Origin of the sequence: Pseudomonas sp. CFBP2511 (assembly GCF_030209255.1) — a bacterium.
Lineage (GTDB): Bacteria > Pseudomonadota > Gammaproteobacteria > Pseudomonadales > Pseudomonadaceae > Aquipseudomonas > Aquipseudomonas avellanae.
Genome location: NZ_JARVSI010000022.1, coordinates 1 through 57,443, shown reverse-complemented (window position 1 = coordinate 57,443; position 57,443 = coordinate 1). Strand labels below are relative to the sequence as shown.

Here is a 57,443-nt window from a genome sequence, read left to right as displayed (position 1 = left end):
TCTGCGGTTACCTTCCGTGAAGGGCAGGGCTGTGAACCGGGTGATACGGTGGCGGTGCTGGGTTACCCACTGGCGTCCATTTCCGGCGGCGGGTTGCAGGTGACGCAGGGCGGTATTTCCGGACTGTTCGGCCTGCACAACGACGCCAGCCTGTTCCAGTTCACCGCGCCCATTCAGCCCGGTTCCAGCGGCAGCCCGTTGTTCGACAACGGCGGCGCAGTCATCGGCATGGTGACGTCCACGGTACCGGACGGGCAAAACATGAATTTTGCAGTGAAATCCGCACTGCTGATGTCCTTTCTACAGGCGTGCCGCATCGATGCGCCGCATGCCCGAGCGGAAAGGTCGTACACCACCACAGAAATCTCACGCACCTTCCAGTCATCGTTATGGCTCGTCGAAGCCTCTCGCCAATGAAGTCGGTGTTGCCTGCCCATGTTGCAGGCGCCAGGGGCCGCGGCCCCGCTAATCAGGAATATATCGATGGACAGCAGCGCAGCTTTTTCCAACCCTACAAAGCTTCGTGCTGATCTGCTTCGTGGTCGCCTCGACGTCAGCGTCGATTCGTCCACCATTGCCCCGGATTCACTGTTCGGCTTCGCCGAGCGGCGCAATCCCAAACGCGCGTTTCTGTTCGTTTCGCGGGTGCTCGGGCGTCATATCCCGGCGCGCCCGAGCGTGATGCTCAAGAGTTTTCAGGACCTGGCGCACAAGATTCCGGTAGACCTGCCAGGCCCGGTGCTGGTCATCGGTATGGCCGAAACGGCCGTGGGCCTGGGTGCCGGTGTGCACCGTGCCTACAGCGAAACGCGTTCCGATGCGCTGTACTTGGTCAGCACGCGCCATCCAACCGGCACCGAGCTGTTCGCCCGTTTTGAAGAAGAGCACAGCCACGCCAGCGCGCATTTGATTCACTTGCCTGCCGATCCTGCGCTGCGCGACATGATGCTCGGTGCACGTTCGCTGGTGCTGGTCGATGACGAAGCGTCGACGGGCAAGACGTTCATCAATCTGCATCAGGCGCTGGTCGAGGCCGGGCTGAGCAAGATCGAGCGGGTGGTGACCTGCGTGCTCACTGATTGGTCGGCAGGTGCGGTCAGCACGTCGATGGGCGCGGTGGCTGAGCAGGTGTCGCTGTTGCAGGGCTCGTATTCCTTTGACGAGGACGTCAGCGCGCCGCTGCCGGACATGCCGGAAGTCGGCACCGTTGCGATGGGCGACTGGCCGTTGCTGACCGCCAACGACTGGGGGCGCATGGGCGTGCTGGCGGTTGCCGATACGCTGGCGCCTGGCCTTACGGTAAACAAAGGCGAGCGTGTTCTGGTGGTTGGCACTAGCGAGTTTGTCTGGCGTCCGTTTCTGTTGGCCGAGCGCTTGGAAAAAGCCGGGGCTGATGTGCATTTCAGCTCCACCAGCCGTTCGCCGATTGCGCTGGGGCATGCCATCGATCACGCGCTGTCGTTCTCGGACAACTACGGGCTGGGCATCCCCAACTTTCTTTACAACGTGCGACCGGGTCAGTTTGACCGAGTGCTGATCTGTACCGAAACCCCCAGGCAGGCCGTACCCGCCGAGCTGATTGAAGCGCTGAACGCCGAGGTGATTTGCGATGAGTAACGACCGCCCGCTGATCTTCGTCGATCTGGACGACACCCTGTTCCAGACCGCGCGCAAAACACCGGCTGACATTGAAAAGCACGTCGCAACGCTGGATATCAGCGGCAATGCCAACGGCTACATGACCAACGTGCAGAAGTCCTTCGCGCACTGGCTACTGGCGCACGCCGATGTGGTGCCGGTGACCGCGCGCAGTGTAGAGGCTTACAGCCGGGTGAAGTTGCCGTTCACTGCCGGCGCGATCTGTTCGCATGGCGGCGTGATGCTCGATGTCATGGGGCGACTGGACCCTGACTGGAACGAGCAGATGAAGCAGACTCTGGCCAGCTATCAGTCGCGGCTGCATGAATTGTCTGCCGCCACGCTGGCAATCGGTCAGGAGATGGGCTTTTCACTGCGTGGCTGGGTGGTTGAAGAGGCACAGTTGTTTCATTACGTGGTGACCAAGCACAACGAAAGCGATGACAGCATCCTCACCAAGGTGCTCGCCGAAATGCAGGCCCGAGGCTTGCTCGACGGCATGCACATCCACGGTAACGGCAACAATCTGGCCTTCCTGCCCGAGGGGCTGGCCAAGCGTTACGCCGTGCAGGAATGGCTGCGTCGTGACCTGGCGATCAATGGCGAACGTCCGGTGCTCGGTTTTGGCGACAGCATCACCGACCTGGGTTTCATGGATGAGTGTCACTGGTGGGCGACGCCTGCGCGCAGCCAGTTGGCGAAAATGTTTGTCGGAGCAGCACATGAGTGATCCCGTTCACGGGCTCGACACGGTCGGCAGCGGCAGCTACCTGAGCGACGACGTGCATTTTCTGTTGCGTAGCGTCGACATGCAGACCACCAGCGTCGAGGAAAAGGAACGCCTGATCCAGACGCGGCAAAAGCACTATTCGGAAATGATCAGCGAGGAATCCGCGCCCAGCGCTGCCCACCAGGCGCTGTACGAGCTGGCACTCAGCCAGAACGGCGCGCGCATGGCTGCTGATGTGCAGGCGCTGGTGCAGGCGCTCGATCATGAATGCGACGGCTCGCCGATTATTCTGGTGTCATTCGTGCGCGCCGGTTTGCCGCTCGGTGTGCTGTTGCGTCGGGCCTTGATTGACCTTGATCGCGAAACGCATCACTACGGCATCAGCATTGTCCGCGATCGCGGCATCGATACCGTAGCGCTGGAGGCCATCATTGAGGCCCACGGCGCGCAGAACATCGTGTTTGTTGACGGCTGGACCGGCAAAGGCGCGATATCCGGTGAGATTCGCCGCAGCCTGGCGGGCGATACACGTTTTCCCCAGGACCCGCGCCTGGTGGTGCTCGCCGATCCATGCGGCAGCGCCTGGCTGGCGGCGTCTGCAGAAGACTGGGTAATTCCGTCCGGCATTCTGGGTGCAACGGTGTCCGGGCTGGTGTCGCGCTCTATCTGGCCGACCGACGGCGGGCTGCATGGTTGCGTGGTCTATGAGCATTTGCAGGCGCATGACGTTACACGCGGTTTTATTGAACAGATCGACATCCAGCGTCGTCAGAAAGAATGTGCGCTGACGCTGGCACCCTGGACGCCTCAGCAGCGAAGCGAACTCAAGGCTGCGGCATCCCGGGTGATCGACACGCTGGCCGAGCGCTTCGACGTCAATAACCTGAATCGCGTCAAGCCGGGCATTGCCGAAGCCACACGGGCAGTCATGCGCCGCGTGCCGGATCACGTGCTGGTGCGCAATCTGGCTGACAGCGACGTGCAATTGCTGCTGCACCTGACTCAAAAAGCGGGCATCCCCGTTGAAGAAGTCGGCGATGTCCTGGGCCCCTACCGGGCGGTGACCATCATACGGAGTCTCGGCTAATGGCCTTATTCTCGCCTTACGCGCTGGGGGCAACGTTGTACATGCCCGCTACCCGGGACGACATCGTCGATGTGGTGTTCGGCGAAAAGATTCCCGAGCTGCGTTCGCTGGTTGTCTGCCTGGAAGATGCGGTCGCGCTGATCGATGTCGACACCGCATTGCTCAACCTGCGCCAGGTGCTGACCCGCATCCACGATCGGGGCGGTCGTCCGGCCAATGGCCCGCTGCTGTTCGTTCGCCCGCGTGATGCGGCGATGGCGCGTATTCTCAACGACTGGCCGTTGATGGCCCACGTTGACGGGTTCGTTGTCCCCAAGCTGTCGCTGAAAAGTCTGACGAGCTGGGAGGAGGCGGTTACCAACCCTGCGCTGGCATTGATGCCTACACTGGAAACCCCGGAAGTGTTCAACCCGACGGCCATGGTCGAGCTGGGGCAGGCGCTCAAAGCCAGCCTGCACGAGCGGATCATCGCTCTGCGCATCGGTGGCAATGACCTGATGGGCTGCCTGGGCTTGCGCCGCAATCCGGCCATGACCCTGTATTCAACCCCGATGGGTTATGTGATCCCGATGCTGGCGGGGGTGATGGGCGCGCAGGGCTTTGCGCTCACCGCGCCGGTGTTCGAACAGCTCGCCACACCAGACATTCTGGAACAGGAACTGGCGCTCGATATTACCAATGGGTTGGTCGGCAAGACGGCAATTCACCCCTCGCAGGTCAATATCATTCAGAATGCACTACGCGTCAGTCTGGAGGACATGAACTCCGCCCGGATGATTTTGAACTCTGTGGCGCCCGCCGTGTTCAAGTACAACGATGCGATGTGTGAACCGGCCACCCACTATAAGTGGGCAACCCACATCATGGAGCGCGCCAAATGGCACGGAGTGTTACCCACACCCGCTTCGATCATGGATGCCAGCATTCGACTCGCTGAGGCAGTTAGCTAGATGATAGAACCTGACCTTGAAACCGTAGAACCTGATCTTGCACCGGTAGGACCTGATCTTGAAATCGAAGTGGAACAACGCTTGCTGGCGGTGTTCGATTTCGATGGGACGATTACCCGGCACGACAGCTTTGTTCCGTTTCTCAAGTTCGCCTTCGGGCAACGTGTTTTCTCCGTACGCATGGCGCGGCTGGTGCTGCCCAGCCTTGGCTACCTGACCAAGCGCCTGAGCCGTGACGAACTCAAAGGCCGGCTGATCAAGGCTTTTCTGAGCGGCGTTGAAGCGCAGTGGCTGCAACAGAAGGCCGAAGCCTTCTGCCATTCGCACTGGAAACGCCTGATGCGCCCTGCTGCGCTTGAGTCCATCGCGGCTGAAATCGAAAAGGGTGCCATTGTCACGCTTTGTTCAGCATCGCCTGCTATGGTCCTGCAACCCTTTGCTGATCGCTTGAAAGTGGAGCTGATCGGCACCAATCTGGAAGTCATCGACGGCAAGTTGACCGGCTTGATCGAGGGCAGTAATTGCCGTTGCGACTCCAAGGTGGCGCGTCTTGAAAGCGTTTACGGGCCGCTGACGCAGTTCCGGGTTCGCGCCTGGGGCGACACGCGAGGTGATCACGAATTGCTTGCCGCTGCTCAGGATGCGCACTGGCGATTGTTCCATCCGACGTGGCGTCGAGGCCGTTATAAAGGCCCCGTTAACGCCAAGTTACACAATCCTGATGGCAAAGACGGGCCAACACGGTAAGGCTGTAACACTTTTATCCGTATTCCGACGACCACATGGAGCGAAAAATGGCACTCACGTTGGCAAAGAACCAGACGATCTCTCTCGAGAAAACCGCTGGCACCGGCCTCAAAAAAGTCAGCATGGGCCTTGGATGGGACCCTGAGAAAGCCAGTGGTTTCTTCGGCAAACTGCTCGGTGGTGGTGGGGGCGATATCGACCTGGATGCCTCGTGCATCATGCTCGATGCCGATAAAAAGCCGCTCGATCTGGTCTGGTTCCGTCAGTTGCAATCGCGCGACGGTGCCATTCTTCACTCCGGCGACAACCGTACTGGCGAAGGCGCTGGCGATGATGAAACCATCAGCGTTGACCTGGAAAAACTGCCAGCGACGGTCAAGTATCTGGTGTTCACCGTCAACTCGTTCACCGGTCAGAACTTCGAAAAAGTCGCCAATGCCTACTGCCGCATCGTGGATCTGGGCACTCGCAACGAACTGGGCCGCTTTGATCTGTCCGAGAAAGGCCAGCACACGGGCGTGGTGATGTCTTATCTGTCGCGTACGCCGTCCGGCTGGGATTTCACCGCCGTAGGCCAGGCCACCAACGGCCGTACCGCCGATGATCTGGTCGAACTGGCTATTGGAGCTGTACGCGCATGACCCAACTTGTCCCGGGCGCCAACGCCCCAGTCGCTGCCGGTCCGCTAACGGTGGAGATCATTTATTCTCCGCTCGCGGATGCGGATATCGATGTATCTGCGTTCCTGCTGACCAGTTCCGGCAAGGTGCGTGGCGATCAGGACATGTGTTTCTATGGCCAGAAAAGCGTGAACGGCGGCGCGGTCCAGCAGACGGAAGCGTTGGCCGGTCGTGCGGTATTCAGCCTCGATACCAGCCGCCTTGACCCGGTCATAGAGAAGGTTGCCCTGACCGCGACCATCTACGAGAACAAAGCCAGTTTTGGCAGCGTGTCGCGTCTGGCCCTCAACATTACCGGCGGTATCGAAGCGGATATCCCTACCAACGGCATGAAAGAAACCGCGCTGATTCTGGGCGAGTTCTATTTGCGTCAGGGCGCGTGGAAATTCCGTTGCGTCGCCCAGGGTTTTGCCGGCGGCCTTGAGCCACTGGCAAAAAACTTTGGGGTTGAAGTCTCCGCGCCGCAGGATCAGCCTGCACCTGCACCTGCACCTGCACCTGCACCTGCACCTGCACCTGCACCTGCACCTGTTCCAGCGCCAGCGCCAGCGGCCAAGCCGACCGTCAACCTGAGCAAGATTACGCTGGACAAGACCCGTGCTTCGATCAGTCTGGAAAAATCCAGTGCCGGCTTCGGCGAGATGCGCGTCAACCTGAACTGGAACCGTCGCAACGACACCAAAGGCGGCGGCTTCTTCTCGATGAAGAAGAGCACGGCCATCGACCTTGATGTAGGCTGCCTCTTTGAATTGCAGGACGGTTTCAAAGGTGCTGTTCAGGCACTGGGCAACTCGTTTGGTTCGCTCAATGCCGAGCCTTTCATCAAATTGATGGGTGATGACCGTACCGGCTCTATCAGCGACGGCGAGTGGCTGCACATCAACGGTGCTCACTGGAACAAGATCCGTCGAATTCTGGTCTATGCCTTCATCTACGACGGTGCGCCAAACTGGAAAGAAACCGACGGAGTTGTCACCATCCACGCGCCAGGTCAGCCGCCCATTGAGGTTCGCCTCAATGAAGAAGGTGGTCGTCAGGGCATGTGTGCAATTGCTTTGCTGGAAAACGACAACGGCTCGGTCAAGGTGACGCGCTGTGTCGATTTCCATAACGGCCACAGCAACATGGACAAGGCCTATGGCTGGGGCATGCGCTGGGCCGCCGGTTCCAAGTAAACAACACCGTGGTATTTCTGGGCTGGCTGTGCCGCCTCATGGGAGATAGACATGCTGGACTGGTTGAAAACAAACGCAACAGCTGCTCGCGACAAGTTGGCTTCGGAAGTCTCGAAGTTCAAGAATCGCGAATTCATGGACGCTGTGGTTTCCGGCTGTGCCCTGGTATCGGCCGCTGACGGTGATATCAGCTCCAGTGAAAAGCAGAAAATGGCCGGTTTCATTCAAAACTCTCAGGAATTGAAAGTTTTCGACATGAAGGAAGTCATTCAGGGTTTTCAGGAAGCCTGCTCCAAGTTTGAGTTCGATTTTGAAATTGGCCGTGCCGAAGCGTTGAAAACCATCGGTAAGATCAAAAAGAAAGAAGACGCCTCCCGTTTGCTGGTGCGCGTCTGCTGTGCTATCGGTGGTGCCGATGGCAGCTTCGATGAGAAAGAGCGGGAAGTCTGCCGCACGATCTGCCGAGAGCTTGGCCTCAACCCGTCCGATTTCGACCTGTAATTTTTTACCCTAAGGAACGCAGTTAAATGGAAAGCACCTCTCTAGGCTTCCCTCCACTCACGATGGCGGTTTTCGTCGGTCTGGCCATTACGGCCATGGCTATCGATATGTTTTCCCATCGCGGAAACAAGCCGATCACCCTCGCGCAAGCTTCGGCGTGGTCGATTTTCTGGGTCGCCATTTCGCTGGCTTTCGCCGGTTTTCTGTATGTGCAGCACGGCTCCGAAGTTGCCACGCTGTTCGTGACCGGTTATGCGCTGGAAAAAGTACTGAGCGTCGACAACCTGTTCGTGTTCATGGCCTTGTTCTCCTGGTTCAAGATTCCGGATGGCCTGCGCCACCGCGTTCTGTACTGGGGAATCATCGGTGCCATCGTTTTCCGCGGCATCTTCGTCGCCATCGGTACAGGCCTGCTGGCGCTGGGCCCGTGGGTCGAAGTGGTGTTTGCGGTCATCGTTGCCTGGACAGCCATCATGATGCTCAGAGCGGGTGATGACGACGACGAAGAAGTCGACTACTCGCAACACATGGCTTATCGCTTCGCCAAGAAACTGTTCCCGGTGTGGCCAAAACTGCACGGCAGCAACTTCTTCGTGCGTCGCTCGGTGCTGGAAGAAGAAGTCAAGAAACCGGAAAACGCCGGTATCACACTGGCCGCCAAAGGCGCTCTGTTCGCGACCCCGCTGTTCTTGTGTCTGGTCGTGGCAGAGATCTCCGACGTACTGTTCGCCTTCGACTCCGTGCCTGCAATCATCGCCGTGAGCCGTGAGCCTCTGATCGTGTTCTCGGCCATGCTGTTCGCGATTCTGGGGCTGCGTACCTTGTATTTCGTACTTGAAGCCCTCAAACGTTACCTGGTGCATCTGGAAAAGGCAGTTATCGCCTTGCTGTTCTTCATCGCCATCAAGCTGGGCCTGAACGCGACCAACCATCTGTTCCATCACGGTTACGAAATCAGCGCCAACGCCAGCTTGCTGGTCGTGGTTGTCGTGCTGATCATCGGTATCGTTGCAAGCCTGCTCTTCCCGGGTAAAGAAGAACCTGCCGAAGAAAAAGCGTAAACACTGGATAAAGGAGATAAACGAATCATGGCTTTGACTCTGCAAAAAGGTGGCAACCTTTCGCTGTCGAAAACCGACCCGACCCTCACCAGCGTATTGTTTGGTCTGGGCTGGGATCCGCGTGCCACTGACGGCCAGGAGTTTGACCTGGACGCCAGCGCATTCCTGCTGAGCGCCAATGGCAAGGTCCGCAGTGAAGCTGACTTCATTTTCTACAACCAGCTAAAAAGTGCTGATGGCTCCGTCGAGCATACCGGCGACAACCTTACCGGTGCTGGCGATGGCGACGACGAAGTGCTCAAGGTCGATCTGACCCGCGTACCTGCCGATGTCGACAAGGTCGTTTTTGTCGTGACCATTCACGATGCCGACAGCCGCAAGCAGAATTTCGGTCAGGTGGGTGGCTCGTTCATCCGCGTCCTGAATGAAAAGTCTGGCTCTGAAGTTGTTCGTTATGACCTGGCAGAAGACGCTTCGACCGAAACTGCAATGGTGTTTGCCGAGCTGTATCGCAACGCTGGCGAGTGGAAGTTTCGTGCGGTTGGCCAGGGTTATGCCGGTGGCCTGAAAGCGGTTGCCAACTCTTTCGGCATGAATTTCTAATTCACGCCTAACCATTTTTCTGAAAAGGATTACGAACATGGCAGTAAGTCTGAGTAAAGGCGGTAACGTTTCCCTGTCGAAAGAGGCCCCGGGCCTGACAGAAATCACCGTGGGCCTGGGCTGGGATCCACGCGTTACCGACGGCACCGAGTTCGATCTGGATGCGTCGATCTTCATCGTTGGCGAAAATGGCAAGGTGTTGGACGACAACAGCTTCATTTTCTACAACAACAAGAAATCGACCGATGGTTCGGTTGAACACTTGGGCGACAACCGCTCCGGTGCTGGCGACGGTGATGACGAGTCGGTAACGGTCAAGCTCACTGGCCTGGCAGCGGCAGTCAAGAAGCTGGTTTTCGCGGTCACCATCCACTCCGCCGAAGAGCGCAAGCAAAGCTTTGGTCAGGTTGGAAACGCTTACATCCGCGTTGTGAACAAGGCTGACGGCAAGGAAATCGCTCGCTACGACCTGTCGGAAGATGCATCGACCGAAACCGCGATGATCTTCGGCGAGCTGTATCGCAATGGCGACGAGTTCAAGTTCAAGGCGATCGACCAAGGCTTCGCAGGCGGCCTGAAGCCGTTGGCAGAAGCACACGGCGTGGCAATCGGCTAAACCCGAGCAACGCCTGATAAAAACCCCCGCCAGCGATGACGGGGGTTTTTTATTGGGGCTTTTGAAAGTATTGGCTGGTTACAAGGCTAGCTGTTCACATGCTCCAGTGTGGCACGATAGTTAAGATTATCGTTCCGCACGCTCCAGCGTGGGAACGCATTTCGCGACGCTCTGCGTCGCAAAGAGGACGCGGAGCGTCCTGAACGGCATGGCGACGCGGAGCGTCGCACGATAGTCAGTAGTTGAGATCATTGTTGCGCATGCTTACCCCTACAGAATCCCCGCACCCTTGGCCGCTTTCAGCCAGTCTGGAAACTCTTCCATCAGCAGGTCATAAAGTTTCTCTTCCGGCACTTCATCCAGACGGTCCAGGGCAAAGAAGTTGCAGTTGTCGACGACCCTGCCGCCCATGTCATCGAGTTTTTCCAGAATGCCGTAGCCGCGACCACCCAGGCCTACGAACTGCCAGAAGATCGGCAGCTTGGCGGCTTCGATCATCAGTTTGGTGATTTCCCGGTCCTGATGCACGCCGCCGTCGCTGATGAACAGGATGTAGACCGGCGTCTTGTCGCCTGACTTCTTGTAATAGTCGATGACCATGCGCATCGCCTTCGGCTCATCGTTAATGCGTGAGCCCAGCTCCCAGTCTTTCCAGCCGCCGTGATCGGTCTTGATGAAGTTCTGGAAGTTTTCCAGCGTGACCGCATTCAACTGCTGCGGTTTTGCCCCGAACGCCCAGCAATCCAGCGCGCCGTCGTCATCGAAATGCACGGCAAGGGGGATCAGCCGATCAACCACTTCCTGAACGTGACCACGGGTGTATTGCGGGTTCATCGAGCCAGACGCATCCAGCACCAGACCGACCCGTGCCTTGGTGTCGGTCAGCTTGGCTTTTTCCAGGCTGACCTGAGCCTTCTTCGCCAGGCTGATCAACTGCGGCGCGGCGTCGGCGATTTTCTTTTCCAGTGAAATGCGTGCAGGGGCGGCAGGCGCGGGCGGCGGCGCATCCGCGACTTCGCCGCCAAAATGCACCACCAGCGCATCCAGCCCGGCGTTGTAGCCCTGCAGGTTGGATGCGATGCGCCATTCACCGTTCTTGCGATAGATGTCAGCAACCATGATGGCTTTCTCGGCGGCGAAGGTTGCGCCGGAGAATTCGCCACGAGCCACTTCGCGGCCCTGATGCTGAATGCTGAAATGACTCGCCTGGATATCGCTCATGACGCCCGCGCCATCGATGGACGCGGTGAACACCAACCGATCGATGGAGGCTGGCAAGCTGTCCAGCGCGAGCTGGAAATCCCCGCCGTTGGCCTGTTTTACGCTGTTGCAGGGGCTGGCCGGTTGGTTGAAGAAGATCATGTAGCGGTCGTCCGACAGCTTGCCGTTGGCATCGACGCCAAAGCAGACGTAGTCGATCACATGCGCGGATTTGATCACGATCGACAGCGTGAGATCGTTGCCCTGAATCAGCGTGGAAAGGGGGATGCGTTGACCTTGAGTAATCTGCATGTCGCTTCCTTGGCAAAGAGGGCGTCGGATAGCCCTCGGTCAAATGACGAAGTGGTTACATTAACGTTCGCTTCTGCCCACGCCGGCCGGCCCGGCCGCCAGCATGCGCCCGGCCAGGCGCGAGAAGGGCAGGCTTTGCAGCCATACCGTGCCAGGCCCGGTCAACCTGGCGAAAAACACGCCTTCACCGCCGAACAGCATGGATTTGATGCCACCGCCGACCATGCGGATATCGTAGTCGACCGTCTGGGTCATGGCTGCCAGGCAGCCGGTATCCACATCCAGCGCTTCGCCCGCGGCCAGTTCGATCTTGCGCACCGTGCCGCCCATGTGCACGAATACCCAGCCATCACCTTCGAGCTTTTGCAGGATAAAGCCTTCGCCGCCGAACAGTCCGGTGAGAATTTTCTTCTGAAACTGGATGCCGATGGAGACGCCCTTGGCGCCGGCCAGAAAGCTGTCTTTCTGGCAGATCAGCTTGCCGCCGAAATCGCGCAGGTTCAGGGGCAGAATGGTGCCGGGGTAGGGCGCAGCGAAAGCGACTCGGCCTTTGCCGGAGCCTTGTTGCGAGAACACCGTGGTGAACAGGCTTTCGCCGGTGAGCATGCGCTTGCCGGCACCGAACAACGAACCCAGCAGCCCGGACGACTGATTGCTGCCGTCGCCGAAAATAGTCTCCATCTGCACGTCGCAGGTCTTGTACATCATCGCCCCGGCTTCGGCGACGGCACTTTCGCCGGGATCAAGCTCCAGTTCGACAAACTGGGTTTCTGCGCCGTACAGCTTGAAGTCCACGCCATCGGTCGCTTGCCCCTGACCGTAGCCGCCCGAGGCGTTCGGGTCCGGGGTAAACGAAGGACGTTTGGCGGGTACAGGCGCAGATGCAGGGCCGGCCTGTGCGGGCAGGCCTGAGGGCTTGGGCTGAATCATGTCCGGCGTCGGATCCGGGAACGGCGTCACGCCGTCCTTTTTCATGGCGCGCACCTGAGCCACCCGATAGATCGGCAGCCAGTCCGGCATGCCCTGTTTCCAGCACCAAGCCCCAGGCGCTTCGCGCGCGATCAGCCGCGCCGCAGCATCATCCATCGGACCGAGCTGCTTGCCCGCATTCATGACAAACCAGTGTTCCAAAGCGTCTACTCCCCAGCGATTGGTGACAGTCGTCTGCCCGGCGCGTCAGAGGCTCAGGCGCATGGACAGGTCCACGGCTTTCACGTCCTTGGTCATCGCACCGATGGAAATGTAATCCACCCCGGTATCGGCAATGACCCGCAGGGTGTCGTCGTTGATGCCGCCACTGGCTTCCAGAAGGGCGCGGCCTGCGGTCAGGCGCACGGCTTCGCGCATGTCATCCAGGCTAAGCTCGTCGAGCATGATGATATCGGCCCCGGCGTCCAGTGCCTGTTTCAATTCGCCCAGGCTTTCGACCTCGACCTCGACAGGCTTGCCCGGTGCGATCCGGTGCGCCGCTGTCACGGCCTGGGCGATGCCGCCACAGGCTGCAATATGGTTTTCCTTGATCAGAAACGCGTCGTACAAACCGATGCGATGGTTATGACAGCCGCCGCAGGTGACTGCGTATTTCTGCGCCATACGCAGGCCTGGCAGCGTCTTGCGGGTGTCCAGCAGTTTGACCTGAGTGCCCGCCACGATATCGGCGAAATATTTCGCGCGTGTAGCGACCCCGGAAAGCATCTGCAAAAAATTGAGTGCACTGCGTTCGCCGGTGAGCAGCGAACGGGCAGGGCCTTCAAGGTGGAACAACGCCTGATCGGGGCTGACACGTTCACCATCGACCACCTGCCAGTGCACCGCCACGCGCGGGTCCAGCTGGCGAAAGACCGTATCGACCCAGGCCGTGCCGGCGATCACCGCTGCATCGCGCGAGATGATGGTGGCCTTGGCCAGCCGTTCTGCCGGAATCAACTGGGCGGTGATATCGCCGCTGCCAACATCCTCAAGCAATGCGCGACGCACATTGGCTTCGATCTCGGCGCTCAGGTCGGCAATTCGTAAATTCGGCATAGCGGGCTCCACTGACAAAGTCGTCCGAGTATAAGGCACTGCATCGCGCTAACCCACCTGCGCCAGCGCTCATGCCCGGTTTGCCCAACGTGCAGTTGGTCGGTTAGGCAAATTGGTTTGCGATGGAACGCAAAAAACGTGGTCTATCGCTGCATATGAGTGCCTTGTCACATTTCTCACGAGAGTGAAGGAAAAGTCTCACTGGTGTTGATGACAAGTTTTGAAAGATAATCCGACTTGAAATTGACGTCATGAGTTTGACGTTTTGCAAGGCCAAGGGGGTCGCTTCACAGTGCGAGGGTAGCAAGCCACGTGTGTGATGGGGTTCAGGTTGTTTCCTGTCAGGGGGTGTAATGCCGAACGACGAAAAAGTAGTGCCGTTGAGCAAATTGCTCCCTGCGCAAGGGGCGAGTTCGCCTCTGGCCCGATTACCCGTTGTGCTGTTGCAGGTCCGCGATAAAGCGGCGCAACAGCTTAAGGATGCCCTGCAGGCGCTGTTTGATAACGCGGACGATACGTTGTTCGAAATGGCTGACCGTGCCTCCAACAACACCGACCAGAACATCTTCTTTGAAGCCATGCGTGACTTGCGCCTCAAGCGCAAAAGCATAGAGCGTTGCTTTCTCGACAAGTTCTACGAGTCTTTTCTGGCGCTAGGCCAGTATCAAATTCAGGAGCCCGCCCTGCCAGCCGCCGTTTCATTCGACAAGCTGGCGCTGGTGCATAACGACGAGCTCGAGAAAACCGTGGCTGTCGATGCGATGGTCAGCAAGGTCATGAGTCGCGACAGTCTTGCGCTGGGCCAGCTGACTGCGCGCTTGAACGTGCTGATCGCGCAAGCCATCACCGAGGAAAGCAACCCCTTGGGGCCGGCGATGCTCTGCAGGTTCTTTCTGGAGGCCGGGCGCAGCCTTGGTGTCGAGATCAAGGTCAAGCTGATCATTCTCAAGTTGTTCGAGAAATACGTTCTGACCAACACCGACCACCTGTATTGCGAAGCGAACCGGTTGCTGATCGCCACGGGTGTGCTGCCGGACATGAAAGCCCTGCCTGCCCGTCGTTCGTCCGACCGCGCGGCGCCCAGGAGTCGTGTTTCGGAAATGTCCGATCCGGCGCTGAACGAGGCTGCCGACAAACTCGACAAGGGCGTGCAGGAAGTCTTCTCGGCCTTGCAGGAATTACTGCTGAGCGTGCGTGGCAACCTTGTTCCGCGCCACGAGCCCAATGCTGAAGTACGCCCGATTTCCAGCAAAGACTTGCTGCGTCTGCTGTCTCACCTGCAGCAATACGTGCCTTCTCAGGATGCAGCTGACGATTTCGACCTGCGCAATCAACTGGAACAGTTGCTGACGCGCGTCAACGTCAAGACCGGCAAATCCAGGATTGTCGGCGGCGGCGATGAAGATGTGATCAATCTGATCGCCATGCTGTTCGAGTTCATCCTCGATGATCGCAACCTGACGCCTTCGCTGCGTGCGCTGATCGGGCGTCTGCAGATTCCGATGCTCAAGGTCGCGGTGCTCGATAAAAGCTTCTTCAGTCGCGGCAGCCATCCGGCTCGACGCTTGCTCAATGAGATCGCGACAGCCGCACTGGGCTGGGGCGGTCGTGACGATTTTCAGCGTGATTCGCTTTATCAGCGTGTCGAGCAGATCGTGCAGCGACTGCTTAATGACTTTGTCGACGATCCGGCGATCTTTTCCGAATTGCTGGCGGATTTTCTCGCCTTCACCAGCGACGAGCGCCGTCGCAGCGAGCTGCTTGAACAACGCACCCGCGACGCCGAAGAAGGCCGCGCACGCGCCGAACTGGCCCGGCACCAGGTGCAGCAGGAGCTGAATCAGCGTCTGCTCGGCAAAACCTTGCCTGAAGTGGTTGTGCGCCTGTTGCAGGAGGCCTGGAGCAAGGTGCTGCTACTGACCTGTCTCAAACACGGCGAGCAGTCCAGTGAATGGCAGGCCGGGTTGAAGACCATGGACGAGTTGATCTGGAGCGTCGAGCAACACGACGATCCGCAGGCCCTGCAACGCCTGCTGGACCTGGTTCCGGGGCTGCTCAAGTCGCTGCGCGACGGGCTCACCAGTGCCGCGTTCGATCCGTTTGCCACCAGCGAATTCTTCAGCCAGCTGGAGTCGTTGCACGTTCAGGCATTTCAGCACTTCTCGCGCCTGCAGGAAGCCAGTGGCAGCGGGTTGCCAGGCGATGCAGATGTAACCGGTGCTGAACCTGCTGAAGGGCCACCGATGATGGAGGTGGTCGAGGAAATCGTTCTGATTGCCCCGGAAGAACGCATGCTCAACGAGCCGACGGTGCAGCTGCCAGACGACGACGCTGGCCTGCGCATGGTCGACACGTTGCGCGTCGGCTGCTGGGTCGAGATTCAGGAAGACGAAGAACACAAACTGCGTTGCAAACTGACCGCCATCGTCGAGCCGACCGGCCGCTACGTGTTCGTCAACCGCACCGGTATGAAAGTCCTGGAAAAAACCCGCATCGGCCTCGCCGTCGAGTTCCGCCGCGGTGCTGTACGGGTCCTCGATGATGCATTGCTGTTCGACCGTGCACTGGAATCGGTAATCAGCAACCTGCGCAAGCTGAAGGGCGCTTGATCGCTCGGTTTTACGTTGTCTGTCCTACATCTATGTGTTGGCCTAACTGTTCAGCAAATCTTCATTGGCTGTACCGGCCTCTTCGTGAGCAAGCTCCCACGGGGATCCTGTACTCCGCCTGATGCCGCGGTTCCAGCCCCGCTTTCTCGGCTTATCCGGACTCATGTAAAGCGCTGAGCACCGATGCGTAGGTAACGAGAGACTCGTACAGAGGGCATTTCCTACGTTGCGGGTCTGTGAGTGAACCCCCACATCTGTTTCTGTCGCGGGCATAATCAACACCACTCATCCGCTCGCACAAGGAGCACTCATGCAACTGGACCCCGCGAGCGGTTGGTGCGATGGTGTGCAGCATTGCCCTTCGCCCAACTTCAATGCGCGACCCGCAGGCGAGATATCGCTGCTGGTGATCCACAACATCAGCCTGCCGCCGGCACAATTCAAAACCGGCAAAGTACAGGCTTTCTTCCAGAACCAACTGGACACCACCGAGCATCCCTACTTTCTGGGGATTGCCGATCTGCGCGTTTCAGCGCATTTTCTGATCGAACGTGATGGCGACGTCATTCAGTTCGTCTCTTGTCTTGATCGCGCATGGCACGCCGGCGTGTCCAGTTTCGACGGGCGTGAGGGGTGCAATGACTTCTCCGTCGGCATTGAACTGGAAGGCACGGACGAACAGCCGTTCACCGACGCGCAATACGACGCACTGATCGACCTGACGCGTCAGTTGCGGCAGGCTTACACAGCAATTACCCCCGAGCGCATTTGTGGCCACAGCGACATAGCGCCGGGACGCAAGACTGATCCTGGCCCCTGTTTCGACTGGGGCAGGTTTCAAGCGGCTTTGCAGGATTGATCCGAGGGACGAACAATGAGTTTTCTGGTGCTACTGCTGGCAGTGCTTATCGAAAAGTTTTCTGCCCTGCGTCAGCGCGTACAACGTGATGAACCGTGGCTGAATGCGTTGGCCAGGCGTGAGGCCAGCCCGCGCACGGCGAAACGCCCCTGGCTGACGCTGGCGTTGCTGATTCTGGTGCCGGTTTTGCTGCTGCAACTGGCGCTGACCATTATCGGGTCGGTGGCGTATGGCTGGCTGGTGCTGCCCATCCACCTGCTGGTGCTGATCTACAGCCTGGGGCGGGTCGATCTGATTGCAGTGCTCGGCCCGTTTCGCGATGCCTGCCGACGTGGCGACGCGCAGGCCGCGGTGCACGTCGCCCAGCGCGACATGCGCGTTGAGGCCGATAATGGCGAGCAATTGCTGCAAGGCGTGCAGGGTTACATGCTCTGGCAGGCGTTCCAGAGTTTTTTCGCAGTGATCTTCTGGTATTTCGTGCTCGGTCCGGTGGCGGCGCTGGCTTATCGGCTTTTGGCCCTTGCCGCTGAACATGGCAAGACACCCGCGCTGGTCGAGCGGGCAGGGCAGTTGCGCCATGCCTTCGACTGGGTCCCGGTCAGGTTGCTGGCAGCAAGCTTTGCGCTGGTCGGCAATTTTGTCGCGGTCAGCCGGGTGATGCTGCATGAACTGCTCAACTGGAACATCAGCGCCGCGCAATTGATCACCCGCGTTGGCTGCGCCGCCAGCGAAGTCCCGCCGCCGGTCATCGGGACGCAAGGGGTGACCAGCCTCGACATGCTCTGGGAGCTGTTGGTGCGTGCCGCGATTGTCTGGTACGCAGGGTTTGCGTTGTGGACGCTATTGCGCTGATTTGCCTCAACGACTGGCCCAGACTGTGTAAAAACTACTGCGCTCGGCAATACTGCGTTAAAAACAGGCGAAAAATGCTCATTTAGAACACCTAGACTCCGCTTTTTCGCCTGTTTTTGCCTTGTCTTGCCTTCGCTCGTGACGTTTTTACACACTCTGGGCTGTATGAGGCCAGTCAAACAGCTGGCAGGCATTCTCTGTACTCGCTTCGCCCAGGCGCTGCGGGCTGATGTTCATCAGGGCTGCGAGCGCCTGACAGATGTCCGGCAAGTGCTCCGGGCTGTTGCGCTGATTGGGATACATGGCGGGGGCCATGTCCGGTGCATCGGTTTCCAGCACCACGCTGTCCAGCGGCAGGTCGGCGATTACGCGATGCATGCGCAGCGCCCGTGGCCAGGTTGCCGCACCGCCCAGGCCCAGTTTGAAACCGAGCCTTATGTATTCGTGCGCCTCTTCACGGCTGCCTGCGAAAGCATGAACGATGCCGCTGCGCTTGATCCGATAGCGCTTGAGGGTGGCAATCACATCGGCATGACTGCGGCGCACGTGCAGCAAGACAGGCAGGTTAAAGTCGGACGCCAACTGCAACTGCGTTTCAAAGACTTCCTGCTGACGCACCTTGTCCAGATGATCGACGTAGTAATCCAGGCCAATCTCGCCCACCGCGCACAGCTGCGGATGGCTTTTCAGACGGGTCAGCCAGTCACCCAGTTCGGTCAGGTGCTCAGCCTGGTGCTCATCGATATAAACCGGGTGCAGGCCAAACGCAGCATGCAACTGCGGGTTGGCTTCGGTCAGGTCCCATAACCGCTGCCAGTTACGCTGATACACCCCGAGTACCACCATGCGCTGCACGCCCAGCGAGCGGCAATGCTCCAGGACTTGAGCGCGGTCGGCATCGAAGTCCGGGAAGTCCAGGTGGGTGTGGGTATCGATCAGCGACACCTTCACACCCCGTGAATGCGTTGCTTGAAGGCGCGCGCGATGGCATGCACGCCAGGTTGATAATCGTCCTTCTCGATGGCAGCCAAGGCCAGTTGCAGCGCTTTGTCAGCGATCAACTGATGTTGCTGGGCCATTGCATTGACGGGCAACGGCAGAAAATCCAGCAATTGCGTATCACCGAACGTGCCCAGGTGCAGTGAGGTCGTGTTGAGTGACTGGCTTTGCAGCACGTCGAACACGCCTTGCAGCAGCACATAGGAGGTGGTGATCAATGCATCTGGAAAATGCCCCTGGCGTTGCAGCATCTCGGACATCAGGCGCTGCCCACACTGGCGGCTGAACGCTTCGCCGTGCTCGACGATGGTGGTGCCGGCAAAACCATCCACTGCGTGTTCGAAGCCTGCTGCCCGGGCCCGGCTGATGCTCAGTTCGGGGCGCGCACCGATCAGGGCAATGTGCCTTGGCTGGGTTTGCAGCAGGCTGCGCGTCAACTGCAGGCTGGCATCATGGTCGTCGCTGACCACCGAGCAGAAGAAGTTCGGGTCCATTTCCCGGTCGATGGCGATGATCGGCATGCCTTTGAGCTGCAAGTCGCGATAGCTCGCGTCGCTGGGCGGCAGGCAGCTGGCGACCAGCAGGGCATCACAGCGGCGTGCGCGAAACAGCTGTAACAGTTGCAGTTCACTGACCGGGTCATCATCGGAGCTGGCAATCAGCAATTGATAGCCAAGACTGCGCGCGCCCTGCTCGAGCAGTTTGGCGATACGCGCATAGCTGGGGTTTTCCAGATCCGGCAGGATGAAGCCCAGCGTTTTGCTGTGACGACTGCGCAGGCCCGCTGCTTGAGGGTTGGGTCGGAAGTCGTATTGCTCGACCACCGCCTTGACGCGCTCGACCGTTGCGGGGCTGATGCGTTGTTGTTCGGCCTTGCCGTTGATGACATAGCTGGCGGTGGTGACAGAAACACCTGCCAGACGTGCAATATCGCTCAGTTTCACCCCGAAAATTCCTTTAGTTGGCCAGGCGGCTCAGGACCGTCGAATTGTTTTCGCCGTGGCGGCGATCATTACACCAGACCGTAGGAAATTCCTAAGTACTTCAAGTATTTTAGGAAGTCTCCTACAGCGATCGGACCGACTGGGCTTCAATGAACGCACAGAATCGAGTAACGTGCCGGGCAATTGTAGATTAAACGATTCAGCACGCCTGTTGTCTGCTGCAATCGAGATGAAACTGATGTCCGATAGGATATTCGATGGGTATCACTTCATCCTCTTAGCTGTCGATCATATGTGATCGCCATTAAAACAAGAATCAGGTGGCGCCCTGGCGCTGCACAGGAGTCAAGGCAATGCTCGAACTTACTCTGGGGCAAATATCCATGGCCCAGTCGGCGGTGGATAAAACTGCCGCACTGAAACTGCTTGCCGACCACCTGGTCGCTGATGGCCTGGTAGCCGAGGGTTACCTCACCGGGCTGATGAACCGCGAGCAGCAAGGCTCGACCTTTCTCGGTCAGGGCATCGCCATCCCCCACGGCACCCCCGAAACCCGCGACCTGGTATTCACCACCGGCGTGCGCCTCATGCAGTTCCCCGAAGGAGTGGATTGGGGGGACGGGCAAATGGTCTACCTGGCGATTGGCATTGCGGCCAAGTCCGACGAGCACTTGCGCCTGCTGCAACTGCTGACCCGCGCGCTAGGCGAAGAGGATCTGGGCCAGGCGCTGCGTGAAGCGAAGAGCCCGGAAGACCTGCTCAAGCTGTTGCAGGGCGCGCCGCAAGAGCTGGCACTCGATGCGCAGATGATCAGCCTCGGCGTATCGGCCGACGATTTTGAAGAACTGGTCTGGCGTGGCGCGCGTTTGCTGCGCAAGGCTGACTGTGTGAGCAACGGTTTTGCCGCAGTGCTGCAACAGGTCGAAGCCCTTTCACTGGGTGACGGCCTGTGGTGGCTGCACAGTGAGCAGACCGTCAAGCGTCCGGGCCTGGCGTTTGTGACGCCAGACAAACCGATTCGTTATCTGGGTCAGCCGCTGACCGGCCTGTTCTGCCTTGCCAGCCTGGGTGAAGCGCATCAGGCGTTGCTCGAGCGCTTGTGTCTGCTGCTGATCGAAGGGCGTGGCCATGAACTGGGCCATGCCACCAACAGCCGTGTCGTCCTTGAAGCGCTGGGCGGCGAAGTGCCTGCTGAATGGCCGACCCAACAGATTCAACTGGCCAACGCGCACGGCCTGCATGCCCGTCCAGCCAAGATACTGGCGCAACTGGCCAAGGAATTCGAAGGCGAAGTTCGTGTGCGCGTGCTGGAAACCGGCGAGTCTGCGGTGTCGGCCAAGAGTTTGAGCAAGCTGCTCAGCCTGGGCGTGCGTCGTGGTCAGACACTGGAGTTCATTGCCGAGCCGAGCATCGCTGCCGATGCGCTGCCTGCGCTGATCGCCGCCGTAGAGCAGGGGCTTGGCGAAGAAGTCGAGCCATTGCCTGCTGCCAGCGAGCCTGAGGCCGCGCCTACGCCTGTTGCTGTCGCCAAACCGATTAACGCACCGGCTGCGGGCAGTGTGCTGTCGGCTGTGCCGGCCTCGCCTGGCATCGCCATCGGCCCTGCGCACGTGCAAGTGTTGCAGACCTTCGATTACCCGCAAAAGGGCGAATCGGTTGCGGCCGAGCGCGAGCGTCTGCACACGGCCATCGGCGAAGTGCGCCGCGACATCGAAAACCTGATTCAGCGCAGCAAGTCCAAGGCCATCCGTGAAATCTTCATCACCCACCAGGAGATGCTTGATGACCCGGAACTGACCCGCGAAGTCGAGCAGCGTCTGAACGACAACGAAAGTGCGGCCGCTGCCTGGGCCACGGTCATCGAAGCGGCGGCTGTCCAGCAGGAGCAGCTCAAAGATGCGCTGCTGGCCGAGCGCGCCGCCGACCTGCGTGATGTGGGGCGGCGCGTACTGGCGCAGATCTGCGGCGTTGAAACCGTTGCGGCGCCCGACGAACCCTACATTCTGGTGATGGACGAAGTCGGCCCGTCCGACGTTGCCCGTCTGGACCCGGCGCAGGTCGCCGGTATTCTGACCGCTCGCGGCGGCGCGACCGCACACAGCGCCATTGTTGCCCGTGCGCTGGGCATTCCCGCGCTGGTCGGTGCCGGTGACGAAGTGCTACTGCTCAAGCCCGGCACTGTGCTGTTGCTCGACAGCCAGCGTGGACGCCTTACCGTAGCGCCTGACCAAGCCACCCTGCAGCGCGCCGTTCAGGATCGTGATGCCCGCGAGGAACGCCTTAAGGCCGCAGCGGCAGCGCGTATGGAACCTGCTGTGACCCGTGACGGCCACGCTGTCGAAGTCTTCGCCAACATCGGCGACAGCACCGGCACACCCGCTGCGGTGGAGCAGGGCGCCGAAGGCGTTGGCCTGCTGCGCACCGAATTGCTGTTCATGGCCCATTCCCAGGCGCCGGACGAAGCCACGCAGGAAGCTGAATACCGCCGCGTGCTTACCGACCTCGGCGGTCGTCCGCTGGTGGTGCGCACGCTGGACGTCGGCGGCGACAAGCCGTTGCCTTACTGGCCGATCGCCAAGGAAGAAAACCCGTTCCTGGGGGTGCGCGGCATTCGTCTGACCCTGCAGCGTCCCGATGTCATGGAAAGCCAGCTTCGCGCCTTGTTGCGCGCAGCCGACAGCGGCCCGCTGCGTATCATGTTCCCGATGATCGGCACCCTTGAAGAGTGGCGTGAGGCGCGTGCCATGACCGAGCGACTGCGCGCGGAAATCCCGGTCAGCGACCTGCAGCTGGGGATCATGATCGAAGTGCCGTCGGCCGCGTTGATCGCTCCGGTGCTGGCCAGGGAAGTGGATTTCTTCAGCATCGGCACCAATGACCTGACGCAATACACCATGGCCATCGACCGCGGCCATCCGACCCTGTCGGCTCAGGCTGACGGCCTGCACCCTTCGGTGCTGCAACTGATCGACATGACCGTGCGTGCCGCGCATGCCAATGGCAAATGGGTGGGCGTGTGTGGCGAACTGGCCGCCGACCCGCTGGCGGTGCCGGTGCTGGTCGGGCTGGGCGTGGACGAACTGAGTGTGTCGGCGCGCAGCATTGGCGAGGTCAAGGCCTGTGTCCGTGAACTGACCCTGAGCAGCGCTCAACAACTGGCGCAAAAAGCGCTGACGGCGGGCAGCGCTGCCGAAGTCCGTGCGCTTGTGGAGGCTGTGTAATGGCGAAGATTCTTACCCTGACCATGAACCCGGCGCTGGACCTGACGCTACAGTTGGGCCAGTTGGAACTGGGCCAGGTCAACCGCAGCAATGCGATGCTCACTCACGCAGCCGGCAAGGGCCTCAACGTGGCGCAGGTGCTGGCTGACCTGGGCCACGAGCTGACCGTTGCCGGTTTTCTCGGCATCGACAATCAGCAGGCGTTCGAGGCGTTGTTCGAGCGTCGCCACTTTGTCGACGAGTTTGTGCGCGTGCCAGGGGAAACCCGCAGCAACATCAAGATGGCCGAAAGCAGTGGCCGCATCACCGACCTCAACGGTCCTGGGCCGCAGGTCAGCGAAGCAGCGCAACAAGCGTTGTTCGCCCGCGTGGAACAGATCGCACCCGGTTTCGACGTGGTGGTGGTGGCGGGCAGCCTGCCGCGCGGCGTCACGCCCGAGTGGCTGCAAAAGCTTTTGCTGATGCTCAAGGGCCTGGGTCTGAAGGTGGCGCTGGACAGCAGCGGCCTGGCCTTGCGTGCCGGTCTTGCTGCCGGGCCGTGGCTGATCAAGCCCAATACCGAGGAACTGGCCGACGCGCTCGACGCGCCGATCATTTCCATCGCCGCGCAAGCTGAGGCGGCTGCGCGCCTGCATGCGCAGGGTATCGAACACGTGGTGATTTCGCAGGGTTCCGAAGGCGTTCACTGGTTCAGCCCGAGTGTGGCGCTGCACTCGCTGCCGCCCAAGGTCACGGTGGCCAGCACGGTAGGTGCAGGGGATTCGCTGCTGGCGGGCATGGTCCACGGCCTGATCGGCGGTCATGAGCCACAGAAGATTTTGCGCACCGCCACGGCCATCGCCGCCATGGCCGTGACCCAGATCGGTTTCGGTATCACCGACGCCGCGCAACTCAAACGGCTTGAAGGCGGCGTCACTGTACGCAGCCTGACAGAACAATAAGAGAGGATCGTCATGAAGTTAGCCATAGTTACGGCCTGCCCGAACGGCAAGGTCAGCAGCGTACTCAGCGCACGATTGCTCGAAGCGGCGGCACTGCGCCAAGGCTGGGAAACCAGCGTCGAAATCATCGACCCCAACAAGGCCGATCAGCAGCTGTCGCCTGAGGATATCCAGGCCGCTGATCTGGTGCTGGTGGTCAACACCGGCCCGGTAGACCTGAGCCGCTTTGTCGGCAAGCGTCTGTTTCAGGACTCGCCTGCCCATGCGTTACAGGATGTAGACGGGTTTCTGCAACGCGTCGCGAAAGAGGCACAGGTGTATGTGGCGTCTCAGGCAGCCGCGCCTCAAGCCACTGGAACTTCCGTTGGCAACGCCGGGGCAAAACCGCGCATCGTTGCGATCACGGCCTGCCCGACCGGTGTTGCGCACACATTCATGGCCGCCGAGGCGATCCAGCAGGCGGCCAAGCGGCTGGATTACGACCTGCAGGTCGAAACCCAGGGGTCAGTCGGCGCGCGCAATCCACTCAGTGCTCAAGCCATTGCTGATGCCGACGTGGTGTTGCTGGCTGCCGATATCGAGGTCAACACCGACCGTTTTGCGGGCAAGAAAATCTACCGTTGCGGCACCGGGATTGCGCTGAAGCAATCCGAAGCGACGCTGAAAAAGGCCTTGGCAGAAGGTCAGGTCGAATCTGACGAGGCGACCGCCAAGTCGCCCGCCAAGCAAGAGAAGACCGGGGTCTACAAGCACCTGCTGACCGGCGTGTCGTTCATGCTGCCGATGGTGGTGGCGGGTGGTCTGTTGATTGCGCTGTCGTTCGTGTTCGGCATTACCGCGTTCAAGGAGCAGGGCACGCTGGCGGCGGCCTTGATGCAGATTGGCGGGGAAGCTGCGTTCAAACTGATGGTGCCGTTGCTGGCCGGTTACATTGCTTATTCGATTGCTGACCGTCCGGGTCTGGCACCGGGGATGATCGGTGGTTTGCTGGCGACAACGCTGGGTGCCGGGTTCATCGGCGGTATCATCGCCGGTTTTCTGGCCGGGTACAGCGCGGCGGCGATCAACCGTTATGCACGCCTGCCTGCCAGCGTCGAAGCGCTCAAGCCGATCCTGATCATTCCGTTGCTGTCGAGCCTGTTCACCGGTCTGGTGATGATCTACGTGGTCGGCAAGCCGGTGGCGGGCATGCTCGAAGCGCTGACGCACTTCCTCGACAGCATGGGCACCACCAACGCGATTCTGCTGGGCGTGTTGCTGGGCGCGATGATGTGTGTCGATCTGGGCGGGCCGATCAACAAGGCCTCCTATGCGTTCTCGGTCGGCCTGCTGGCGTCACAGAGCTACGCGCCGATGGCCGCTGCGATGGCTGCTGGCATGGTGCCGCCGATCGGTATGGGCATCGCCACCCTCCTGGCGCGCCGCAAGTTCGCGCAAAGCGAGCGTGAGGCAGGCAAGGCGGCCTTCGTGCTGGGGTTGTGCTTCATTTCGGAAGGTGCCATTCCATTCGCCGCCAAGGACCCGTTGCGGGTGATTCCGGCCAGTGTAGTTGGCGGTGCGCTGACCGGTGCATTGTCGATGTATTTTGGCTGCAAGCTGATGGCACCGCACGGCGGGCTGTTCGTGATGCTGATCCCTAACGCCATCAACCATGCGCTGCTTTATCTGCTGGCGATTGTTGCCGGTAGCGTACTGACCGGTGTGGTCTACGCGCTGATCAAGCGGCCTGAGCCTGTCGAGCTGGAAGCGGCGCCCGCCGGCGCCTGAATGGCCACGTTATAAATGCCCTCAGCGTGCCAGCGCGAGGGCAACACCCTGGCCACCGCCTATACACAGCGTGGCCAGGCCTTTTTTCGCATCACGCCTGATCATCTCGTGCAGCAGCGTCACCAGCACGCGGCAGCCTGATGCGCCAATGGGGTGGCCAATGGCGATTGCGCCGCCGTTGACGTTGAGCTTCTGCGGGTCCAGCCCCAATTCTTTGCCGACTGACAGCGACTGCGCGGCGAACGCTTCGTTGGCTTCGATCAGGTCCAGTTCGTCCAGTGACCAACCGGCCTTGTCCAGGCAGCGGCGGGTCGCGTTGACCGGGCCGATGCCCATGATGGCCGGGTCGACACCTGCGTTGGCGTACCCCGCGATGTGCGCGAGTACCGGCAAGCCCAACTGCTCTGCCTTGGTCGCGCTCATCAACATCACTGCGGCAGCGCCGTCGTTGAGCGACGATGCATTGCCCGCCGTGACGGTGCCGTCCTTCTTGAAGGCGGGTTTGAGTTTGCCGAGTGTTTCAGCCGTGGTGCCCGCCCGCGGCTGTTCGTCAGTGGCGAAGGGCAACGGCTCGCCTTTGCGCTGCGGGATCAGGATCGGGGTGATTTCATCGACAAAGCGCCCGGCTTCGATAGCGGCGATGGCTTTTTGCTGAGACAAAGCCGCGAAGGCATCCTGGGCTTCACGACTGATCTCGTACTTCTGCGCCAGGTTTTCGGCAGTGATGCCCATGTGGTAATCGTTGAAGGCATCCCACAGGCCGTCGGTTATCATCGTGTCGATCATGCTGGCATGGCCCATGCGCAAACCGGTGCGTGCGCCCGGCAGGACGTAATTGGACAGGCTCATGTTTTCCTGTCCGCCAGCGATGACGATGTCGGCATCACCGCAGCGAATGGCCTGGGTCGCCAGGTGCAGCGCCTTGAGGCCCGAGCCGCAGACCTTGTTGAGGGTCATGGCCGGCACGGAGAAGGGCAGGCCCGCCTTGATAGCGGCCTGGCGTGCCGGATTCTGGCCAGCGCCAGCGGTCAGCACCTGGCCCATGATGACTTCATCGACCAGCGCGCCGTCCACACCGGTCTGGGCCAACAGTTGGCGAATGACCGCTGCGCCCAGATCGACAGCTGGGACGGCGGCCAGTGAACCCTGGAAACTGCCCACGGCGGTGCGGGTGGCGGCGACGATAACGACGTCTTGCATGGTGCTGATCCTCATTGTTTTTGGGGGCTGAACCGGCAGAGCGGTAGCGCTTTGATCAAGAGGCTCATGGTGTCACAGATGGGCGTGCCGGTTCCAACCGCGAACCGCTCGGTCACGTTTTGCTGCGTGTGTGTGGGGCTTAGATGCCCATGCGTCGTTTGGCGCGCTGCGCCGAGCCGTCGCGCACTGCCCAGCGCAGGATGGGCGCGGTGTTGTTGACGCCCAGCCTGATCAGCCTGCGTTGCACCGAGCCTTGAGTGACGTTGAGCATCTCGCTGGCCCAGTCGGGTAACAGGTCGACTCCGGCGCGCATCATCAGCACGCCGAAGGGTTTGGCCAGCCAGTTGGGTGCAGGCGCGTCGAGCAGCAGGCGCAGCACCTCGCGGCTGCGCTCATCGCACACCAGTTGCCCGCGGATGTCTGCCAGATAGTCCGCGATGGCCTGCCGGGAGCGCGGCACGTTGCCGGCGCCCAGGCGTTCTGCGATCAGCGCGGTTTCGGCGTAATACAGGTCCTGGTCGGCCAGTGACAGCGCCGGATTGCTATAGCGCAGATGCGCGGCAAGAAAGCTGCTGACTTCGGCGACGTGCACCCAGGTCAGCAGGTCCGGGTCGCTGGCGGCGTAAGGACGACCGTCAGGCGCCGTGCCGGTGACGTTCAGGTGAATGGTGCGCACCTTGTCGATCAGCCAGTTGGCGTCCCGTGTGGAGCCATAGGTGGTGCCGGACAGAAACTGCCCGGTACGCCGCAGCCGGCCGAGCATGTCCTGGCGAAAGCTGGAGTGGTCCCATATACCCGCCAATGCCAACGGATGCAGCGCCTGCAACATCAGCGCGCTGATGCCGCCGACCAGCATGCTGGTGAAGTCGCCATGCACCTTCCAGCACACCGACTGCGGGCCAAACAGACCCGGATCGCCTTTGGGGTTCTCCAGGTCCAGTTGACCGAGGGCCAGGCCGGTGAGGCTGATGACCTGGGTTTCGATGCGGGTACGGATGAATTCCATGTCGGGCTCATGCATCCGGGGGGGGGGAGTGAACCCCGTTACGCACTCATGGTTAGACACAAGCCCTGAGGCCCCGAGCTTCTGCCCGCAGGGCGTGGGAGCGAACTTGTTCGCGAATACGGTATTTCAGACGATATATTTTTGGCGAATGTAGCGGCCCCTTCGCGAACAAGTTCGCTCCCACGGCCTTCGGCCAGAATCAAGAGCGAGCTTGTGTGTAGCACGGAGCCTGGGGGGCGATTGCGCTTAGCCGCGGTGACGGCCGCGGAAGTAGTTGATCAGGCCCTGGGTCGATGCATCGTCTGCCGGTTCTTCAGTGCCGCCGGTCAGACGCTGGTACACAGCCTTGCCCATTTCCTTGCCCAGCTCCACACCCCATTGGTCAAAGGCGTTGGTGCCCCAGATCACGCTCTGTACGAACACTTTGTGCTCATACATGGCCACCAGCGCGCCAAGGCGACGCGGGCTGATACGTTCGACCACCAGCGTGTTGCTCGGACGGTTGCCGGGGATGACCTTGTGCGGTGCGAGTTTTTGCACCTCTTCCTCGCTCATGCCCTTGTCACGCAGCTCGGCTTCGGCTTCGGCGCGGGTCTTGCCCATCATCAACGCCTGGCTTTGCGACAGGCAGTTGGCATAGAGCCATTGATGGTGGTCGGCAACCGGGTTGAAGCTGACGATCGGCACGATGAAGTCGGCCGGGATCATCTGTGTGCCTTGGTGCAGCAACTGGTGGTAAGCGTGCTGCCCGTTGGCACCTACGCCACCCCAGATGACCGGGCCGGTATCCGTGAGTGCCGGCGTGCCGTCCTGGCGAACGCTTTTGCCGTTGGATTCCATGTCCAGCTGTTGCAAGTGTTTGGTGATGTTGCGCAGGTAGTGGTCGTACGGCAGGATCGCGTGGCTCTGCGCGTTCCAGAAGTTGCCGTACCAGACACCCAGCAGCGCGAGCAGCACGGGCATGTTCTGGTCGAAAGGGGCGCTCTGGAAGTGCTGGTCCATGGTGTAGGCGCCGGACAGCAGTTCCTTGAAGTTGGACATGCCGATGGCCAGCGCGATAGGCAGACCAATAGCCGACCACAGCGAATAACGGCCGCCGACCCAGTCCCACATCGGGAAGATGTTTTCTTCACGGATACCGAACGCGACCGCTGCCGCATTGTTGCTGGAGACCGCAATGAAGTGGCGATGCAGTTCGACTTCCGAGCCGCCCTGCGCCAGGTACCAGGCGCGCGCGGCCTGGGCATTTTTCAGGGTTTCGAGGGTATTGAAGGATTTCGACGAAACGATGAAGAGTGTGGTTTCGGCGCGGATCTTCATGGACAGTTCATGGAACTCACTGCCATCGATGTTTGCCAGGTAATGGCAACGCACACCCTTGTGCGCGTACGCCACCAGCGCTTCGGAGACCAGCTCGGGGCCCAGGAACGAGCCACCGATGCCGATGTTCACCACGTCGGTGATCGGCTTTTCGGTGTAACCGCGCCACAGGCCGTCGTGGATGCGGCCGACCAGCTCGGTCATCTGGTTAAGCACGCGGTGAACGTCGGGTATCACATCGACGCCGTTGACTTTCAGCTTGTCGCCTACCGGACGACGCAATGCGGTGTGCAGCGCCGGGCGACCTTCGGATGAGTTGACCAGCTCGCCATCGTATTGAGCCTTGATCGCGTCCTTAAGGCCCACTTCACCGGCCAGCGCAACCAGCAGGTCGCGGGTTTCGGCGGTGATCAGGTTTTTCGAGTAGTCCAGAAACAGACCGGCGCTGCTGAGCGTAAACTGGCTGAAGCGCTTGGGATCATCCGTAAACGCTTCGCGCATGCTGAAGTCCTGCATGGCCTGGCGGTGTTTGGTCAGCGCTTGCCAGGCAGGCATAGCGGTCACATCGGAAGGATTGCGGTAGTACGCCATCGCTGCGGGTTTCCTTTAACTGATTCTGTCTTTGGATATTATTGGAGCGAGGTTGCACGCTTTCTCACTGGCTATGCAGAGCAGACTACCCTTCGCGTACCTGTTTGTCTGCGCTTCGCCTTACTTGACCCCGGTACTTTTTCGCACACGGTGAGCCGGGGCTTTCAATCGAATGCTGTCGGTCATGGTTAACGATAGGGCACTGGCGGTGTGGCTTAGTTCACTGCCGCCAGCGCAGTCGTTCAGCCCCTGGTCAGGTGCAGGTTATCGATCAGGCGGGTTTTACCCATGAACGCAGCGGCGAGAATCACCAGGTCGGGATCCTCGGCGGTGGTCGGGCGCAAGCTGTCGGCATTACGTATTTCCAGATAGTCGATGCGAAAGCCGGCCGCTTGCAGTTGCTGTTTCTTGCTGTTCAACAGCGTCTCGAAGTCCTGCTCGCCTGCGCTGATCGCCTCGGCTGTCTGGCGAATGGCCTGATACAGCGCCGGTGCCGCAGCGCGCTGCGCTTCATCCAGATAGCCGTTGCGCGATGACAACGCCAGACCGTCATCGGCGCGCACGGTCGGCTCGCCGATGATCTGGATAGGCATGTTCAGGTCGCGGACCATGGCGCGAATCACCGCCAGTTGCTGGAAGTCTTTCTCGCCGAAGATCGCCAGATCAGGCTGCACCATATTGAATAGCTTGCTGACCACCGTGGCGACACCTTCGAAATGGCCGGGGCGGCTGGCGCCACACAGGCCTTGTGACAGGTGCGGGACGCTGACCAAGGTCTGATCGGCCATGCCGTGCGGGTACATTTCCTCGACGCCTGGGGTGAACAACAGGTTGCAACCGGCTTGCAGAAGCTTTTCCTGATCGGCCGCCAGCGTACGCGGGTAGGTGGCCAGGTCTTCGTTGGGGCCGAACTGCAACGGGTTGACGAAAATGCTCGCCACCACGAAGTCAGCGCGCTGGGCCGCTTTGCTCACCAGTGCGGCGTGGCCGCTGTGCAGATTGCCCATGGTCGGGGTCAACGCGATCCGCTTGCCTTCGCTGCGTGCCCGCGCAACGGCGGCGCGCAGTTCCAGTACGGTCTTTACTGTGTTCATGCCGAGAATCCGTGTTCAATGGCCGGAAAACTGACGTCCTTGACGGCGCTGACGTAGGCCTGAATGGCCGACTGAATGTCGGGCTGACCGATCATGAAGTTTTTCACGAACTTGGGTACGCGTCCGGTGATGGACAGGCCCAGCATGTCGTGCAACACCAGCACCTGGCCGTCGGTGGCGCTGCCTGCGCCAATGCCGATGACCGGAATCTTTACCGCGTGGGTGATTTCTTCGGCCAGCTCGCTCGGCACGCACTCCAGCAGGATCATGGCGGCGCCTGCCTGTTCCAGGGCGATGGCGTCGGCGCGCATCTGCCGCGCCTGCGCTTCCAGTCGGCCCTGAACCTTGTAACCGCCCAGCACGTTGACTGACTGCGGTGTCAGGCCCATGTGCGCGCACACCGGGATCCCGCGCTCTGCCAGCAGGCGGATCGATTCGCCCAGCCACGCAGCGCCCTCGACCTTGATCATGTGCGCACCGGCCTGCATCAGCGTGGTGCTGTTGATGAAGGTCTGTTCCAGCGTGGCGTTGGCCATGAACGGCAGGTCGGCAAGAATCAGCGCGCCCTGATTGCCGCGTTTCACGCAGGCCACGTGATAGGCGGTCTCGGCGGTGGTGACCGGCAAGGTGCTGTCGTGCCCCTGTAAAACCATGCCCAGCGAGTCGCCTATCAGCAGCACTTCGACACCCGCCTGGCAGGCTGTGTGGGCGAAGGTTGCGTCGTAACAGGTCAGCATGGTGATTTTCTCACCCTTGTGCTTCATGGCCAGCAGCGACGTAACGGTTATGTTCGGCATGTAAAGTTCTCCATCAGGCGCTGTGAACCCGAGTGCTCAGCGCGTGAGAGTCATCCTGGAAAAGCAGGCACACCGTCGTGTCGCGGTGTTTTGCAAAGGCCTGTTTCGCGCCCGTTCGCCAGTGCGGCAGCGGCGGGAGGCCTATCTTCGTGAGGAGGGGGCGTGAAGTCAATTGCAGGTGTTACCTGTGTGCCGAACCGGTTACACATGTGCGGTGACAGTCACGCTTCATACGCTGGCGGGCAGGCGCTCAAGACCTGTAAACGGGCATTCACTCAACAGGTGGGTCAGCTCACGCCCGTCGGCCAGGGTCAGCTCTGGTGCCAGCTCAGCCAGCGGGTACAACACGAATGCGCGTGCCTGCATGTGATAGTGCGGCACCTTGAGGCGTGGCTCGTCCATGACTCGTTCGCCGAACAGCAGAATATCGAGGTCCAGGGTGCGCGGCCCCCAGCGTTCGTGACGTTCACGGCCCTGATCCAGCTCGATGGCCTGTAACGCATCAAGCAGCGCCAGCGGTGGCAGGGTGGTGTCCAGCGCGGCGACGGCATTGGTAAAGCGCGGTTGACCGGGCAGCAGCGAGTCGCTGACATAGAACGAAGACACGCCAATCAGCGTGCTGTCTGGCAGTTGCGCCAGCGCCTTGAGGGCGCTGCGCAATTGCTCGGCCGGGTCAGCAAGGTTGCTGCCCAGGCCAATGTAAACGCGTTCGGTGGTCAACAGCGGTTTACTCACCGCTTTGCGCCTCGCCACTGCTGCGCTTGCGTTTGGCGCCACTGTTGCGACGACGCTTGCGCGGAGCAGCGCCGGCGGCTTCTGGCTTGTTGCTCAGGTCACGAATCATGTCGCGACGTTCGCTGTCGTTGCAGTCCTGATAATCGGTCCACCATTGGCCCAGACCGTCAGTCTGCTCGCCCGCGCTTTCGCGTAGCAGCAGGAAGTCGTAGCCGGCACGGAAGCGCGAGTTGTCCAGCAACAGGTCGGCACGTTTGCCCGAACGACGCGGCAGGCGCTCCTGCATGTCCCAGATTTCGCGGATCGGCAGGGTAAAGCGCTTGGGAATCGCGATGCGCTGGCACTGCTCGATGATCAGCTCGTGAGCGGCGTCCTGCATGGCTGCAATCGGCGGCATGCCACGTTCCTGGGCACGCAGCACCTTGGCCGGCAGCGCAGGCCAGAGCAGGGCTGCAAACAGGAACGCCGGGGTGACCGGTTTGTTCTGCTTGATGCGCAGGTCAGTGTTGATCAGCGCATTGCTGATCAGCGTGTGGGTGTAGGTCGGGTTGTATTCCAGCGCTTTTGAGCTGGCCGGGAACAGGGGCTCGAACAGCTCCAGGTCAACCAGCATCTCGAACGTCGGCGCGGCGTAGCCGGAGAGGAACAGCTTGAGCACCTCTTCGAACAGGCGCGCCGAAGGAATATCGCGCAGCATCGGTGCCAGTGCGCGGATCGGCTGAGCGCTGTGCTTCTCGATGCCGAAATCCAGTTTGGCCGCGAAGCGCACGGCACGCAGCATGCGCACCGGGTCTTCCTTGTAACGCTGCTCGGGGTCGCCGATCAGGCGGATCAGACGATTGCGGATGTCATGCACGCCGTTGGCGTAATCCAGAACACGCTCGCTGACCGGGTCGTAATACAGCGCATTGATCGTGAAGTCGCGACGTTGAGCGTCTTCTTCAAGTGTGCCGTAAACGTTGTCACGCAGGATGCGTCCGCTTTCATTGCGCGAGGACTGGTTGCTGTCCTCTTCTTCATCATCCTGTGGATGATTGGCGCGGAACGTCGCCACTTCGATGATTTCACGACCGAAGTGGATGTGCACCAGCTTGAACCGGCGGCCAATGATCCGCGCATTGCGGAACTCGGCACGCACTTGTTCAGGCGTGGCACTGGTGGCGACGTCAAAATCCTTGGGCGTGATATTGAGCATCATGTCGCGTACGCAGCCACCGACCAGATAGGCCTGATAGCCTGCATTTTGCAGACGCTCGACAATATTGACGGCATAACGGCTGAACTGGCTGCGTTGCAGCGAATGCTGGCTGCTATTGAGCACTTCAGGCGTGGTGCGCGTGTGTTGCTGCGGTTTGCGCAGTGGGGAACGAAATGACTGGAACAACTTCTTCAGCATGGGATGCACTGTTTGAAGGAATATTCGGCCAAAAACGTGGAATGACCGCATGATGGGCGGGGATTCTAGCATTTAGTCGAGGGATGGTGTAGGAAGCTGTCGCGGAAGGGACACACTACGGCGCAGATAGGGTCTGGAAGCTACTGGGGGAGCCGAAGCTCCCCCAAAGTGTGTGCTCTTTATTTTTATTTTCTGTACGGGCTTCTTGTTTTTGTTGAGTGCCCATTCACGAGACTTTTGTCTGTGAACCCTCCCAGTCGGGAGTCAAGAGCAAACGGATTGCTTTGGTCGCTGCGTTGCAATGATCATTCGATCCAACCAGTTCAGGCGCTACCTAAGGGTAGTTTTTATTGTTCTCGGCCTGGTTGCGGGGCAAGCCCCAAATACAACTCCTCTCCAAAAGAATCAGTTAGCTGCGCCTCCGCCGTGTTGTTCTTGTTATGCGTGAGTCGATTCGTATTGTTCTTGTTATGGGTGTCGTACTGCTTGTTGTTTTTCTTGTACTAAGCATATAGCAGAAGCTGTGCCAACTTTTGCAAAGCCCCATAAACCGGGGCTTTGCGGTGATTGGCGGTTTTCCCGGAGCACAAAAAAGCCGGGCCTGCGTTACCGTAAGACCCGGCTTTTGTTACGTGAAGTGCTTGCGGTAACAGTTTGCACGCAGCCCTGTGCACCGCGTGCCAGAGCCTTGCGCAGCGCTTTACGTTTCGTTGGCCACACCCTTGCGACGCGGAATGCCCAGACGCTGACGGCGTTCCCACAGGCACTTGCGACTGACGCCCAGCTTGCGCGCCAGCTCGGTTTCGGTCATGTGGTCCTGATGCTCCAGAACAAAGTGCTGAAAGTAGTCTTCAAGCGACAGGTCTTCGGCCGGCTCGTTGCCTGTCGAGCTGGAAGAGCCTGGCAGCGGTGCCATGCCCATGTACTCATCGTCGTCCAGACCGTCCAGTTCGATGTCGATACCCAGCAGGTCGGCGGTGATTTCCGGGTTCTCGCAAAGGATCACTGAGCGTTCCACGGCGTTTTCCAGTTCGCGCACGTTGCCCGGCCAGCTGTAATGACGGATGGCCTGTTCGGCGTCGGGGGCAAACTTGAGGTCGTCGCGACCGACCTTGGCGCTCTGGCGCACGAGAAACGCACGGGCAATTTCCAGTATGTCGCTGCCACGCTCACGCAGGGCCGGCAGCTTCAGTGCTATGACGTGCAGGCGGTAGAACAGGTCTTCACGAAACTCGCCATTTTTGGCCAGCGTCTTGAGGTCCCGGTGGGTCGCGGCGATCAGGCGCACATCGACCTTCTGCGATTGCACCGAGCCGACGCGTCGAATTTCACCTTCCTGCAACACGCGCAGCAGGCGGGCCTGAGCTTCCAGCGGCAGTTCACCGATTTCATCGAGAAACAGCGTGCCGCCGTCGGCTGCTTCAACCAGGCCTGCACGGCCTGCGCTGGCACCGGTGAACGCGCCTTTTTCGTGACCGAACAATTCGGATTCGAACAGCGATTCCGGGATGGCCGCGCAGTTGACGGAAATCATCGGCGCCTTGGCGCGGCGCGACAGGTTGTGCAGCGCGCGGGCAACCAGTTCTTTACCGGTGCCCGACTCGCCCTGAACCAGAACGTTGGAGTCGGTCGGTGCCACTTTGCGAATCTTGCTGTAGAGATCGAGCATGGGGGGGCAGGAGCCAATGATGCCGATCTCGCCATTGTGGTTCTGCACTGCGGGAGTGTCGGCGCTGCTCGCCTTGGCGGCCAGCACGCTGCGCTCATCCTGGAGACTTTTGACGGTCTGGCGATCGCGCAGGATGCGCGAAACGGCCTGGAGCATTTCGTCGTGATCGAAAGGCTTGGCGATGTAGTCCACCGCGCCCATCTTCATTGAATCGACCGCCGAGCGCAGGCTGGCGTAGCTGGTCATGATCAGCACCGGTTTGCCTTCGCCCAGCTTGATCAGTTCGGTCCCCGGTGCGCCCGGCAAGCGCAGGTCGCTGACGATCAGATCAAACGAGGGAATGCTGAAGCGTTCCTGAGCCTCCTGAACGGAACCGGCTTCACTGACTTCATATTGATTGCGTTCAAGCAGGCGACGCAGGGCTGAGCGGATAATCGTTTCGTCTTCGACGATCAAAATATGCGGCATTGATTCAGTTCTCTCGACGGTCTCAGTTCGCGGTGGACGTCGCGTCGACATGGCGTGGCAAGGTCACCCGAATACGGGTACCACGCTGTTGCTCGGGATCTGCCGGGCTGTCGATGGTGATTTGTCCATAATGCTCTTCAACGATGGAATAGACCAGCGCAAGGCCAAGTCCGGTTCCCTCGCCAGGGTCCTTGGTGGTGAAGAACGGCTCGAACAATCTGTCCATGATTGCCTTTGAAATCCCACTGCCTTCGTCTTCGACGATGAGGTCCACAGTGTGCTCGGATGCTTCGCTTCTGACCCGCACGGCGCTGCCTGCCGGGGAAGCATCGCGCGCGTTGGAGAGCAGATTGATCAGCACCTGTGCCAACCGCTGCGGATCGCCAACGGCCCAATGCTCGGGGTTGCACAGGTTATAGAAGTGCACTTCGAAATTGCGCCGGTTAAGGGCCAGCAGACCAATGGCATCCTGGGCCACTTCGGCCAGACAGACGGCTTCGTCGCTGTGCTGGTGCGCGCCTGCGTGGGCGAAGCTCATCAGTGACTGAACGATGCGCGACACACGTTTGGTCTGCTCGAGGATCTGGCTGCTGATTTCTTTCAGTTCGCCGTCTTCTTCGCGCTCTTCACGCAGGTTCTGCGCAAGGCAGGCAATGCCGGTGATCGGGTTGCCAATCTCGTGCGCCACGCCTGCCGCCAGGCGGCCGATGCTGGCCAGGCGTTCCGAATGCACCAGTTTGTCTTCGAGCATCTGAGTGTCGGTGAGGTCTTCGACCAGCACGACCAGCCCGCTGTTGCCTGGCGCGAGTGGCTCGTTGATGGCCGCTTTGTGCAGGTTCAGCCAGCGGGTCTGCCCGTCCAGCCCGAGCTTCTGCTTGTGCAAATGCTCATCGGGAAGGCTGGTGAAACCGGTCAGCAGGCCTTTCCAGGGTTCGGCAATGGTGTCCAGGCGCGAGCCGACCACCCGTTGGGCGACGATTCCGGTCAGTTCTTCCATGGCCCGGTTCCACATCAGGATCTCCTGATCTTCGGCCAGCGAGCAGACGCCCATCGGTAGTTCTTGCAGCGTCTGACGGTGGTAGCGGCGCAAGGCGTCGAGCTAGGCGGCCAGGCCGGTCAGGCGCGAGTGGTAGTCCTCAAGCCGGCTTTCGATGAAATGTATGTCTTCAGTGACGTATTTTTCGCTGCCGGACTTGTACGGCAGGAAGGTTTCGACCATGTCCTGGGCGACGCTTGGCCCCATCAGCCCGGACAGGTTGGCTTCGATCCGGTCACGCAGGCGGCGCAACGCATAAGGGCGGCGCTCGTCGAACGGCAGATAGAGGTCGCGCAGCGCCTGTTCGACTTCTTTCTGTGCGGCTTTCGCGCCCAACGGCTTGGCCAGTTGGGTGGCGAACTCCTGAGGCGAAACCGCATGCAGCTCGCGGCGTTGCGGGCGACGCATGTTGTCGACGGCGCAGGCCTCGGCGGCGCTGACTTCTTCGGGGCTGGCGTTGGTGAACAGCGAGATCAGGGTAAACAGCAGCACGTTGGCTGCGAGCGACGCGATAGCTGCCATGTGCCAACTGGTGTCGTCCAGCACGTAGATCATGTTCAGCCAGGGAATATAGAAGCCTTGCAGATTGCCGATCAGCGGCAGCAACATGCTGACCGCCCAGACGCTGATCCCGGCCAGCAGGCCGGCAATGAAGCCACGCCGGTTGGCGGTCGGCCAGTACAGCACTGACAGCACGCCCGGCAGGAACTGCAGGGTTGCCACGAAAGCCACGATGCCCAGATTGGCCAGATCCTGTTGGGCGCCCAGCATCAGGTAGAAGCCGTAACCCAACGTGATAATCGCTACTATCAGGCCGCGTCGGGTCCACTTCAGCCAGCGATAGATATTGCCTTCAGCCGGTGGCTGATAAAGCGGCAGCACCAGGTGGTTGAGCGCCATGCCCGACAACGCCAGGGTGGTGACGATAATCAGCCCGCTGGCGGCCGAAAGCCCGCCGACATAGGCCAGCAAGGCCAGCGACTTGCTGTTGGCGGCGATACCGATTCCGAGGGTGAAATATTCCGGGCTGGTGGTGGCACCCAGCTTGAGCCCGGCCCACAGAATCAGCGGCACGGCCAGGCTGATCAACAGCAGGAACAGCGGCAACCCCCAACTGGCACTGACCAGCGAGCGCGGGTTGAGGTTTTCCGTGAAGGTCATGTGGTACATGTGCGGCATGACGATGGCTGAGGCGAAGAACACCAGTAGCAGCGTGCGCCATGGGCCTTCCTGCAACGGTGTGTGCAGCGAGGCGAGGGCGGTCTGATTCTGCAACAGCCACAACTCGAGCTGTTGCGGGCCGTCGAACACGCCATACAAGGCATACAGCCCGACGCCACCCATGGCGATCAGCTTGATCAGCGATTCAAAGGCGATGGCGAACACCAGGCCTTCGTGCTTCTCACGGGTTGCGATGTGTCGCGAGCCAAAGAAGATCGTGAACAGGGTGATCAACGCGCAAAATGCCACGGCGACGCGGTCTTGCACGGGTTCGCGGGTCAGGATGCCGATGGAGTCGGCCACGGCCTGAATCTGCAAGGCCAGCAACGGCAGCACGCCGATCAGCATGAACACCGTGGTCAGCGCGCCGGCCCAGGTGCTGCGAAAGCGGAAGGCGAACAGGTCGGCCAGCGATGACAACTGATAGGTGCGGGTAATTTTCAGGATCGGGTATAGCAGCACTGGCGCGAGCAGAAACGCCCCGGAAACCCCGAGGTAGCTGGACAGAAAGCCGTAGCCATACTGGTAGGCCAGACCGACCGTGCCGTAGAACGCCCAAGCGCTGGCGTATACACCGAGCGACAGGGTGTAGGTCAGAGGGTGGCGAATGATCCAGCGCGGAATCAGCCCGCGCTCGCTGATCCAGGCCACACCGAACAGCACCAGCAGATAAGCGGCGCTGACCAGCAGCATCTGCGTCAGGCTAAAGCTCATCGGCATCTCGCTGGCTCTGCAGAATGAAAGTCACCACGATCAGGATCAGCCACAGCATGTAGGGCCGATACCAGGCGCCGGTCGCGTCGATCCACCAGTCCATGATGGCCGGAGAAAACAGATAAATGCCTACCACCAGAAGCAAAACCAACCGGTAAATGTACATCTGGTCTCCCTGCGCTGGTAGATGAGGAGCGGCATGTTAACGGATGCCGGACAACCTGCAAGCATCCTTGCATCGCAGTTTGCAGCGACCGCTCTGGATCAGGCTATCCGGGCTTCTTCAATAGTGCGCTGTCGCGGTATGAGCGAAGCATTCCAGTGCCGGATACCCCAGGCAAGCACTTCTTGCGCGGTGCCATCGGCCATGTGCGCGTCGACCGGTTGCCCCAGTGCTCGCAGCGCCCGCAGCAGGAGCGGTGTCGCCTGATCGGCAGGCAAAGGCGGGGAGCGATAGGATTTACCGAGCTTGTGACCGTCCGGCTGGGTAATCAACGGTACATGCAGGTATCGCGGCTGGGGCAGGCCCAGCAATTCCTGCAGATACAAGTGGCGGGGGGTGGAGTCGAGAAGATCGGCACCGCGCACGATATCGGTGACACCTTGCCAGGCGTCATCGATGACGACGGCGAGTTGATAGGCATACAGACCGTCGCGCCTGCGGATCACGAAGTCGCCGCTTTCGCGCCCAAGGTGCATGTGGAATGTGCCCTGAACCCGGTCCTCGAAACGATACTCCAGCTCCGGCACGCGAATGCGGATAGCAGCGTTCTCCGCCGCATGCCCTGCATCGCGGCAGAAACCGGGGTACACGCCTTCAAAGGCCTCGAGCTGCTTGCGCGAGCAGGTGCAGGCATAGGCCAGGCCATGATTGAACCAGCGTTGAAGAATATCGGCGTAGGCGTCATGGCGCTCGCTTTGCCGGACCATCTCGCCGTCCCATTCAAAGCCATAGCGCTCGAGTGTTTCAAGAATCGCCACTTGCGCGCCAGCCACCTCGCGCGGAGGGTCGAGGTCTTCCATGCGCAACAGCCACTGACCGCCCACCGCACGGGCATCCAGATAAGACGCCAGCGCTGCGACCAGCGAGCCAAAATGCAGATAACCACTGGGAGTCGGCGCAAAGCGCCCGATATAGGCCGGTTTTTTCATGGGCGGGATGTTACGGGTGGCTAGCTTGAGTGGGCAAGCGAAACGCGGTGGGTCGCCACGTTATGCTGCAACACAACGCCATGCCCTGTGCGTCGTCACTGCCTATAAAAAAGCGCTTTTCTGTCGCGATGGCACTGACGACGCAGAGTGCGACGTAAGTGACGGCTGAGTCCTGTCGCTGATCCGGGGGATGCGAGGCAGGACGCCGAGCAAGCCGCACCGGGCCAAGGATGGCCCGTTGCGGCGACCCCCGGATCAGTGACAGGGCGAAGGAACCCGACGAAGTCGGGCCGGAAACGGAGCGGGGGGCTTTGCCTACTTTGGCCCCATCAAAGTAGGTCGCCGAGGGGCGAAAAGGTGACTCAAGTCGAGCCTGAATCTCAGGCATCCCAAGCTCAAGACCGGACGCGGAGCGTCCAGAACTGCATGCGACGCAGGGCGTCGGTACGATAATCCACGCTGGAGCGAGCACAAAAAAAGACGCCTAAGCGTCTTTTCTGGTTCAAGGCAGGCCTCAGGTCATTTACCGACCTGTTTTTCCTTGATTTCAGCAAGGGTCTTGCAATCGACGCACTGGTCGGCAGTCGGGCGTGCTTCGAGACGGCGGATGCCGATCTCTACGCCGCAGGATTCGCACCAGCCGTATTCTTCGTCCTTGATCAATTGCAGCGTCTTGTCGATCTTCTTGATCAGCTTGCGCTCGCGGTCACGGGCACGGAGTTCAAGGCTGAATTCCTCTTCCTGGCTGGCACGATCGGCCGGATCAGGGAAATTGGCAGCTTCGTCCTTCATGTGATCCACCGTTCGGTCGACCTCTTGCATCAAGTCCTGCTTCCACTTGTTCAGGATCTTGGTGAAGTGCGCGCGCATGGGCTCGCTCATGTACTCTTCGCCCTTTGTCGCTACATAGGGTTCAAAGCCGCCGATTAGATGGTTCTGTTGCTTTTCTGGGGTGGGCATGTATGGACCGCCTCTCACTCTTCTAATCAATTGCGCAGGATTGTTCCATCACCGACACCCGTCGGCCCTGCAGCTGCAAGCGGGCGAACTTACCAGATCAAATCGGAGTGCGCTACTCCCGGTTGTCGAGCATGAGGACCCGGTCTGCTCGCCGAGATGGCCATTTCGCATCTGCGCTTCACTTAAATGAACTCTAGCTGCTGTGGACCGTCGTAGCTTTCTTTTATCCAGTGTTCTACGACCGGTTTTTCACCCTGTGAACGCACCTCCGGGCAGGCGGTTAGGTAGAATCATGCGTCGTTGTCATGACAATCATGTTTTTGATGCTCGCGCCAATAAAGGAATACCCATGACCCAGCCCTACAGCGCTCGCAGTCGCGCCATCGAACCCTTTCATGTCATGGCGTTGCTGGCGCGTGCCAATGAGTTGCAGGCGGCAGGTCATGATGTCATTCACCTTGAAATTGGCGAGCCCGACTTCACTACCGCAGAGCCGATCATCAAGGCAGGACAGGCGGCGCTGGCAGACGGCAAGACCCGCTATACCGCCGCCCGCGGCCTGCCACAACTGCGCGAAGCGATTGCCGGGTTCTACGCCCAGCGCTACCAGCTCGATATCGATCCGCAGCGAATTCTGGTCACGCCGGGTGGCTCCGGAGCCCTGTTGCTGGCCAGCAGCCTGCTGGTCGATCCGGGCAAGCACTGGTTACTGGCCGATCCGGGTTACCCGTGCAATCGACACTTTTTGCGCTTGATCGAAGGCGAGGCGCAACTGGTGCCGGTCGGCCCGCAGGAACGTTATCAATTGACCCCCGAGCTGGTCGCGAGTCACTGGAACCCGAACAGCGTGGGCGCATTGGTGGCATCGCCCGCCAACCCCACCGGCACCCTGTTGACGCGTGATGAACTGGCGGCGCTGTCCAGCGCGCTCAAAGCCCGCAACGGTCACCTCGTGGTGGACGAGATCTACCACGGCCTGACCTATGGTGTGGACGCCAGCAGCGTGCTGGAGGTGGACAACGAAGCGTTCGTCCTTAATAGCTTTTCAAAATATTTCGGCATGACTGGCTGGCGCCTGGGGTGGCTGGTTGCGCCACCGGAGGCGGTGGCCGATCTCGAAAAACTGGCGCAGAACCTCTACATCAGTGCTCCTAGCATGGCGCAATATGCCGCGCTAGCGTGTTTCGAGCCGCAGACGCTGGCGATTCTGGAGCAGCGCCGCGCCGAATTCGGTCGTCGTCGGGATTTTCTTCTGCCAGCCCTGCGGGAACTGGGTTTCGGCATTGCCGTCGAGCCAGAAGGGGCGTTCTATTTGTATGCCGATATTTCAGCATTTGGCGGCGATGCCTTCGCGTTCTGCAAACATTTTCTGGAAACCGAGCACGTCGCCTTTACGCCCGGTCTGGACTTTGGCCGTTTCCAGGCGGGGCATCATGTACGGTTCGCTTACACGCAAAGCCTGCCACGCCTGGAGCAGGCGGTTGAGCGAATTGCTCGTGGCTTGCGTAGCTGGAGGGCCTGATGCGTTTTTTCCCAGAGCTCGAACAGGGTCGCCTGCTGGTGCGCTACAAGCGCTTTCTGGCTGATATCGAAACCGACAGCGGTGAGTTGCTGACCATTCACTGCCCCAACACCGGCTCGATGCTCAACTGCATGATGCCCGGTGGGCGGGTATGGTTCAGTCGCTCCAATGACCCCAAGCGCAAGCTGCCGGGCACTTGGGAAATCAGCGAGACGCCGCAAGGCCGCTTGGCCTGTATCAATACCGGACGGGCCAATACGCTGGTCGAAGAAGCATTGCGCGCCGGGGTGATCCGCGAACTTGAGGGGTTTACAGCGCTCAAGCGTGAGGTGGCCTACGGGCAGGAAAAAAGCCGTGTGGACTTTCGTCTGGAATACCCGGACGGCTACCTGTACCTGGAGGTAAAAAGTGTGACCCTGGGTTTCGCCGACTCTGCGGTGGCAGCGTTTCCCGACGCGGTCACCCAGCGTGGGGCGCGGCACCTTCGCGAACTGGCTACGCTGGCCCGTGAAGGCGTGCGAGCGGTGTTGCTGTACTGCGTCAATCTCACGGGCATAGAGGCTGTGCGCCCGGCCAAAGAGATCGACCCGGCGTACGCCGCTGCACTACGCGAAGCGGTCGATGCCGGCGTGCAGATCCTCGCGTATGGGGTGCAGTTGACGCCAGAAGCGGTATATATCGACCGGCGTCTCGAGGTGCACTGGCCGGATTGAGGCGAGGGCGCGGCATGGTCTGTCAGTTATCGTCGTCGGGCAGCGATGCCCAGATTCCCTCGCCATCCTCGCGGCATTCCAGCGCGGTCAATGATTGACCTTCGCAAGGCCCTGCTACGCATTCGCCGCTTTCGATCAAAAACAGCGCCCCGTGCATGGCGCACTGGATCAGGCTCGCGCTGCTGTCCAGAAACTGGTCTGGCTGCCATTCCAGCGCAATGCCTCGGTGTGGGCAGCGGTTTTTGTAGATGAACACTGTTCCCAAGCGACGTACCGCCAACAGCTTGTGTTCACCCAGCTCGAAACCTCTGCTCCGGGCTTCGGGCAGGTGACTCGATGCGCAAAGGAATTTCAAGACGCCTCCAGATGTTTTTTACGGCCGGTGCTCGGCCCGCTCAGTTTGACAGCTTATGCGGGCTGCTGCGCGCAAGCGCATCATGCGCATTGCCTAATCCGAGCGGAGTCGGACGTTTCCGGTATTTGCGTAGCTCTCTTCCCGCAGTGACCGGCCGGCGCTTGTTGGCGCGCCAAGCCCTATATCGTCCCGCTCATGGTTTAAGGAGCGCGATTACATGAAAGAACTGACGGCAGATGATGAGCGACTGGCGCGCAAGGCCATAGAGTTGCTGGAGCTGTTCGCCCTCAATATCGATGATACCGAGCAGCGTATTGTCGGTGTCTGCCAGCGCGCGTGGACGCCCGTGGGACCTGTCGCTGCCGTTTGTGTCCAGCAGCGCTTCGTGTGCCTGGCGCGAACGACCCTGGACCGCATGTACGCGAGGGATATAAAAGTGGTGGCCGTCGTCAACTTCCCGCATGGCGGCAGCAACGTCGATTTGGTGGCCTCCGAGGTGCGCTCAGCCCTGATGTCCGGGGCTGACGAAATCGATGTTGTCTATCCGTTCCGCGCGCTGCTGGGCGGTGACCGGCAGACCGGTATGGAATTGCTCGCTACCTGTGCGAAGTTATGCAGCGGACGCGCAACGTTGACGGCGACGCTTGAAACCGGTGACCTGCGTGACTCACAAATGATCCTCGACGCCTGTCGCGATGCGATTGCGTCGGGCGCTGACTTCATCAAGACCAGCACCGGCAAGGCAGCCGTTCATGTCACGCCACAGGCTGCACGGATCATGCTGGGAGCCCTGGCTGATGTCGGCGGGCAGGCCGGGCTCAAAGTCGCGGGCGGGCTTCGCACCTTTGAAGAGGCGCGCGCGTACATGGCTATGGCCCGTGGCCGTTTCGGGCCGCAGTGGGTCAATATCAGGCGGGTGCGGCTGGGTGGCTCCAGTTTGCTGGACGATTTGCTGGCAAGGCTGGGCCTGCTCGAAGCTAGCAGCAGCGGCTTTTGAGGGTTTGGTCGCTTTTCAGACAGGCAAAAAAAGACCCGGCAAAGAGCCGGGTCAAAAACCGTGATTAGCCTGATGAGGAGATAATCTGAAAGTCCGAACCAAGGTCTTTCAGTTACCGTCCAGTCTCGCGACCGGATGTGATAATCATAACGATTCTCATTTGTAAGTCAACATTTCTTTTGGACGGCTTCGGCGTGCTGGCGGTTGACTGGCCTTGAGCTGCAATTGACACAAACGGGTGGCGCCGCAGGCGGCTGACAAAGCGCAGAGGCTGCACATTCAGAAGGGATGCAGGAAGCAAGAGGGGTGGTGATCAGCAACACATCGCCAGCCCGTCATGCTTTGCGCATGCAGGCTGCAACGTTTTTACGGTTTCAGTTTCAGTGGCTGCGATAGCGCAGGCGCGTCCCGAAGTTTACCGACATCAGTATCTCGTCAGCCGAGAGCTCGGCCGGGAAGAATACGCCGGAGATCTGTGCGTGGGCGATGCTTGCACCTTCCATCGGGATATGGCGCAAGTCCAGGCCGCGAAGGTCGGCGGAGCGAAAGTAGGCGTCGGTGAAATCGATACCTGTTGTGTCCAGCGCGCGCAGGTCCAGCCCTCGAAAGTCGCCGCCGGTCATGTCGATCGTGCCGGTTCGCGGTTTTTCCTGATTGAAACCTTCGACATCATCCTGGCGCAGCAGCATATAAAGGGGTGAGTCGATCTGTTTGGGCTGGCTCATGATGGCCTCGTGCTTGTGATTGCGTTGGAATTATGGCGCCAGTATATCGCCATCACTGTCAGGCCGTGAAGCATTACCCGCTAAACGGCCATGCGTTGGTTTCAGAGACCTGGCAAACGTTGGCGCAGGTTGTCGACAAGGCTGTCCAGATCGCTGCCAATGTTGGTCGCCACTTTCTTGCTGCACAGAATTTCGTCTGCAGAAAGAAGCTCACGGCTGGCCTGTTGAGCCTCGATCACTTGCAGCGTTGCATCGGAAGGGTCGTTGTTCTGCGCCTGACGCTGCGCAAGCCAACTGGCAATCACCGCCTGTGGTGCTTCGCAATCGAGGATCAGAAACGGCACGCCGGTGTTTTCGGCTACTTTCGCGGCGGCATCGCGTTGCTCACGCTTGAGGTAAGTGGCGTCGATCACCACCGAGAAGCCGGCGCGCAACGTTTTGCCGGCCAGTTCATGAAGGCGTGCATAGGTTGCGCTGCTGGCCTCGTCGCCGTACAGGTCTTCGCCGCCCTCGGCAAACAAGCGCTTGCGCTCGATATCCGAACGCAGGCGGATCGCCCCCAGTGATTCCACCAGGCGCATGGCGACATGACTTTTGCCGACCGCAGAGACGCCGTGAGTAATGGTCAGAAACCGCGAAGGGATAGCGCTGTAGCTCTCGGCCAGATTGGCGTAGTTGCGATATTGGCGCAGTGTTGCCGCGCGTTGCACGCCGTCGGCGTCAGCAGGCTGGCTGAACAAAGCCACCTTGGCACGGACCATTGCGCGGTAGGCCTTGTAGAAATTCAACAGTTCCAGGCCGACGTAGTCGCCCGTCACTTCCAGATACTGGCTGACAAGGCGGCGGGAAAGCGATTTGAGGCCTCGGTCTTCAAGGTCCATTGCCAGAAAGCCGATGTCGGCATACACGTCGGTCTTGCGGAACGGCTCGTTGAATTCGATGCAGTCGAACAGCACAACCTTGCCGTCGATCACCGTGGCGTTGCCCAAATGGATGTCGCCATGGCATTCACGGATGAATCCATCGGCCTTGCGTTGAGCCAGCAGTGGCTTGAGGCGCTCAAAGCTCGACTCGGCCCACGCCTGCAGGGCATCGAGCTGCTCCAGATCTGATTTTTCGCTGATCAGTGGGCGAATCTGCTCAAAGTTCTGTACGACCGGAGCCATGACGCTGTCAGGCGAGCCCAGTTCGCTTTCTGCAGTGACATGTGGCGAATCGAGGTGGAAATCGGCGATCTGGCGTGCCAGTTCATCGATGTGCGCGGTGGTCAGCTCGCCATTGGCCTGCAACGTGCTCAGCAGGCCGTCCTGCGAGAACTGCTTCATCTTCAGGGCGTACTCGATGACCTCGCCGTCGCCGCCCAGTTGTGGTGCTTGGGCCGTGCCGGTGATCGGCAGGACTTCCAGATACATATCGTCGGTCAGGCGCTTGTTCAGGCGTAGCTCTTCCTGGCAGAAATGCTCGCGCAGGGCCAGCGTGGTGAAATCCAGAAAACCGAAGTTCATCGGCTTTTTGAATTTGTAGGCATAGGGACCCGTCAGCAGAACCCACGAAATGTGCGTTTCGATGACCTGAAAGCTCTCCACCGGATGAGGGAAGAGGGCAGGGTTCTGCAGGGCTGCGATCAAAGACTGGCTCACGGACGATCCTTCAGGAATGTGTTCAAAATGTAAGTACTTGATGCGGCTATTATGGCCGCTTGGCGCAAGGCTGCAAACCGCTGACTCGGGCGTCTGTCGATCCTCGGTAAAGTGCGTATAATCCGCGCCCATGACTCGATCCCGCACCTCTCGTTCCCCTAAAAAACAACCTCCCCGCAGCCTGAACAAGTGGCTGGGCTGGGCGTTGAAGCTCGGTATTGTCGGCCTGGTTCTGCTGGGCGGCCTGGCCATCTACCTTGATGCGATTGTTCAGGAGAAATTCTCCGGCAAGCGCTGGACCATTCCGGCCAAGGTTTATGCGCGGCCGCTGGAGCTGTTCGTCGGGCAGAAGCTGAGCCGCGATGACTTCCTTATTGAGCTCGACGCGCTGGGTTATCGCCGCGAAAGCGTGGCCAATGGCCCAGGTGCTGCGGCGGTTAATGGCAATACCGTCGATCTTAATACGCGTGGCTTCCAGTTCTACGAGGGCACGGACGCAGCACAGCAGGTGCGCGTACGTTTCGCTGGCGATTCGGTTGCCGACCTGTCTTCCGGCAACGGTGCCAAGCTTGCCGTGGCGCGGCTCGAGCCGTTGCTGATCGGTGGCTTGTACCCGAAAAATCTGGAAGACCGAATCCTCATCAAGCTTGATCAGGCACCGCCGTATCTGCTCGACGGGCTGGTGGCAGTAGAGGACCGGGATTTTTATCACCACTTCGGTGTGTCACCCAAGTCCATTGCCCGTGCGATCTGGGTCAATACCTCGCAGGGCCAGATGCGCCAGGGCGGCAGTACGCTGACTCAACAGTTGGTGAAGAACTTCTACCTGACCAACGAGCGCAGCCTGAGCCGCAAGCTGACTGAGGCGATGATGGCGGTCTTGCTGGAAATTCATTACAGCAAGCAGGAAATCCTCGAGGCTTATCTCAATGAAGTGTTCGTTGGCCAGGATGGTCAGCGCGCAGTTCATGGCTTTGGTCTGGCCAGTCAGTATTTCTTCAGTCAACCGCTATCCGAGCTGAAAATTCACCAGGTAGCGATGCTGGTCGGGCTGGTCAAAGGGCCGTCCTTCTACAATCCACGTCGCAACCCTGAACGTGCGATGGAGCGCCGCAACCTTGTACTCGATCTGTTTGAGCAGCAAGGCGTTGCCACGCCCGAAGTGGTGGCGGCGGCCAAGAAATTGCCACTGGGTGTGACCAAAACCGGCACGCTGGCTGACAGCTCGTTCCCGGCCTTCCTCGATCTGGTCAAGCGCCAGCTACGCGAAGACTACCGCGACGAAGACTTGACCGAAGAAGGGCTGCGGATCTTCACCAGCTTCGATCCGATTCTGCAGATGAAATCCCAGGCTGCCATGGACGACACGTTCAAAAAGCTGGCCGGGCGCAAGGGTGTCGATGAGGTAGAAGCGGGGATGGTCGTCACCAACCCGGAGACCGGCGAAGTGCAGGCGCTGATCGGTGGTCGCGAGGCGGGTTTCTCCGGTTTCAACCGGGCGATCGATGCGGTGCGGCCGATTGGTTCGCTGGTCAAGCCGGCTATTTACCTGACGGCGCTGGAGCGTCCAAGCCAATACACGCTGACCAGCTGGATTGCCGACGAACTCTTTCAGGTCAAGGGCGCTGATGGCCAGATCTGGAAGCCGCAGAACTACGATCACAAGTCCCATGGCAATATCTTTCTGTATCAGGGGCTGGCGCACTCTTACAACCTGTCGACTGCCAAGCTGGGTCTTGAGCTGGGCATTCCGACGGTCTTCAAGACACTGGCCAAACTGGGCGTGACCCGTGAGTGGCCTGCCTACCCGTCGATGCTGCTGGGCGCGGGCGGCTTGAGCCCGATGGAAGTCGCCACTATGTATCAGACCATCGCCAGTGGCGGGTTCAATACGCCGATGCGTGGCATCCGCAGTGTGCTGACTGCCGAAGGTGAGCCGCTCAAGCGTTATCCGTTCAAGATCGAGCAGCGTTTCGATCCGGGTGCCATTTATCTGGTGCAGAACGCGATGCAGCGGGTCATGCGTGAAGGCACGGGCAAATCTGTTTACAGCGTATTGCCGAGCTCGCTGAACCTGGCGGGCAAGACCGGCACCAGTAATGACTCGCGCGACAGCTGGTTCGCAGGTTTCAGTCAGGATCTGCTTGCCGTGGTGTGGATGGGTCGCGACGATAACGGTAAGACTCCGTTTACCGGCGCTACCGGTGCCTTGCAGGTCTGGACCAGCTTCATGCGCAAGGCCAACCCGCTGCCGCTCGACATGGCGATGCCGGACAACGTCGTTCAGGCGTGGGTCGATGCACAGACCGGTCAGGGTTCGGACGCCAGCTGCCCGAATGCAGTGCAGATGCCGTATATTCGCGGCAGTGAACCCCAGCCCGGCGCAACATGCGGCGGCGCTCCGGCACCTGCCACTGAGGTGATGGACTGGGTCAAGGGTTGGTTGAACTAGGCAATCGAGGTTTTCAAGTGAATAAATGGTGGATTCCAGCTTTAACGACACTGGCCTTGCTGAACGGCTGCGCCAGTGTGGAACGTGGCTCGATTCCGGTCGTGGATTCGAGCTCCAAGGTGTCCAATAGCGAGCGTGCAGCAGCGTCGCGCAACGGTACTTATCGAAGCACCGCCCCTGTTCAGCAACAGCCGCAAGCTGTACCGCAGGATAATGGCGTGGTGGTGATGGTGCCGGGCGCGGCGGGTGCGGGTGCAGGGGAAAGCTTCTCTGCACCGGCCAGTCAGGCCCCGTTCAGCGTCAATACGCCGCCTGTCGACGCAGCGCCTGTCAATCAGGCGCCGATCAATCCGGCTCCGGTGAATAACAGCTACAGCATGCCGGCTGCGTCTGCACCGACCGGGATCCCGTCCAGCGGCGGCGGTCTGTCTGAAGACGAACAGCTTGATGGCCCGGTACTGGCCTTGTTGACCACGGCGCAGCAACAGCAAGGCAGCGGCGACCTCAACGGTGCGTCCTCCAGCCTTGAGCGCGCCCAGCGTGTTGCGCCGCGCGAGCCTCAGGTGCTTTATCGTCTGGCCCAGGTGCGTCTGGCTCAGGGCGATGCCGCCCAGGCTGAACAATTGGCCCGTCGCGGTCTGACGTACGCCAATGGGCGTGCCAGCCTTCAAGCCAGCCTGTGGGGGTTGATCGCTCAGTCTCGCGAAAAGCAGGGTGATGCGGCCGGTGCTGCGCTGGCTCGTCAAAAGGCTCGCTGATGGACGTACGCTTACCTGAAGTTGCCGAGCAATTGCTGTTGATCGAGCGCGAATTGCGCACCCTGGGCTGGTGGGATGCCACACCGCCCAGCGAGCAGGCACTTGCCAGTCAGGAGCCGTTCAGCGTTGACACGCTTGAGTTTGCGCAGTGGCTGCAATGGATCTTCCTGCCGCGCATGAAGATCATTCTCGAAAACGACCTGCCGCTGCCCAATGCATCCGGCATTCTGGAAATGGCCGAGATGGTCTATGCCGGACGCCAGAGCGAGGCCCGGTTGCTGCAACAGCATCTGGCCCGATTCGATCAGTTGATTATTGCGGCACGCTGATCGTGTCGGCTAGCGACATAGCTCGCCAATGGCTTTCTCGGTTTCTTCGATACGCGTCTTGCGGTTTTCTTCCGTCAGACGCTTCGATTCGCCGCCTACCTGCTCGCGCACTCGCGGATTATTCTGCAGCTGCGCGAGATTGGTGCGCAGGGTCTCGCAGTTTTCCGCACGCTTAGCTTCCTGAGCCTTCACCTGACTTTTGACTTTCTGGTCGATGGCGCGCTGCTGTGCATCGCCATCGTCCACGGGCTTGCTCGGCGCAGAAGCGGGTGGCGGCTTCTGCACGTTGATTTCCTGAACCTGCTGGCCGGTCGGCGGCCGGGCATCGAAGTGCGTCACGCCCTGCGCGTCGACCCACTTGTAGATCGAGGCGGCCTGGCTGGTCGCGCTGATGGCCAGCGCGGCGGCGAGAATCTTCCAATGCATGTCGGGTCCCTGGAGGTTTGCACACACCGAAAACTACCATATCGGTGCGATTCAGTCCGAAATGGTGCGATTTCATAGGCTTGCTGTCGAGAAAGCTCACGGATGACTTGACTTGAGGTGGGGGAATCACAACAATCCAAAGTTCGCTGTAGAAGGACTGCCAGAAGCAGACCCTCTCGGTAGATCATGAGGCGCACACCCGCGCCGACCTGTAACACCCGCAACGCGTTACCTCGCGCTGGGTGGGAATGTTCCGCAACACTCAGGGACTTCCCAATACTTGCTCAGTCAGTGCTGACGTAGTCGGCGACCACCGTCGCTCATGCTCTGCTGGCAGTAAACCTATAAAGACCCGTCCCGGAGTGGGCGGTATTCTGGCGTTTTAGAGGTGAACAACGTGGAGCTTTTATCTGGCGCTGAAATGATCGTCCGCTTTTTGCGTGACGAAGGCGTTGAGCACATCTATGGGTACCCGGGTGGTGCCCTCCTGCATGTCTACGATGCCCTGTTCAAAGAACCGGCCGTCAGCCATATCCTTGTTCGTCACGAGCAGGCGGCTACGCACATGGCCGACGGCTATGCGCGCGCCACCGGCAAGGCGGGTGTGGTGCTGGTGACGTCCGGCCCTGGTGCAACCAATGCCATTACCGGTATCGCCACGGCGTATATGGACTCCATTCCGATGGTGGTTCTGTCCGGTCAGGTAGCGAGCACCCTGGTGGGCACCGACGCATTCCAGGAGACCGACATGATCGGTATCTCCCGGCCGATCGTGAAGCACAGCTTCATGATCAAGCACCCGTCGGAAATTCCGGAAATTCTGAAGAAGGCGTTCTACCTGGCGCAGTCCGGTCGTCCCGGCCCTGTGGTCGTGGATATTCCGAAAGACATGACCAACCCGGCCGAGAAATTCGAATACGTCTTTCCGAAAAAAGCCAAGCTGCGCTCCTACAGCCCTGCGGTCCGCGGTCATTCCGGCCAGATCCGCAAGGCTGTGGAAATGCTCCTGGCCGCCAAGCGTCCTATCATCTATGCCGGTGGCGGCGTGATCATGGGCAACGCTTCGGCGCAACTGACCGAGCTGGCTCAACTGCTCAATGCCCCGGTGACCAACACCCTGATGGGCCTGGGTTGCTATCCCGGCACCGATCGCCAGTTCGTCGGCATGCTCGGGATGCACGGCAGCTATACCGCCAACCTTGCGATGCACCACACCGACGTTATTCTGGCTGTCGGCGCGCGTTTCGATGACCGGGTGATCAATGGCGCGAGCAAGTTCTGCCCGAACGCCAAGATCATCCACATCGATATTGACCCTGCGTCGATCTCCAAGACCATCAAGGCTGACGTGCCTATCGTCGGCCCTGTCGAAAGCGTGCTGACCGAAATGGTCGCCACCCTGAAAGAAATCGGCGAAACGCCTGACAAGGCGTCGGTCGCTGCATGGTGGAAACAGATTGACGAGTGGCGCGGTAGCGGCGATCTGTTCCCGTACAACCGTGGCGATGGCACTGTCATCAAGCCGCAGGCGGTGATCGAAACACTGTGCGAAGTCACCAAGGGCGATGCCTATGTGACCTCCGACGTGGGTCAGCATCAGATGTTTGCTGCGCAGTACTACCGTTTCAACAAGCCGAACCGCTGGATCAACTCCGGCGGTCTGGGCACCATGGGCTTTGGCTTCCCGGCGGCGATGGGCGTCAAGCTGAGCTTTCCGGACGAGCACGTTGCCTGTGTGACCGGTGAAGGCAGCATCCAGATGAACATTCAGGAGCTTTCGACCTGTCTGCAATATGGCCTGCCGGTGAAGATCATTCTGCTCAATAACGGTGTGCTGGGCATGGTTCGCCAGTGGCAGGACATGAGCTACGGCGCGCGTCACTCGCATTCCTACATGGAATCGCTGCCTGACTTCGTCAAGCTGGTCGAGGCTTATGGCCACGTCGGCATGCGCATCACCGATTTGAAAGATCTCAAGCCGAAGATGGAAGAAGCGTTTGCCATGACTGACCGGCTGGTGTTCCTTGATATTCAGGTCGATGTGAGCGAGCACGTCTATCCGATGCAGATCAAGGACGGCTCCATGCGCGATATGTGGTTGAGCAAGACGGAGCGGACATAATCATGCGCCATATCATTTCGCTACTGCTGGAAAACGAACCGGGCGCGTTGTCTCGTGTAGTCGGTCTGTTCTCGCAGCGTAACTACAACATCGAGAGCCTGACGGTTGCGCCAACCGAAGACCCGACCCTGTCGCGTCTGACGCTGACCACCGTGGGCCATGATGAGGTGATCGAGCAGATCACCAAGAACCTCAACAAACTCATCGAGGTGGTCAAGCTGGTCGACCTGTCGGAGAGCGCTCACATCGAGCGTGAACTGATGCTGGTCAAGGTCAAGGCCACCGGCGCGCAGCGTGCCGAGATCAAACGCACCACGGATATCTTCCGCGGGCAGATCGTCGACGTGACCGCCAGCGTCTACACCGTGCAGCTGAGCGGCACGAGCGACAAACTGGACAGCTTCATTCAGGCCATCGGCACCGCCGCTATCCTGGAAACAGTACGCAGTGGCGTAACGGGCATTGCCCGTGGCGACAAAGTGCTGAGCATTTAAATCAATTAAGCAAATGGCCCGAACGGCCACGATAACAGGGGATTTCCATGAAAGTTTTCTACGACAAAGACTGTGACCTTTCGATCATCCAGGGCAAGAAAGTCGCCATCATCGGTTACGGTTCGCAGGGCCACGCTCAAGCGTGCAACCTGAAAGACTCCGGTGTTGACGTGACTGTCGGCCTGCGCAAGGGTTCGGCCACTGTCGCCAAGGCTGAAGCACACGGCCTGAAGGTGACTGACGTCGCTTCCGCCGTTGCTGCTGCCGACCTGGTCATGATCCTGACCCCGGACGAGTTCCAGTCCCAGTTGTACAAGAACGAAGTTGAGCCGAACCTGAAAAAAGGCGCAACACTGGCGTTCTCCCACGGTTTCGCGATTCACTACAACCAGGTTGTGCCGCGCGCTGACCTCGACGTGATCATGATCGCGCCGAAGGCTCCAGGCCACACCGTGCGTACCGAGTTCGTCAAAGGTGGCGGTATTCCTGACCTGATCGCTGTTTATCAGGATGCTTCCGGCAACGCCAAGAACGTTGCTCTGTCCTACGCTTCGGGTGTTGGTGGTGGCCGTACCGGCATCATCGAAACCACCTTCAAGGACGAGACTGAAACCGACCTGTTCGGCGAGCAGGCTGTTCTGTGTGGCGGTACTGTCGAGCTGGTCAAAGCCGGTTTCGAAACACTGGTTGAAGCGGGCTACGCGCCAGAAATGGCTTACTTCGAGTGCCTGCACGAGCTGAAGCTGATCGTTGACCTCATGTACGAAGGCGGCATCGCCAACATGAACTACTCGATCTCCAACAATGCCGAGTACGGCGAGTACGTGACTGGCCCTGAGGTCATCAACGCTGAATCCCGTCAGGCCATGCGCAACGCTCTGAAGCGCATCCAGGACGGTGAATACGCGAAGATGTTCATCACCGAAGGCGCTACCGGCTACCCATCGATGACCGCCAAGCGTCGTAACAACGCTGAGCACGGCATCGAAGTCATCGGCGAGAAACTGCGTTCGATGATGCCTTGGATCGCAGCGAACAAAATCGTCGACAAAGACAAGAACTAAGTTTTTGCTTCACAAAAAAACGCGGCCAATCGGTCGCGTTTTTTCGTTATGTGTCAGGCTCTGGTATAAAGCTGCATCGTTTGCCGGCGAACCCTCGCGGCAGGCCTCTGTCGAACCTTTTCATGCTGTTGCAAGGTAATCTCCATGAGCGAACGTCCCGAGGAGCCCAACAAGGCCTCCGACGCTGAAAGTCTGCTACCCATCGATGAACATGTAGAAGAAGGGCATGACGCCGAAGGCCGTCAGGTCCGGCATCGCGGTATCTATCTGCTGCCCAACCTGTTTACCACCGCGAATCTGTTTGCGGGTTTCTACTCCATCATCAGTTCCATGAGCGCGCAAAGCGCGATGAGTGCCGGTGATAGCGCCGCTGCGAGCAAGTATTTCGCGTTCGCGGCGATTGCGATCTTCGTCGCCATGGTCCTCGATGGGCTGGATGGTCGCGTTGCGCGCATGACCAACACCCAGAGCGCATTTGGCGCCGAGTACGATTCCCTGTCCGACATGGTTGCCTTTGGTGTCGCACCGGCGCTGCTGGCATTTGGCTGGGCGCTGGGGGACATGGGCAAGGTTGGCTGGATGGTCGCCTTCATCTATGTGGCCGGCGCGGCGTTGCGTCTGGCGCGCTTCAACACCCAGGTCGGCAAGGCTGACAAGCGCTACTTCATCGGTCTGGCCAGCCCGGCGGCGGCAGGTGTTGTTGCCGGTACGGTCTGGGCGTTTAGCGATTTCGGGATTCAGGGTTCCAAGCTGTCGTTTCTGGTGGCCTTGCTGGTCGCTGCAGCCGGCATGCTGATGGTCAGTAACATCAAGTACAACAGCTTCAAGGAACTGGACCTGAAAGGGCGCGTACCTTTTGTTGCGATTCTGGCCGTGGTGCTGGTGTTTGCCGTGGTATTCAGCGACCCGCCGCGCATTCTGCTGCTGATATTCCTAGCCTACGCCCTGTCCGGACCGATTCAGTATCTATTGCGTCGCCATAAAGCCTCACAATGATCTAATTTCCACCATACTCCGTAGTCTATTGGTGCATCAGTTCCCCTTAGGCTGCGGAGTCATCATGCTAATCAAGCTTCCTTCTGCGTCGGGCTCCAAAGAGTCGGACGTCACGCCTGAATCCATCTACCTCTCGCGACGTACATTGCTCGCCAGCTCGCTTGCTGGTCTGGCCGTCACGGCGCTGCCACGTTGGGCAAGCGCTGCAGACGCGTCCCGCTACGCCGATGTCGAGGCCGGGAAAGCACCGGGCTGGTTTGCCGACAAACTCCCCTCTACTCAATGGCAGGCGGTCACCGTCAAGGACGAGGCGATCACGCCGTTCAAGGATGCGACCCACTACAACAACTTCTATGAATTCGGCACCGACAAGGGCGATCCGGCGAAGAATGCTGGTTCCTTGAAGACCGAGCCGTGGACGGTGGTAATTGACGGCGAAGTCGGCAAGCCGGGCCGCTATGCGCTTGAAGACTTCATGAAGCCTTATCAGTTGGAGGAACGGATCTACCGACTGCGCTGCGTCGAAGCCTGGTCGATGGTGATTCCCTGGATAGGCTTTCCGATCTCGGCACTGCTCAAGCAGGTAGAACCGACCTCCAAAGCCAGATACATCCGCTTTGAAACGCTCGAAGACGCCAAGTCCATGCCCGGCCAGCGCTCGGATTTCGCCCTGATCGATTGGCCCTACGTAGAAGGGCTACGTCTGGACGAGGCGATGAACCCGCTGGCGATTCTTGCGGTGGGCATGTACGGGCGTGAATTGCCTAATCAGAACGGCGCGCCGCTGCGTCTTGTAGTGCCGTGGAAGTATGGCTTCAAGAGTGTGAAGTCCATCGTGCGTATCAGTCTGGTCAGCGAGCAGCCTAAGACGACATGGCAGAGCATTGCGGCCAACGAATATGGCTTCTATGCCAACGTCAATCCAATGGTCGACCACCCGCGCTGGACCCAGGCCCGTGAGCGCCGCTTGCCAAGTGGCCTGTTCAGCCCGAATCTGCGCGAAACGAAGATGTTCAACGGCTATGAGGAGGAGGTCGGCTCCTTGTATGCCGGGATGAATTTGCGGAAGGACTATTGATGCGCTATCCGTTTTGGCGTCTGGCTGTTTTTCTCGCTGCCTGTGTTGCGCCGGTCTGGTGGCTCTATCAGGCATGGATCTTTGCTCTGGGGCCTGATCCTGGAAAGGTCCTGGTAGAGAACTTCGGGCTCGCGACCTTGGTGATGCTGCTGATTGCCCTGGCCATGACGCCTTTGCAGCGTCTGACCGGCTGGCCGGGATGGATCGTTGTGCGTCGTCAGCTGGGGTTGTGGTGTTTTGCTTATGTAGTGCTGCACATGACGATGTATGCGCTGTTCATCCTTGGGCTGGATTGGGGGCAGTTGGGTGTGGAGCTGGTCAAGCGTCCTTATATTATCGTGGGTGCGCTGGCGTTCCTCGGCCTGCTGGCGTTGGCGGTCACTTCCAATCGTTATAGCCAGCGCCGCCTGGGCAGTCGTTGGAAAAAGCTGCACCGGCTTGTTTATGTCATTCTGGGGCTGGGTTTGCTGCATATGTTCTGGATTGTCAGGGCCGACCTTAAAGAGTGGGCGCTGTATGCAGGTATAGGTGCGATCTTGTTGCTACTGAGAGTCCCAATGATTGCTCGGCGAATCCCGCGTCTTGGAGGTGCTGCGAAGGCAGGGTCGATAAAAGTTCAAAATAACGGTTGACGCGCTCTGTGAGGTGTCTATAATTCGCCCCACTTCCGGCGCAGACGGAAACGAAAAAGCCTTGTAGATCAATGATTTACAAGGGTTTAACGAAAAGAGTCAGCGAGGAAGGAGGTCGGGTCTGGATTGATCGACAGCGGTGAGAAAAAAGAGTTTGACACGCGGTTGTAACGCTGTAGAATTCGCCTCCCGCTGATGAGCAACCCAGAGTTGATCGAAGCGCAAGTGGTTGAAGTTGCAAAGGAAACTTTGAAAGCTTCTGAA

The 57,443-nt window shown here is 59.8% G+C and carries 50 protein-coding genes and 1 pseudogene (1 of these 51 running past the window's edge); 30 read left to right on the top strand and 21 right to left on the bottom strand.

What is annotated here, in order from left to right; genetic code table 11:
- From QRN38_RS18185 to QRN38_RS18130, 12 genes are all read left to right on the top strand, one after another.
- A protein-coding gene (locus QRN38_RS18185) for a trypsin-like peptidase domain-containing protein (RefSeq protein WP_007246125.1) crosses the window boundary here: on the top strand, window positions 1-417 show its final stretch. 732 nt of this gene lie to the left of the window's left edge; the window shows 417 of its 1,149 coding nt (coding positions 733-1,149); its start codon lies off the left edge, out of view; it ends in the stop codon at window positions 415-417.
- A 66-nt stretch (window positions 418-483) separates the two neighbouring features.
- Window positions 484-1,617, top strand: a complete 1,134-nt coding sequence (locus tag QRN38_RS18180) for a phosphoribosyltransferase domain-containing protein (protein ID WP_057418272.1) — start codon at window positions 484-486, stop codon at window positions 1,615-1,617.
- Window positions 1,610-2,368, top strand: coding sequence for an HAD family hydrolase (locus QRN38_RS18175; RefSeq protein ID WP_005770566.1), 759 nt, complete (start codon window positions 1,610-1,612; stop codon window positions 2,366-2,368). Before QRN38_RS18180 ends, QRN38_RS18175 begins: the two co-directional genes overlap by 8 nt.
- Window positions 2,361-3,455: a cysteine protease StiP family protein gene (locus QRN38_RS18170; RefSeq protein ID WP_057418273.1), complete on the top strand. Its 1,095-nt coding sequence runs from the start codon at window positions 2,361-2,363 to the stop codon at window positions 3,453-3,455. Before QRN38_RS18175 ends, QRN38_RS18170 begins: the two co-directional genes overlap by 8 nt.
- Window positions 3,455-4,405 (top strand): HpcH/HpaI aldolase/citrate lyase family protein, encoded by a 951-nt coding sequence (locus tag QRN38_RS18165; RefSeq protein ID WP_005770562.1) that lies wholly within the window; start codon window positions 3,455-3,457, stop codon window positions 4,403-4,405. The genes QRN38_RS18170 and QRN38_RS18165 overlap by 1 nt, the downstream gene beginning before the upstream one ends.
- Window positions 4,406-5,152, top strand: a complete 747-nt coding sequence (locus tag QRN38_RS18160) for an HAD-IB family hydrolase (RefSeq protein ID WP_057418274.1) — start codon at window positions 4,406-4,408, stop codon at window positions 5,150-5,152.
- Between the two features lie 47 nt (window positions 5,153-5,199).
- Window positions 5,200-5,793 carry a TerD family protein gene (locus QRN38_RS18155; RefSeq protein WP_005770558.1) on the top strand — a complete coding sequence of 198 codons (594 nt, stop codon included), beginning with the start codon at window positions 5,200-5,202 and terminating at the stop codon, window positions 5,791-5,793.
- Window positions 5,790-7,007, top strand: a complete 1,218-nt coding sequence (locus tag QRN38_RS18150) for a TerD family protein (protein ID WP_057418275.1) — start codon at window positions 5,790-5,792, stop codon at window positions 7,005-7,007. Before QRN38_RS18155 ends, QRN38_RS18150 begins: the two co-directional genes overlap by 4 nt.
- A 51-nt stretch (window positions 7,008-7,058) precedes the next feature.
- Window positions 7,059-7,508, top strand: coding sequence for a tellurite resistance TerB family protein (locus tag QRN38_RS18145; protein ID WP_005614818.1), 450 nt, complete (start codon window positions 7,059-7,061; stop codon window positions 7,506-7,508).
- Window positions 7,509-7,534: 26 nt separating this feature from the next.
- Window positions 7,535-8,569 (top strand): TerC/Alx family metal homeostasis membrane protein, encoded by a 1,035-nt coding sequence (locus tag QRN38_RS18140; RefSeq protein WP_003383242.1) that lies wholly within the window; start codon window positions 7,535-7,537, stop codon window positions 8,567-8,569.
- 27 nt (window positions 8,570-8,596) lie between these two features.
- Complete coding sequence (locus tag QRN38_RS18135) at window positions 8,597-9,172, top strand: TerD family protein (RefSeq protein ID WP_057418276.1); 576 nt, start codon at window positions 8,597-8,599, stop codon at window positions 9,170-9,172.
- 37 nt (window positions 9,173-9,209) lie between these two features.
- Window positions 9,210-9,788, top strand: coding sequence for a TerD family protein (locus tag QRN38_RS18130; protein ID WP_057418277.1), 579 nt, complete (start codon window positions 9,210-9,212; stop codon window positions 9,786-9,788).
- Between the two features lie 270 nt (window positions 9,789-10,058).
- Here the strand turns inward: QRN38_RS18130 and QRN38_RS18125 are convergent, their stop codons facing one another.
- Genes QRN38_RS18125 through nadC form a run of 3 tightly spaced genes read right to left on the bottom strand, consistent with a single transcriptional unit; the run spans window position 10,059 to window position 13,325 of the window.
- Window positions 10,059-11,300, bottom strand: a complete 1,242-nt coding sequence (locus tag QRN38_RS18125) for a VWA domain-containing protein (protein ID WP_057418278.1) — start codon at window positions 11,298-11,300, stop codon at window positions 10,059-10,061.
- 60 nt (window positions 11,301-11,360) lie between these two features.
- Window positions 11,361-12,431, bottom strand: coding sequence for a TIGR00266 family protein (locus QRN38_RS18120; RefSeq protein WP_057429403.1), 1,071 nt, complete (start codon window positions 12,429-12,431; stop codon window positions 11,361-11,363).
- A gap of 45 nt (window positions 12,432-12,476) precedes the next feature.
- The gene (gene nadC / locus QRN38_RS18115; RefSeq protein ID WP_024665895.1) at window positions 12,477-13,325 is read right to left on the bottom strand and encodes a carboxylating nicotinate-nucleotide diphosphorylase; all 849 of its coding nucleotides are present in this window, start codon (window positions 13,323-13,325) and stop codon (window positions 12,477-12,479) included.
- A gap of 353 nt (window positions 13,326-13,678) precedes the next feature.
- Between nadC and QRN38_RS18110 the strand changes: the two genes are divergently transcribed.
- The 3 genes from QRN38_RS18110 (at window position 13,679) to ampE (ending at window position 17,645) form a co-directional block, all read left to right on the top strand.
- Window positions 13,679-15,934 (top strand): DUF1631 domain-containing protein, encoded by a 2,256-nt coding sequence (locus tag QRN38_RS18110; protein WP_007246116.1) that lies wholly within the window; start codon window positions 13,679-13,681, stop codon window positions 15,932-15,934.
- Window positions 15,935-16,244: 310 nt separating this feature from the next.
- Window positions 16,245-16,793, top strand: a complete 549-nt coding sequence (gene ampD, locus QRN38_RS18105) for a 1,6-anhydro-N-acetylmuramyl-L-alanine amidase AmpD (protein ID WP_005770540.1) — start codon at window positions 16,245-16,247, stop codon at window positions 16,791-16,793.
- A 15-nt stretch (window positions 16,794-16,808) separates the two neighbouring features.
- Entirely contained in the window at window positions 16,809-17,645 is an 837-nt protein-coding gene (gene ampE, locus QRN38_RS18100) for a regulatory signaling modulator protein AmpE (protein ID WP_024665898.1), read from the top strand.
- A 147-nt stretch (window positions 17,646-17,792) separates the two neighbouring features.
- On the opposite strand, the gene QRN38_RS18095 is transcribed toward ampE, so the two are convergent.
- Window positions 17,793-18,596 (bottom strand): TatD family hydrolase, encoded by an 804-nt coding sequence (locus QRN38_RS18095; protein ID WP_057419313.1) that lies wholly within the window; start codon window positions 18,594-18,596, stop codon window positions 17,793-17,795.
- The gene (gene cra, locus QRN38_RS18090) at window positions 18,593-19,588 is read right to left on the bottom strand and encodes a catabolite repressor/activator (RefSeq protein WP_057416015.1); all 996 of its coding nucleotides are present in this window, start codon (window positions 19,586-19,588) and stop codon (window positions 18,593-18,595) included. Before cra ends, QRN38_RS18095 begins: the two co-directional genes overlap by 4 nt.
- Window positions 19,589-19,941: 353 nt before the next feature.
- On the opposite strand from cra, the gene ptsP reads away from it, so the two are divergent.
- Genes ptsP through QRN38_RS18075 form a run of 3 tightly spaced genes read left to right on the top strand, consistent with a single transcriptional unit; the run spans window position 19,942 to window position 25,517 of the window.
- Window positions 19,942-22,809 (top strand): phosphoenolpyruvate--protein phosphotransferase, encoded by a 2,868-nt coding sequence (ptsP, locus tag QRN38_RS18085; RefSeq protein WP_057419312.1) that lies wholly within the window; start codon window positions 19,942-19,944, stop codon window positions 22,807-22,809.
- Window positions 22,809-23,750 carry a 1-phosphofructokinase gene (gene pfkB / locus QRN38_RS18080; protein ID WP_007246110.1) on the top strand — a complete coding sequence of 314 codons (942 nt, stop codon included), beginning with the start codon at window positions 22,809-22,811 and terminating at the stop codon, window positions 23,748-23,750. Before ptsP ends, pfkB begins: the two co-directional genes overlap by 1 nt.
- Before the next feature lie 12 nt (window positions 23,751-23,762).
- A complete protein-coding gene (locus tag QRN38_RS18075; protein ID WP_057419311.1) occupies window positions 23,763-25,517 on the top strand; it encodes a PTS fructose-like transporter subunit IIB in 1,755 nt (584 codons plus the stop codon).
- A gap of 21 nt (window positions 25,518-25,538) precedes the next feature.
- On the opposite strand, the gene QRN38_RS18070 is transcribed toward QRN38_RS18075, so the two are convergent.
- From QRN38_RS18070 to dksA, 12 genes and pseudogenes are all read right to left on the bottom strand, one after another.
- Window positions 25,539-26,717, bottom strand: coding sequence for an acetyl-CoA C-acetyltransferase (locus tag QRN38_RS18070; RefSeq protein WP_057419310.1), 1,179 nt, complete (start codon window positions 26,715-26,717; stop codon window positions 25,539-25,541).
- Window positions 26,718-26,856: 139 nt separating this feature from the next.
- The gene (locus tag QRN38_RS18065) at window positions 26,857-27,723 is read right to left on the bottom strand and encodes an oxygenase MpaB family protein (protein WP_057419309.1); all 867 of its coding nucleotides are present in this window, start codon (window positions 27,721-27,723) and stop codon (window positions 26,857-26,859) included.
- 246 nt (window positions 27,724-27,969) lie between these two features.
- Window positions 27,970-29,634 carry a glucose-6-phosphate isomerase gene (gene pgi / locus QRN38_RS18060; RefSeq protein WP_005770522.1) on the bottom strand — a complete coding sequence of 555 codons (1,665 nt, stop codon included), beginning with the start codon at window positions 29,632-29,634 and terminating at the stop codon, window positions 27,970-27,972.
- Between the two features lie 242 nt (window positions 29,635-29,876).
- The gene (gene panC / locus QRN38_RS18055) at window positions 29,877-30,728 is read right to left on the bottom strand and encodes a pantoate--beta-alanine ligase (RefSeq protein WP_007246105.1); all 852 of its coding nucleotides are present in this window, start codon (window positions 30,726-30,728) and stop codon (window positions 29,877-29,879) included.
- Window positions 30,725-31,525, bottom strand: a complete 801-nt coding sequence (gene panB / locus QRN38_RS18050) for a 3-methyl-2-oxobutanoate hydroxymethyltransferase (protein WP_005770519.1) — start codon at window positions 31,523-31,525, stop codon at window positions 30,725-30,727. Before panB ends, panC begins: the two co-directional genes overlap by 4 nt.
- A gap of 228 nt (window positions 31,526-31,753) precedes the next feature.
- Entirely contained in the window at window positions 31,754-32,260 is a 507-nt protein-coding gene (folK, locus tag QRN38_RS18045) for a 2-amino-4-hydroxy-6-hydroxymethyldihydropteridine diphosphokinase (protein ID WP_011103370.1), read from the bottom strand.
- Window positions 32,253-33,656, bottom strand: coding sequence for a polynucleotide adenylyltransferase PcnB (locus tag QRN38_RS18040; RefSeq protein WP_003382274.1), 1,404 nt, complete (start codon window positions 33,654-33,656; stop codon window positions 32,253-32,255). The genes folK and QRN38_RS18040 overlap by 8 nt, the downstream gene beginning before the upstream one ends.
- Window positions 33,657-34,356: 700 nt before the next feature.
- Complete coding sequence (locus QRN38_RS18035) at window positions 34,357-35,793, bottom strand: sigma-54-dependent transcriptional regulator (protein WP_285362447.1); 1,437 nt, start codon at window positions 35,791-35,793, stop codon at window positions 34,357-34,359.
- Between the two features lie 22 nt (window positions 35,794-35,815).
- Window positions 35,816-38,770 (bottom strand): annotated as a pseudogene (locus QRN38_RS18030) (sensor histidine kinase).
- Entirely contained in the window at window positions 38,754-38,930 is a 177-nt protein-coding gene (locus tag QRN38_RS18025; RefSeq protein ID WP_002552060.1) for a hypothetical protein, read from the bottom strand. Before QRN38_RS18025 ends, QRN38_RS18030 begins: the two are co-directional and overlap by 17 nt.
- 98 nt (window positions 38,931-39,028) lie before the next feature.
- The gene (gene gluQRS, locus QRN38_RS18020) at window positions 39,029-39,916 is read right to left on the bottom strand and encodes a tRNA glutamyl-Q(34) synthetase GluQRS (RefSeq protein ID WP_007246099.1); all 888 of its coding nucleotides are present in this window, start codon (window positions 39,914-39,916) and stop codon (window positions 39,029-39,031) included.
- Between the two features lie 519 nt (window positions 39,917-40,435).
- Window positions 40,436-40,876 carry an RNA polymerase-binding protein DksA gene (dksA, locus tag QRN38_RS18015; RefSeq protein ID WP_005614892.1) on the bottom strand — a complete coding sequence of 147 codons (441 nt, stop codon included), beginning with the start codon at window positions 40,874-40,876 and terminating at the stop codon, window positions 40,436-40,438.
- 349 nt (window positions 40,877-41,225) lie between these two features.
- Here dksA and QRN38_RS18010 point away from each other — a divergent pair, with 349 nt between their 5' ends.
- The gene (locus tag QRN38_RS18010; RefSeq protein ID WP_057418283.1) at window positions 41,226-42,398 is read left to right on the top strand and encodes a pyridoxal phosphate-dependent aminotransferase; all 1,173 of its coding nucleotides are present in this window, start codon (window positions 41,226-41,228) and stop codon (window positions 42,396-42,398) included.
- Window positions 42,398-43,111 (top strand): DNA/RNA nuclease SfsA, encoded by a 714-nt coding sequence (gene sfsA, locus QRN38_RS18005; RefSeq protein WP_054090569.1) that lies wholly within the window; start codon window positions 42,398-42,400, stop codon window positions 43,109-43,111. Before QRN38_RS18010 ends, sfsA begins: the two co-directional genes overlap by 1 nt.
- A gap of 22 nt (window positions 43,112-43,133) precedes the next feature.
- Here sfsA and QRN38_RS18000 read toward each other — a convergent pair whose 3' ends face one another.
- On the bottom strand, window positions 43,134-43,466 hold the full coding sequence (locus QRN38_RS18000; protein ID WP_007246097.1) for a Rieske (2Fe-2S) protein: 333 nt from the start codon (window positions 43,464-43,466) through the stop codon (window positions 43,134-43,136).
- Window positions 43,467-43,683: 217 nt separating this feature from the next.
- Between QRN38_RS18000 and deoC the strand changes: the two genes are divergently transcribed.
- On the top strand, window positions 43,684-44,463 hold the full coding sequence (gene deoC / locus QRN38_RS17995; RefSeq protein WP_005770502.1) for a deoxyribose-phosphate aldolase: 780 nt from the start codon (window positions 43,684-43,686) through the stop codon (window positions 44,461-44,463).
- 380 nt (window positions 44,464-44,843) lie between these two features.
- On the opposite strand, the gene QRN38_RS17990 is transcribed toward deoC, so the two are convergent.
- Together QRN38_RS17990 and QRN38_RS17985 are read right to left on the bottom strand one after the other, a co-directional pair.
- Window positions 44,844-45,188, bottom strand: a complete 345-nt coding sequence (locus tag QRN38_RS17990) for a pentapeptide repeat-containing protein (protein WP_007246096.1) — start codon at window positions 45,186-45,188, stop codon at window positions 44,844-44,846.
- 101 nt (window positions 45,189-45,289) lie between these two features.
- On the bottom strand, window positions 45,290-46,828 hold the full coding sequence (locus tag QRN38_RS17985; protein WP_057418282.1) for a bifunctional aminoglycoside phosphotransferase/ATP-binding protein: 1,539 nt from the start codon (window positions 46,826-46,828) through the stop codon (window positions 45,290-45,292).
- 130 nt (window positions 46,829-46,958) lie between these two features.
- On the opposite strand from QRN38_RS17985, the gene mrcB reads away from it, so the two are divergent.
- The 3 genes from mrcB to QRN38_RS17970 are packed head-to-tail and all read left to right on the top strand — an operon-like array spanning window position 46,959 to window position 50,367.
- Entirely contained in the window at window positions 46,959-49,280 is a 2,322-nt protein-coding gene (gene mrcB / locus QRN38_RS17980; protein ID WP_005614914.1) for a penicillin-binding protein 1B, read from the top strand.
- A gap of 56 nt (window positions 49,281-49,336) precedes the next feature.
- Entirely contained in the window at window positions 49,337-50,038 is a 702-nt protein-coding gene (locus tag QRN38_RS17975) for a tetratricopeptide repeat protein (protein ID WP_010201647.1), read from the top strand.
- Window positions 50,038-50,367: a YqcC family protein gene (locus QRN38_RS17970; RefSeq protein WP_005770497.1), complete on the top strand. Its 330-nt coding sequence runs from the start codon at window positions 50,038-50,040 to the stop codon at window positions 50,365-50,367. Before QRN38_RS17975 ends, QRN38_RS17970 begins: the two co-directional genes overlap by 1 nt.
- 9 nt (window positions 50,368-50,376) lie before the next feature.
- Here QRN38_RS17970 and QRN38_RS17965 read toward each other — a convergent pair whose 3' ends face one another.
- Window positions 50,377-50,793, bottom strand: coding sequence for a DUF4124 domain-containing protein (locus QRN38_RS17965; RefSeq protein ID WP_005770496.1), 417 nt, complete (start codon window positions 50,791-50,793; stop codon window positions 50,377-50,379).
- Window positions 50,794-51,190: 397 nt separating this feature from the next.
- Between QRN38_RS17965 and QRN38_RS17960 the strand changes: the two genes are divergently transcribed.
- The 6 genes from QRN38_RS17960 (at window position 51,191) to msrQ (ending at window position 57,179) form a co-directional block, all read left to right on the top strand.
- Entirely contained in the window at window positions 51,191-52,915 is a 1,725-nt protein-coding gene (locus tag QRN38_RS17960; protein WP_007246092.1) for an acetolactate synthase 3 large subunit, read from the top strand.
- 2 nt (window positions 52,916-52,917) lie between these two features.
- The gene (gene ilvN / locus QRN38_RS17955) at window positions 52,918-53,409 is read left to right on the top strand and encodes an acetolactate synthase small subunit (RefSeq protein WP_002552075.1); all 492 of its coding nucleotides are present in this window, start codon (window positions 52,918-52,920) and stop codon (window positions 53,407-53,409) included.
- 47 nt (window positions 53,410-53,456) lie between these two features.
- Window positions 53,457-54,473, top strand: a complete 1,017-nt coding sequence (gene ilvC / locus QRN38_RS17950; RefSeq protein ID WP_005614924.1) for a ketol-acid reductoisomerase — start codon at window positions 53,457-53,459, stop codon at window positions 54,471-54,473.
- A gap of 144 nt (window positions 54,474-54,617) precedes the next feature.
- Entirely contained in the window at window positions 54,618-55,469 is an 852-nt protein-coding gene (pssA, locus tag QRN38_RS17945) for a CDP-diacylglycerol--serine O-phosphatidyltransferase (protein ID WP_005770492.1), read from the top strand.
- A 64-nt stretch (window positions 55,470-55,533) separates the two neighbouring features.
- Complete coding sequence (gene msrP, locus QRN38_RS17940; protein ID WP_057418281.1) at window positions 55,534-56,547, top strand: protein-methionine-sulfoxide reductase catalytic subunit MsrP; 1,014 nt, start codon at window positions 55,534-55,536, stop codon at window positions 56,545-56,547.
- Entirely contained in the window at window positions 56,547-57,179 is a 633-nt protein-coding gene (gene msrQ, locus QRN38_RS17935) for a protein-methionine-sulfoxide reductase heme-binding subunit MsrQ (RefSeq protein ID WP_024665908.1), read from the top strand. The genes msrP and msrQ overlap by 1 nt, the downstream gene beginning before the upstream one ends.
- Window positions 57,180-57,443: the final 264 nt, after the last annotated feature.

Excerpts from the sequence above, each read along its gene's own strand:
- nadC (WP_024665895.1), bottom strand. The coding sequence starts at position 13,325 with ATGCCGAATTTACGAATTGCCGACCTGAGCGCCGAGATCGAAGCCAAT.
- pgi (WP_005770522.1), bottom strand. The coding sequence starts at position 29,634 with ATGGCGTACTACCGCAATCCTTCCGATGTGACCGCTATGCCTGCCTGG.
- QRN38_RS18160 (WP_057418274.1), top strand. The coding sequence starts at position 4,406 with ATGATAGAACCTGACCTTGAAACCGTAGAACCTGATCTTGCACCGGTA.
- QRN38_RS18125 (WP_057418278.1), bottom strand. The coding sequence starts at position 11,300 with ATGCAGATTACTCAAGGTCAACGCATCCCCCTTTCCACGCTGATTCAG.
- QRN38_RS18140 (WP_003383242.1), top strand. The coding sequence starts at position 7,535 with ATGGAAAGCACCTCTCTAGGCTTCCCTCCACTCACGATGGCGGTTTTC.
- mrcB (WP_005614914.1), top strand. The coding sequence starts at position 46,959 with ATGACTCGATCCCGCACCTCTCGTTCCCCTAAAAAACAACCTCCCCGC.
- ilvN (WP_002552075.1), top strand. The coding sequence starts at position 52,918 with ATGCGCCATATCATTTCGCTACTGCTGGAAAACGAACCGGGCGCGTTG.
- pssA (WP_005770492.1), top strand. The coding sequence starts at position 54,618 with ATGAGCGAACGTCCCGAGGAGCCCAACAAGGCCTCCGACGCTGAAAGT.
- QRN38_RS18175 (WP_005770566.1), top strand. The coding sequence starts at position 1,610 with ATGAGTAACGACCGCCCGCTGATCTTCGTCGATCTGGACGACACCCTG.
- sfsA (WP_054090569.1), top strand. The coding sequence starts at position 42,398 with ATGCGTTTTTTCCCAGAGCTCGAACAGGGTCGCCTGCTGGTGCGCTAC.
- gluQRS (WP_007246099.1), bottom strand. The coding sequence starts at position 39,916 with ATGAAAAAACCGGCCTATATCGGGCGCTTTGCGCCGACTCCCAGTGGT.
- QRN38_RS18040 (WP_003382274.1), bottom strand. The coding sequence starts at position 33,656 with ATGCTGAAGAAGTTGTTCCAGTCATTTCGTTCCCCACTGCGCAAACCG.
- dksA (WP_005614892.1), bottom strand. The coding sequence starts at position 40,876 with ATGCCCACCCCAGAAAAGCAACAGAACCATCTAATCGGCGGCTTTGAA.
- ampE (WP_024665898.1), top strand. The coding sequence starts at position 16,809 with ATGAGTTTTCTGGTGCTACTGCTGGCAGTGCTTATCGAAAAGTTTTCT.
- QRN38_RS18170 (WP_057418273.1), top strand. The coding sequence starts at position 2,361 with ATGAGTGATCCCGTTCACGGGCTCGACACGGTCGGCAGCGGCAGCTAC.
- QRN38_RS18070 (WP_057419310.1), bottom strand. The coding sequence starts at position 26,717 with ATGCAAGACGTCGTTATCGTCGCCGCCACCCGCACCGCCGTGGGCAGT.
- QRN38_RS18165 (WP_005770562.1), top strand. The coding sequence starts at position 3,455 with ATGGCCTTATTCTCGCCTTACGCGCTGGGGGCAACGTTGTACATGCCC.
- QRN38_RS17970 (WP_005770497.1), top strand. The coding sequence starts at position 50,038 with ATGGACGTACGCTTACCTGAAGTTGCCGAGCAATTGCTGTTGATCGAG.
- QRN38_RS18180 (WP_057418272.1), top strand. The coding sequence starts at position 484 with ATGGACAGCAGCGCAGCTTTTTCCAACCCTACAAAGCTTCGTGCTGAT.
- pfkB (WP_007246110.1), top strand. The coding sequence starts at position 22,809 with ATGGCGAAGATTCTTACCCTGACCATGAACCCGGCGCTGGACCTGACG.
- ilvC (WP_005614924.1), top strand. The coding sequence starts at position 53,457 with ATGAAAGTTTTCTACGACAAAGACTGTGACCTTTCGATCATCCAGGGC.
- QRN38_RS18145 (WP_005614818.1), top strand. The coding sequence starts at position 7,059 with ATGCTGGACTGGTTGAAAACAAACGCAACAGCTGCTCGCGACAAGTTG.
- QRN38_RS18010 (WP_057418283.1), top strand. The coding sequence starts at position 41,226 with ATGACCCAGCCCTACAGCGCTCGCAGTCGCGCCATCGAACCCTTTCAT.
- deoC (WP_005770502.1), top strand. The coding sequence starts at position 43,684 with ATGAAAGAACTGACGGCAGATGATGAGCGACTGGCGCGCAAGGCCATA.
- QRN38_RS17965 (WP_005770496.1), bottom strand. The coding sequence starts at position 50,793 with ATGCATTGGAAGATTCTCGCCGCCGCGCTGGCCATCAGCGCGACCAGC.
- panC (WP_007246105.1), bottom strand. The coding sequence starts at position 30,728 with ATGAACACAGTAAAGACCGTACTGGAACTGCGCGCCGCCGTTGCGCGG.
- msrP (WP_057418281.1), top strand. The coding sequence starts at position 55,534 with ATGCTAATCAAGCTTCCTTCTGCGTCGGGCTCCAAAGAGTCGGACGTC.
- QRN38_RS18065 (WP_057419309.1), bottom strand. The coding sequence starts at position 27,723 with ATGGAATTCATCCGTACCCGCATCGAAACCCAGGTCATCAGCCTCACC.
- panB (WP_005770519.1), bottom strand. The coding sequence starts at position 31,525 with ATGCCGAACATAACCGTTACGTCGCTGCTGGCCATGAAGCACAAGGGT.
- QRN38_RS18130 (WP_057418277.1), top strand. The coding sequence starts at position 9,210 with ATGGCAGTAAGTCTGAGTAAAGGCGGTAACGTTTCCCTGTCGAAAGAG.
- QRN38_RS18035 (WP_285362447.1), bottom strand. The coding sequence starts at position 35,793 with ATGCCGCATATTTTGATCGTCGAAGACGAAACGATTATCCGCTCAGCC.
- QRN38_RS18135 (WP_057418276.1), top strand. The coding sequence starts at position 8,597 with ATGGCTTTGACTCTGCAAAAAGGTGGCAACCTTTCGCTGTCGAAAACC.
- ampD (WP_005770540.1), top strand. The coding sequence starts at position 16,245 with ATGCAACTGGACCCCGCGAGCGGTTGGTGCGATGGTGTGCAGCATTGC.
- msrQ (WP_024665908.1), top strand. The coding sequence starts at position 56,547 with ATGCGCTATCCGTTTTGGCGTCTGGCTGTTTTTCTCGCTGCCTGTGTT.
- QRN38_RS18110 (WP_007246116.1), top strand. The coding sequence starts at position 13,679 with ATGCCGAACGACGAAAAAGTAGTGCCGTTGAGCAAATTGCTCCCTGCG.
- QRN38_RS18025 (WP_002552060.1), bottom strand. The coding sequence starts at position 38,930 with ATGTACATTTACCGGTTGGTTTTGCTTCTGGTGGTAGGCATTTATCTG.
- ptsP (WP_057419312.1), top strand. The coding sequence starts at position 19,942 with ATGCTCGAACTTACTCTGGGGCAAATATCCATGGCCCAGTCGGCGGTG.
- QRN38_RS18075 (WP_057419311.1), top strand. The coding sequence starts at position 23,763 with ATGAAGTTAGCCATAGTTACGGCCTGCCCGAACGGCAAGGTCAGCAGC.
- QRN38_RS18150 (WP_057418275.1), top strand. The coding sequence starts at position 5,790 with ATGACCCAACTTGTCCCGGGCGCCAACGCCCCAGTCGCTGCCGGTCCG.
- QRN38_RS18155 (WP_005770558.1), top strand. The coding sequence starts at position 5,200 with ATGGCACTCACGTTGGCAAAGAACCAGACGATCTCTCTCGAGAAAACC.
- QRN38_RS17990 (WP_007246096.1), bottom strand. The coding sequence starts at position 45,188 with ATGAGCCAGCCCAAACAGATCGACTCACCCCTTTATATGCTGCTGCGC.